Source organism: Rhizobium album (assembly GCF_003122325.1).
Lineage (GTDB): Bacteria > Pseudomonadota > Alphaproteobacteria > Rhizobiales > Rhizobiaceae > Metarhizobium > Metarhizobium album.
The window spans coordinates 283,118-339,595 of the sequence record NZ_QFBC01000001.1 but is presented as its reverse complement, the minus strand read 5'-3'; the positions used below and the strand labels follow the sequence as shown (position 1 = coordinate 339,595).

The window sequence follows — 56,478 nt, the reverse complement described above, 5'->3', positions numbered from 1 at the left end:
GCGAGCACCGAGGTAATGCCCGGCACGACCGTGGCGTTATCGCCGATGAAGGTGGTCTTTTCCGCCAGCGGCACGACATTGGCGAGCACCGCCTTGTGCCCGCCCTCGGCCGGCGACCCTTCGCGTGCCTTGTCGGACCAGAAATCATATTCGACCTGGCCGGCGACATAACGGGCATTCTTGAAGGCCGGCGCGCCGTTCTCCATCAGGCCGCCGATATGGTCGCCGTGCATGTGGGTGAGCACGACGATGCTGACCTGCTCGGGGGAATAACCGGCCGCCGCCAGGCCATCCAGAAGGCGCCCGCCGCCCTGCTCGCGCGCAGCGGCGCCGAGGCCGGTATCGAACAGCACGACATCCGAACCCGTGTCGATCAGCGTCGGCGAGAAGCTGTTGACGAAACGGTCGGCCGGCAGGAAATTCTGGGTCAGCAACTCACCCACCGCCTCCGGCGTCTGGTTGGTGCCGAAGATCTCGTTCGGCTTTTCCATCGGCCGGGCGCCGTCCTTGACGACCACGACATTGAAGGTTCCGACCTTGAACTGGTGGATGTCGGGCAGTTGCGTCTTTTTCATTCCAGCTCCAGGATCGGTATCGGCAACGGCGGCGCGGCTCATCAGGAAGGGTGCCGACAGCAACCCTCCCCCGACTGCGCCGAAAAGCGTTCGACGGTTCAAAGAAAACGACATCGGCATGGTCCACCTCTGGCTCTGGCGGCATCCGGTGCCGCGCTTTGCTTATAGACTTGACGAAGGACAAGATAGCGCCAGCCGAAAGTCGAAGAACAGGGTTTCACGCAGACGTGATCTTGTGCGATCATCAGCCATTGGCAGAACGCCGGCCAGGGCGTAGAGACGGGCCGAACGAGAGAATCGAAAGGCTATCTCGCCGATGAATCGTGTCGTACCGCTTATTCTCGCCGTCGCCCTGTTCATGGAACAGATGGACTCCACGGTGATCGCCACCGCCCTGCCCGCCATTGCCACCGACCTCGGCGTCGGGCCGATCACGCTGAAGCTCGCCCTGACCTCCTACATGGTGGCCCTGGCGATCTTCATTCCGGTCAGCGGCTGGATGGCGGATCGTTTCGGCGCCAAACGGATCTTCCGCATGGCGATCGTCGTCTTCATGATCGGCTCGGTGCTTTGCGCGGTATCGTCCAGCCTGTTCGCCTTCGTTCTCTCCCGCTTCCTGCAGGGCATGGGCGGGGCGATGATGACGCCCGTGGGGCGCCTGGTTCTGCTGCGCACGACGAAACGCAGCGAGTTGGTCGGCGCCATGGCGCTTTTGACCATTCCCGCCCTCGTCGGGCCGCTGGCCGGCCCGCCGCTCGGCGGCTTCATTACTACCTTCTTCAGCTGGCACTGGATTTTCCTGATCAACGTGCCGGTCGGCATCGCCGGGCTGTGGCTGACCCAGATCTACCTGCCGGACGTGGAAGCCACCGCGCCGCCGGCCATGGATGTGCGCGGCTTCCTGCTCAGCGCCATCGCCGCCGCCGGAACGGTGTTCGGCATGTCGGTGATCAGCCTGCCGGCGCTGCCACCGGCAATCGGCATCACCGCAACGGCGATCGGCCTTCTGTGCGGCGTCACCTATGTGTTCCACGCCCGCCGGCATCCGGCGCCGATCATCAACCTCAACCTGTTTCGCAACCCGACCTTCCGCGCCGCAACCATCGGCGGCTCGACCTTCCGCATCGCCATCGGCGCCATTCCCTTCCTGATGCCGCTGATGCTGCAGATCGGCTTCGGGCTTTCGCCGTTCCAGTCCGGCCTGATCACCTTTGCCGGCGCCATCGGCGCGATCACCACGAAATTCATGGCAAAACGGGTCTTCGCGGCGATCGGCTTCCGCACGACGCTGCTCTGTACGGCGGTGATCAGCGCCGTCGCCACGGCCGCCAACGGCTTCTTCACGCCGGAGACGCCCTATCTCGTGCTGATCGGTTTCCTGCTGCTCGCCGGCTTTACCCGCTCGTTCTTCTTCACCGGCGTCAATGCGCTGTCCTACGCCGATATTCCCGACGAGCAGGCGAGCCAGGCGACCTCGCTGGGCTCCGTTCTGCAGCAGATCAGCCTGGCGCTGGGCGTGGCCTTCGCCGCGGCCATTCTGGAAGGGGCGACGCTGATCCGCGGCACGCATCTGCAGATCGGCGATTTCCATCTCGCCTTCTTCGTCGTCGCCGCCGTCTCGCTGTTCGGCGCCATTCCCTTCATCGCCATGGATCGCAATGCCGGCGCAGCCGTTTCCGGCCATCGGCAGGACGTGGGACTGGAACCCGAAAAGGCGGAGTGATTATTCCGGACGTTCGCAGACGGCGGAAATCTTGTTGCCGTCTGGATCGCGCAGATAGGCGGCATAAAAATCGGCGTGGAAAGGGCGAAGGCCCGGCAGGCCCTCATCCGTGCCGCCATGGCCGAGACCGGCGCGATGGAAGGCATTGACAGCCGCCCGGCTCGGCGCCTCGAGCGCCACCATCGAACCATTGCCGATGGTCGCCGCCTTGCGGTTGAACGGCGTCACCACCCACAGCCGGCAGCGGATATCGCCATCGGCGGCATATCCCACTTCCTCGATGTTTTCGCGCTGGCGCTTGTAGCCGAGTTCCGCCAGGACGGCATCGTAGAACAGCCGGGAACGGAAGAGGTCGTTGCTTCCGATGGTGACGTAGAGCAGCATCGCGACGGCCCGTCTATTCCTCGACCGGGTCGGCGGCGGGTGCTTCCGCATCATCGCCAGACATGTCCGGCCGGGCGCGTCCCTTGAAATCCTTGGCCAGCAGGAACATCTCGACCGACTCCGCCCGGGAGGACGGCGGCTTGATGTGGATGACCTGGCGGAAATTCTGCTTCAGCAGGTTCAGCAGCTCGCGCTCCGTGCCGCCCTGAAACGTCTTGGCGAGGAAATGGCCGCCCTTGGCCAACACCTCGATAGCGAAATGCGCCGCGACCTCGCAGAGATGCATGGTGCGGATATGGTCGGTCTTCTGGTGGCCGGTGGTCGGCGCCGCCATGTCGGACAGCACGACGTCGGGCGCGCCGCCCAGCGCATCCATCAGCGCCTGGGGTGCGGCATCATCGAGAAAATCCATCTGCAGCAGGGCAACGCCCGGCAGAGGCGCCACTTCCAGGAAATCGATGGCCGCGACGCGGATATCCTCGTCGGTGGAGTCGGTCACCTTGGCGGCGATCTGCGACCAGCTGCCCGGAGCCGCCCCCAGGTCGATGATCCGGCGCGCGCCCTTGAGGATCTGGTGCTTTTCGTCGATCTCCAATAGCTTGAAAGCCGCGCGGGCGCGAAACCCTTCGAGTTGGGCGCGCTGCACGTAGGGATCGTTGATATGCCGCTCGATCCAGCGCCGCGACGACGCCTTGAGCTTGCCCTTCTTGACTTTTTGGCCGAGCTTGCGGCCGGTGCGATTTCCGCCGATCGGTGGCTTGGTCATCGGTTCCTCAACGTTCCCTGCCGCTGCGATGGCTGCGGCGCTGGCGGCCGCGGCGCCAGACGCCGTCATCCGCCATCATGTCAGTCAGCAGGCCTTCCCGCAAGCCGCGATCGGCGACGCGCATGCGCCGGGCCGGCCAGCGGCGACGGATGGCTTCGAGAATGGCGCAGCCGGCCAGCACCAGATCGGCGCGATCCGGCCCGATGCAGGGATTGGCGGCGCGGCCGGCGAAATCCCAGGACAACAGGCGCGCCTGCATTTCCGTCACTTCCGAATCCGACAGCCAGAGCCCGTCGACGCGGCGGCGGTCGTAACGCGGCAGGTCGAGATGCACGCCGGCCAGCGTCGTCACCGTACCGGAGGTGCCGATCAGGTAAAAATCGTCGAGCGGCATGGAGGCATCGAGCGCCGGGCAATCGAAACGGGCGAGCATGCCGTCGACCTCGTCGACCATGGCGGCAAACACCGTCGGCGAAACGTCGCGGCCGCCATGGCGCTCCGAGAGCGTGACGACGCCCACCGGCAGCGACGTCCAGTGGGTGATATGGTTGGCAAGACGGTTGGAGCGGTTTTCGCCGATGCGCAGCACCGCGATTTCCGACGAACCGCCGCCGATATCGAACAGCACGACGGAGCGGGCGTCGCGCCCCACCAGCGACGCGCAGCCGGAAACGGCAAGCCGCGCTTCCGTCTCGCGGTTGATGATTTCCAGCTGGAGGCCGGTTTCCGCCGTCACGCGTGCCAAAAACTCCTCGCCATTGGCGGCGGCGCGGCAGGCTTCCGTCGCGATCAGCCGCATGCGGCGGATCTCGCGGCTTCTCAGCTTGCCGGCGCAGATGCGCAACGCCTCGACGGCCCGCTCCATCGCCTCGTCGGACAGGCGCCCGCTGGCGCCGAGGCCTTCACCGAGCCGGACGATCCGCGAAAAGGCATCGACGACGCGGAATTGCCCCGGCCTCGTGGGCTGGGCGATCAGAAGACGGCAATTGTTGGTGCCGAGGTCGAGCGCCGCATACAGATCCTGCGGATAGCCGTCCGCCCCGCGATGGCCGGCGCGTTCGCCGCCATGCTCCCTGTCGGGACGCTGGCGGCCGGTCTCGCCGGTTTCGCCGTGGTCCGAACGCGGCATTCTGGCTTGAACCGACGGCGGAGCGGACACGGAGGGCAATTGCACCGGGGCGAGCGGTCGCGCCTGCGAGCCACGCCGGTTCTTGTTCTTGCGCTTGTTCTTCTTGGCCCGCGCCGGTGCTGGCGCCGCTGACGGCGTTGCCTCGTGAGCGGGCGAACTACCGGCGATCTGGGCGGGCGATGCAACGGATGCGGCCGCCTTGGTCAAACCATTGCCGCCGCGACGACGGCGTTTGCGCTTGCGGGATGGCTCTGAGGCATCGTTGTAAACAGGACGTCCAGCCACACCGGGAACACCGGCCTGGCTTGTATGGGCAGAATTCGCCGCGTCACGGGTTTCCCCGGTGCGCTTTGACTTGCCGCGACGGGAGGATTTCCCCCGCTTGCGGACTGCCGTCGACGCCCCGGCATCTTGCGACTCTGGGCCGCGATCGGGGTCTTTCACGTGTCTTATCCACCGCGCCGCGCAACGCCTGGGGCATGCAGCTGGCACTCGCTCGATTTTCGTTGGGGCTATGATACCAGCGGCAAGGGCTTTCGCCAAATTCTTTTTGCGCCGCCGCCATTGTCGCAGAGGACAACGGGAAAACAGGGCCTGACAAACACTGGCAAGCCTGGACGGAAAGGATGATTGTTATCGATCGGCAGTCAGCACATGGGCAAGGGAGACCAGTTGTTCCTTGTCCCGGACGCCTTTCTGCAGGGAATGCACGAGAATCACCGCCAAAGCTTCGGCATCCTGGCTATCCTTCTGGATGCCATGCTCGGCGCAAGCTTCGTCGAAAACATCTCGCAGCAAAGTCAGCTGATCGCTGTTGATCGGGGCTCGAGCATTGGGTGCGCGCATATAGTTTCCTCCAAAGCGCAATTTTTTCCCGACTCGGTAAATCATTTCCGGGATACGAATCTCTCGATGGCCCGTGATTGTACGTTAATTGAGGCACTATGCAAACTTTGTAGACATCCTGCACGAAAAGAAGCGCTCAATCCCCGGAAAACCTTCGTGAAAGTCGGAAATTCAGGAAGGAGGGACGTCCGGCAAGCGGCCCCGCCCTAAACGGCACGACGGTGGCAAGCTTCGTCGAAAAGGCTGCCGATCCGCCGGGCGACCCTGTCGATTTCATCCGGCCGCACGCGGGCGATGCCGAACAGCAGGCCCGGACGCGGCGGCCCGAGAAACAGGTCCGACATCGGCTTCAGGCCGTACCCCTCGGCATTGAGCAACCGCGCCACCGCCCGGTCGTCGATGCCGGGATCGCGGAACCAGGCCGCCAGTTGCAGCCCGCCGGAGCCGGAAGCGACCTGCAGCCAGGCGCCGCAATGGCGTTCGAGCGCCGCGACCGTCGCCGCCATCCGCTCGGCATAACGGACCGTCATCCGCCGTAGATAGGCCCGCAACCGCCCCTCGCGCATGAAATCGGCCAATGCCGCCTGGATATGGACCGGGACCGCCAGGCCACGCAGGCGCTGTTCGACGGCGACCTGCGGCAAGAGCCGCGGCGGCACGATGAGATAGGCGACGCGCAGGCCCGGAGCCAGGACCTTGGAAAACGTGCCGAGATAGGCCACCACCTCGCCACGATCGATGCCCTGCAGGGCGGCGATCGGCCGGGAACCGTACTGGAATTCGCTGTCGTAATCGTCCTCCAGCACCAGGACACCCTGCGACCGGGCGAAATCGAGCAGCGCCAGCCGCCGCTGCAGGCTCATGGTCACGCCCGTCGGATATTGATGCGAGGGCGTGACGTAGATCAACCGCGGCGCCGGCCCGCCGGCCTTGGCGAGATCGATGCCGGCCTCGTCGCAGGCGACGGGCACGAGCTGCGCGCCCGCCCGGCGCAACAGCCCCTGCGCGGCAGAATATCCCGGCTCCTCGATCCAGGCGACGGCCTCGCGGCCCCCTTGCGGCGGCAGGAGCAGGCGGCCGAGCAGATCGATGGCGGCGCGGGTGGAGGGCACGATCAGCACCTGCCCGGCCTTCGCCACCACGCCGCGCGTCACGGCGACATGATCGAGCACTGCCTGTCGCAGCATCGGCAGGCCGCAGACGTCGTCGTAACCGAGATCGTGCACCCGCAGGGCCCGTCCCCTGGCAGCCAGGCAACGCGCCCAGGCGGCATGAGGAAAATCCTCGACATCCGGCACGCCCGGCACCAGCATGCCGGAAGAAACCGGCTCCGGCGCAAACGACGATGCCGGCGGGCGGGCCGGTCCCCACCCCTCCAGCAAGGGCGGCGCAAGCCCGGCGACACGGGTCGCCGAGCCCGCCCGCCCCTCGACATACCCCTCCGCCTTCAGGCGATCGTAGGCGCCGACAACGGTGGAGCGACCGACGCCAAGCGCCGCGGCCAGGGCACGCGTTGCCGGCAGCGGCTGCCCCGCGGCAATGCCACCGGCAAGGATATGGTCGCGAAGGGCGCGATAAAGCTGCCCCTCCAGATCTCCCGCGGCGCGATCGAGGCTCAGCCATGTCGGATTGTCCAGGGCAGCCTCCTCAATTGGTTTGCCACAAATTGCAGAAGTGGATTTTTACACAAGACCATTTGCAAGGCAATTTCCCCGCATCGATCAAGAGGACTTTCCCATGGACCATGTTTCGGCCGAGGCCGGCGACTACCCCACCACCGAACGCAGCCGCGTGCGCCGGCGCCACGACCGCGGCAGCCATGGCCGCAGCGACGTCTATGCCGTGCTCGACGCCACGCCGCTCTGTCACGTCGGCTACACGATCAACGGCGCGCCCTACGTGACACCGACGCTGCACTGGCGGGAAGGCGACCGCGTCTACTGGCACGGGTCGGCCGCAAGCCGCTTCCTGCGGGCCTCCGATGCCATGCCGGTCTGCCTGACCTGCAGCATCATGGACGGCTATGTGCTGGCCCGATCGGCCTTCAACCATTCGATCAACTACCGTTCGGCCATGGTTTTCGGCACGGCGCGCACCGTCGAGGAGCCGGAGGAAAAGGCAGCGGCGCTGAAATATTTCACCGACAGCTTCTTTCCCGGCCGCTGGGACGATCTGAGGCCGATGACAACGCAGGAACTCAAGGCTACATCCGTGTTATGGATGGATATCGAGGAGGCGACGGCAAAGGTGCGCGACGCGCCGCCCGGCGACCCGGAGGAAGCGCATGTGCCGGTCTGGGCCGGCGTGCTGCCGGTCCGGCACGGACTGGCGGCGGCGGAACCGGCACCGGACCTGCCGGAAAGCATCGCTTTGCCCGCCGCCCTCGACGCCCTGATCCGCTCCGGCCGCCTGCGCTGAAACCAAGACTGGAACCTACGATGACCGACCAAAAGGACCTGACGACCTGGAAGGGCACGCCGCGCCCGGAACGCAAGGCGCTGGAGGGACATTATGCCCGCCTCGAACCGCTCGACCCCGGCCGGCACGGCGCCGACCTGCTGGCGTCTGCCCAGGCGCCTGGCGGCGACGAACGGTTCCGCTACCTCTTCGAAGAACCGCCGGCGGATCTTGCCGCCTTCACCCCCTGGCTGCAGAAAGCGGCGGCCAGCGAGGATCCGCTGTTCTTCGCCGTCATCGACAAGCGGACGGGCCGCGCCGAAGGCCGTCAGGCGCTGATGCGCATCGACACCGTCCACGGCGTGATCGAGATCGGCAACATTCTCTGGGGGCCGGCCATCGCCCGGACGCAGGTCGCCACAGAGGCACTCTACCTCTTTGCCCGGCATGTCTTCGACGACCTCGGCTATCGCCGTTTCGAATGGAAATGCAACGACCGCAACGAGCCCTCGAAGCGAGCCGCACTCCGCTTCGGCTTCACCTTCGAAGGCGTCTTCCGCCAGCACATGGTGACCAAGGGCGGCAACCGCGACACGGCCTGGTTCTCGATCATCGACAGCGAATGGCCGTCGCTGAAGACCGGTTACGAGGCCTGGCTCGATCCGGCGAATTTCGACGGCGAGGGACGACAGAGGAAGGCCTTGCGGTTTTGAAGGATGTGGCAGCTCCGCCCCTCAAGAGGAGGGAGTTTCGGGCCGAAGCAGTGCCGCTCGTCGGTGAGATGCTGATTGTTACTTTCCAAGACGGCTGATCGCTTCTTCCAGCGACCGCCCGCCACTGCCCGAACAAGCATTCCAAGGGGTCCGCCGCATCACACAAAAGGCCACCGCTCGGTTTTAGGAAAATTACAGAATTCTTGCGTCACCGATTTCACCCAGAGGGCCTCAATGAGGGCGCATGCAGCCCAAAACGTTCAGGGCTGCAAGCGACATTCGCTCGGCACGATGCACAAGTGCAAGATGCCTCAAGGAATCAAACAAATGGCGACGTGAACGAGTCTGCCAGCGGCACATGCGGTCTGATATTGCCCGTACTTGCCGCTGACGGGTTCGAAAGCCCCGGTATCAACCGGGGCTCAGGACGTCAGCAGGAGGCCCTAGAACAGCGCGGCCGTGTTTCTCAGCGTCACCCAGATCCCCCACAACAGCGGAATACCGACAACGGCCCAGGCGAGCACGGCCTTGGCGTCGAGGCCACCCTTTCCTATGCCGAAGGAGCCGGTCGGGCCGGCGCTTGCCGCTGCGGACTTGGCCTGCAGCGACGCGACTTCCTGATCGGACATGAACCATTTGTCGGAGAGCGGGCGCACCAGGAAGTTGGCGACGAGGCCTAGCGCCAGCATGCCGGCGAGAATGTACATCGTCCCGGTGTAGAGCGCCGGGCCCGGCTCCACGCCTGCGGCGATCTGCGCCTCGCGGATGTAGTTGACCACGACGGGACCGACGATACCGGCCGTTGCCCAGGCCGTCAGCAGACGCCCATGGATCGCCCCCACGAACTGTGTCCCGAATATGTCGGCGAGATAGGCGGGAATAGTGGCGAAGCCGCCGCCGTACATCGACAGGATGACGCCGAAGGCGAGCACGAAGAGCGCCTTGTTGCCCATGTCCGCCAGCGTCGGTGCCAAGGCGTAGAGCGCGATACCGAGGATGAAGAATGTATAGTAGGTATTCTTGCGGCCGATCTTGTCGGAGAGCGAGGCCCAGAAGAACCGCCCGCCGATATTGAACAGGGAGAGCAGTCCGGTAAAGCCGGCGGCGATGGCGGCGATGGCGGCCTTCTGGTCCGTATCCAGCTGGCTGAAGCCCAATTCCGGCTGGCCGAGCAGACGCCCGCCGAAGATCTCCTGCAGCATGGGCGAGGCCATGCCGATGACGCCGATGCCCGCCGATACGTTGAGGCAGAGAACCAGCCAGATCAGCCAGAACTGCGTCGTCTTGTGCGCGTCGCGCAGATGCACGTGTTTCGTGGTGATCATGGTCGACTTGGATGCCGGCGGCGTCCAGCCCTCGGGCCGCCAGCCGGCCGGTGGAATGCGGTAGCTGAATGCGCCGCCCATCATGAAGCAGAAATAGATCGCGGCCATGACGAGGAAAGTCTGCCAGACACCGGCTGTCGTGTCGGTCTTGAAAACATTCATGAGAATGTTGGCGAGCGGCGCACCGATCATCGCACCACCACCAAATCCCATGATCGCCATGCCGGTCGCCATGCCGCGCCGATCCGGAAACCATTTGATCAGCGTGGACACGGGCGAAATATAACCGAGCCCGAGACCGATCCCGCCGATGACACCGGCACCGATCCACATCAGCCAGAGCTGATGGGTGATGACACCGATGGCCGCCACCACGATGCCGCCGCACCAGCAGCAGGCGGAGACGAAGCCGGCTTTGCGCGGCCCGACACGCTCCAGCCAGCCGCCCCAGATGGCGGCCGAACAGCCGAGCAGCACAAAGAACAGCGTGTAGATCCAGCCGAGGTCGGCGACACGCCAGTTGCAGCTCGTGGTGAACAGTGCCGATACGAGATTGAGATCGGCGCAGGCTGCGTCGGCAGCGCCCGGGATGGCCTTGGACAGCGGCAGCCAGAACACACTGAAACCATAGGCCATGCCGATGCACAGATGGATGGCAAGCGCAGCCGGCGGGACAAGCCAGCGGTTGAAACCGGGCTTGGCGATGATGCGCTCCCGGTCGAGGATGCTGCCGGAATAGCCGCCGGCATAGGTGTCGGTCGATATGGTCATGTTTCTCCTCCGCAGCGCATCCGGGGATGCGCAGATGTCGCTATAGGGAGAGGAACGATTGTCCCATAGCCGGCGAAACGCCCGCACCCTCCATGCAGACGGCAGTTCGCCGGACCTCCCGGCAACACCACTGCAAGAGGCGTGCCAGATATAAATCATTTTGATTCAATGATTTAAAGATAGGGTGCCGCCGTTATACCGGACAATTTGTCCTTGCGACGGACAGTTTGTCCGCTCACTCGGCCTCGGGGAGCCAGACGACGAAGGTCGCGCCCTTGCCCGGGTGGCTGGTGACGGAGATGGCGCCACCCTGACGGGTGACCAGCGTCTGGCTGATGGAAAGGCCAAGGCCGGTCCCCTCCTGGCGCTTGGTGGTGAAGAACGGATCGAACACCTTCGCCGCCACGTCGGGATCCATGCCGACACCGCTGTCGCTGACGACGATTTCGACGCCGCGCCGTTCACCACGGTCACTGTCGCGTGTTTCGATGGCGAGCCTGCCGCCATCGGGCATGGCGTGGATGGCATTCACGACAAGGTTGACAATGACTTGCTGCAGTTCCGTGCGGTTCATCAGCACCAGGCGCTCGGCGGTGTTTTCCAGCTGTACCTCGATCGCGGCCCTGGCAAGAAGATGCTGGACGAGCGGCAGACAGTCGGCCACCGCCAATCCCGGTGCATGGCGGTCGATAAAGCCGGCGAATTCCTCCGGCTTTGCGAATTGGAGGAGCTTCGTGACGATCTGGCTGATGCGCTGGATCTGCTCGTCGAGAAGCTGAAACTCGACCCTTGCCTGCTCGGCGCGGTCGCCGACCACCGAACGGATGACTTCGAGATTGCCCTGCATCACGGCGATGGGATTGTTGATCTCATGCGCCACGCCAGCCGTGATCTCGCCGATGGCCGCAAGCTTCTCCGACATGATAAGCTGTTTCGTGGTGGCCTCCAGTTGCCGGTTGGCGAGCTTCAGTTCACGGGTACGTTCGTCGACGCGGGCATTCAGCTCCTCGTTCCAGCGCCGAAGCTGCCGGTCGCTTCGCTCCAGCTGGTCGAGCAGGATGTCGAGATGTGTCGCGACACGGCCGATCTCGTCCTGACTATCGACCGGGCCGGTGCGTGCGCCGAGGTTGCCGCTCTCGACCTTCGCGATCGTGGCGTCCATGCGCTCCAACGGCTTGAAGATACCGCGTGCCCAGCGCAGGAAAATGGGCACGCTCGCCGCCGTGATCGCCAGGAAGGCGAGCAGGATGGTCAGCACCGTCTGGCGCTTTGCTGCGGTGAACGGCGCTTCGAGAAAACCGACATAAAGCATGCCGACGCGTTTGCCGTGGCTGTCGGTGATCGGCTCGTAGGCGGAGATGTACCAATCGTTGACAACGAATGCGCTGTCGAGCCACGTCCGCCCATCGCCGAGCACGGCCGAACGCACCGCCGCGGAAACACGCGTGCCGAGCGCACGGCGTCCCTCGAAGAGGCGCACATTCGTGCTGATGCGCACGTCGTCGAGGAAAAGCGTCGCCGTGCCCTGGCTGCCCTCCGGCAAGCTTGCCTCACGATAGACGAGATCATTGATCGTATCGATGAAAACAAGGTTCTGGTTGAGCAGGATACCGCCCACTAGGACGGCCCCGCGCCCTTCCGCCAAGGTGACGGGCGTGGCGCTCTGCACCACCATGCCACGCGTTTCCTCCAGCCGTTCGGTCGGCACGGCGTTCGGGGTGGAGACGAGCGGCAGGCGCGCGCGGACGGCAAGATCGGCGGAGAGGTTCTCAAGGTCGGTGTTGTCGAATATGTCGATACCCGTCGACGGCCTGCCCGACAGCGCATCGCGGATGACGGGCCAGTCGGTCCGAAGGGAGCCTGCCGTCCGGTCGGTGACGGATGTGACGAGCACGCCGTTCAGATCGATCACATAGAGGAAATCGAGTTCCAGCCGCGCCCGCGCCTCCTTGAGCAGCGATTGAAGCCCGGCCACGTCATCGGCGGCCTCCTGGAAACGCACCGAGCCGCCAAGCGCGGTGACATGCTCGCCGGTGTTGTCGAGGATATGTGCAAGATACTGGTGGGCGATGGTCAGGTCGCCGTTCACCTTGGAAATCAGCGCCGCATCGAACTTTTCGTTCCAGCGATAGACCGTGACGCCGAGCAGCAGCGGCAGGATGACCAGCATGGGCAGCAGCGCGATGGCCAACAACCTGTAGCGTACGGAGCGCGCCGGCCGGATAGCGGATATGCGGTCAGCCATCCCAGGCGGCCAGTTTTCGGTCGATGGTCTTTCGCGAAAGGCCAAGCTGGCGCGCCGCGTCGTCGCGCTGGTTGTTGCAGGCGGCGAGCACGGCAAGGATGTGCCGGCGCTCGACATCGGCAAGCGATCCGCCGTCACCCATGCCTTCGCCTAGGGCCGGCGCCGTCGCGCCGGACCCGAAAGCCTCCGGGAAGCGGCCGAGGATCAACGTCCGTTCGATAAGATTGCGCAGTTCGCGTACATTGCCGGGCCAATCATAGGTCGCGAGCGCCCGGCGCGCCGCCGCATCGATCGGCACTTCCGGCATTGCGAGCTGCGCGGAGAGCTTCTTCATGAAAAGCATGGCAAGCTCCACGGAATCGCCGCCCCGCTCCTTCAGAGGCGGAAGGTGAATTTGCATGACGTTGATGCGGAAAAACAGATCGGCGCGGAAACGGCCGGCCTGGACTTCCTTCTCCAGTTCCGCGTTGGTGGCGAAGATGAAGCGCAGGTCGACCGGCACCTCGCGTTCGGAGCCGACAGGCCGCACCTTGCGGTCCTCGAGCACGCGCAACAGCTTGCTCTGCGTGGCCGGCGGCATCTCGCTGATCTCGTCGAGAAACAGCGTGCCGCCCTGCGCATGCAGGAACAAGCCTTCACGCGCCCGTTCGGCCCCGGTGAAGGCGCCTTTCAAATGACCGAACAGCTCGCTTTCGATCATGTCGGCCGGGATGGCCCCGCAATTGACCGGTACGAAAGGTTTTGCCGACCGATCGGAAAGGGTGTGCAGCGAGCGCGCCGCCACCTCCTTGCCCGTGCCGGATTGCCCGGTCAGCAACACCGACGTCGGCAGCGGCGCGACGCGGGCAATCGTCTCGCGCACTCCGGCGATGGCAGAGGATTCGCCAATCAGCCTGTCGCGCAACAGGATATGATCCGACGTCGCCTTCAGCTCATAGCGCAGCACGTAATTCTCACGCTGCAGGCGGCTGCGATCGAGACAGCGCGCCACGGCGTTGAGCAGCTGGTTGGAGCGGAAGGGCTTCAGGATGAAATCGACCGCGCCGGCGCGCAGCGCCTGGATCGCCGTTTCGAGATCGGCATAAGCGGTCATCAGGATGGCATCGGCGAAGAAACCGATCGCCCGCTGCTCGGCCAGCCATTCCACGCCGTTCTTCTTCGGCATGATATTGTCGAGAATGACCACGTCGAAATGATGCTGGTCGAGCTTCAGCGAGGCCTCGTTCGTATCGGCGGCAAGTTCCAGCCGCTTGCAACGCGGTCCAAGCGTCCGCATGAGAAAATTGCGCATCCCCGGTTCGTCATCGACGACCAGGATGGACGCTTGCGCCAGCCAGGGGCCGAACTCGGGATCGGCGGACGTGTCGCGCAAGACGCCCACGGTTTTTGTCGGCACCTGCGATCCTCCGATGGTTCAGTACCCAATGCCGGCACAATAAGAAGCCGCCGTGAAGAGCACAAGTCATCTCAACCCGGGGCAACGATTGCTTTTGTCCGGCGGCACAGAAGGCGGAAGGCAGGCTCATCCTCGAAAGTGCCACGTCGATGCCGGGAATGAGGCCGTCCCAGTCCTCGCTCGCCAGATTTGCCTTGAACGCCTCAACTAACCGCTCCATGCCTTCCACAAGGCCACTACGGTCGCCGCTACGTCCCTGATCGAATAGGTTCCGACCTTCCAGCAGCCAAGCGTCGATCTCGTGCTTGAGCATCACGATTGGACGTGGAGGTCCATCGCCTCCTTCCGTGGCCTTCTCAGGCTCGCCCATGCGGGTTGCCTCTGCCGGAAAGTCTGACCTCATCCAGGCTGCGATTGTTTTGTGATCGCGTCCCATCTCCTTGGCGATCTCCCGGTACGATTTGAACCCGTCCAAAGTTCTGTGACGGCCAGCTCTGACATAGGTTGCAAAGACCCTACGGCTTTCCTTGGATTTCAGTTGTAAACCGTGGGCGTTGTTGGCGATGGCCGCTTGGTAGCGAGCTTCGTCAGGTGAGAGCTTGACGATCATCGCTTGCACGGCATCGACTGGTTTGCCTCCTCGGTGCCTTGCTTCCGCTGCAAGCAGTTCGAGGGTGGTGAAGCGGTGATGCCCATCGATTACGAAAAGGTGCTGATCATCGGTTCCGACGAACGCCAGCAGCAATGGAGGAACCTCGCTGCCTGCACGATATGCCGAGCGGAGGCGATGCAGGTTGCCCTTGTCCATACGGTCACGAACTTGCATCGTTGGGTCGATTTGAATGTCTGAAAGCTCGACCTCGAACGGGCCAGTAGCTCGCCCGATTTCGACTTTGTCCATCCGTTTTCTGATGGTCTCGATCTTCATTCCATTTCCTTGCGGTTGTCGCATGCAGATGCGCTCCCCCGTGGTGGTCGGGAGAGTTGCTGCGGGGGTGGAGTGGTGGTTAGACGACGAGTAGTCGCGCTCTTCAGGGGCGGGGTAATCACTCCAGAGGACGCGGGTACTCCCTATGGTGGGCGGTAATCGACCGGCCGCGTAGCCGACCAGTGCGGGGGTAACGCGCCAGACGGCTCCTATAGTGGGCCGAAATCACCAATCGCAAATCAGTCGGGTGCCGGTAGGTTATGCTCAGTCGAGAGGAAAGTTGGCCCAGAGGTACGCATTGAGGTACGTCCACAGGTACGCAGTGGGTCGAATAGCCCATCCAACGTATTCAAATCATTTGATAATTTTTACTGAGGGGAAATTGGCTGGGGAACCTGGATTCGAACCAAGATTAACGGAGTCAGAGTGTTTTCAGTTACTTTGAAAATATTGACCTTTTTACGCCCATGTTGCACCCATGTTGCGGATCAACATTCCGGAAATGCATAGGGCTGCCTCATGTCGCTGACGGGACCGCGAACAAAGCTTGCTCGGCGGCAGCCATTTCCGCCCCCTCATCAGCGGCCGGAAACAGGTGGCCGTAGGTGTCGAAGGTCACTTGAATGGAGCTATGCCCCATGCGGGTTTGCACGGCCTTTGGCGTCAGTTCCAGCCCGCCGTCCGCTTTCCGATTGATACACCACGAGGCGTACCAATGGCGTAGCGCGTGGAACCCTGAATATTTGGCTGCCAAGATCGGGTTTCCTCCCTCATCGACCTTCGCCGTTTCCACAGTGACGCCGGCAGTTATCTCCGTTTGCCAAAGGCCTCGGTGCAACATGTTGTTATGGAATTCGATGTTGCCAGCTTGATTGGGGAACACCAGATCAGCCTCGCTCGCCGGACAAGCCAATCTCCATTCCTTTAGCGTGTTGGTCACCATTGGTGGTAAAGGTACTGTTCTCTGCCCTGATCCGCTCTTGGGCATCCCAATCTCGCCGTAACGGTCGGCGCGCTGGCGCACATGCAGCGCACCCTTTTTCAGGTCAACGTCGTCCCAGCGCAGCCCGCGCGCCTCGCTGGCGCGCAGCCCGGTGAAGATCATCGTGACGAGAAGCGGGCGATAGCGCCCTGTGGCGGCCTCCAGAATTGCGCGGATCTCCGCGTTGGTCGGAATGTCCACGCCGACCCGGAGACGTGCTTTGGCGCGCTTCTCTGAAGCCTTCGCGCCCGACCTTGCTTTGGACAGCTCATGGACGGCGTTGCGCACGACCAAGCCCCTGCCCTGCGCATCAGCCAGGATGCTGCCAAGGGAAATCGTGACACGCTTCACCATCGCAGCCGATCGGCCTTCACTGCGCAACTGATCCTGAAAAGCTCTCACCCATGGCGCGGTTACCTTTGACAGCTTCACAGCACCGACGAATGGTATGATGTGCAAATTGAGATGTTGGCGGCGTTGATCGACCGTTGTCCGCTCCAATCCGGCTGCATCGCCGGATTTTAGCCAAAGCTTGCCAGCCTGTTGTATCGTGACAGTGGCGCTGTCTGCGACGTGGACGCCTTCCCGGACCTCGACGGAGGCCGTGGCGGCGAATTGGTCAGCCTCCTTTTTCAGTCGGAAGGTTTTGAGGCGACGTTTTCCAGCGGTATCGATGTAATCGACTACCCATGCCTGTTTTTTATCGCCCTTCGGATTGGTCCATTCGCGCTTTCGAACAGACATAAAGTTACTTCGTCGCCCTTGTGAATACGAGATCCTGAACCTTGATTACAGGCCGGTTCGGCTCGTCTTCTAGATAGGTCTCCGCAGCAAGTTCGCCTCCAACTTCAACCGTTCTAACGCGCCAGGGGCTGTTTAATGAAGCAGATGCCTTGTTGGCGGCGGCAACAAGCGCCTCTCTTTCCTCTGGCGTCTTCGTTTGCGCAATCGGAGTTACGTACTTCTCTATGAATTCGCCAATACCCAAGCCCTCTGGGTAAACCTCCTCAAGTGCGGCCACAATCTCCGCAGTCATGCTGCGTCGCTTTCGCTCGGCGGCAGCCTCTATTCTCTTTTTAAGAGCTTCCGGGAGCCGGAGCCTAAAATGCAGATCTTCTCTCGCCATAACACACCAATGACACACACAGCTATTGACAACAATGCCACACGTATGACACACGATACATGCCACACCAATGACACACAACGACTAACAAGGAATTACAAATGGCACAAACTGATCAGAAAATGGAGCTGATTTGGGGAGCTGAGGAGATTGCAAAGATTATCGGCCGAACGCCCCGCGTAACCTTCCATCTGCTCACGACGGGGGCTTTACCTGCAAAAAAAGTTGGAAATCGATGGGTTGCGGAACGCAGCAAGCTCCTCGCCTTTTTCATGGAGCAGGTTTGACCATGACCCATAACGTAAACGGCCCGGCCAGTGCGCCAACACTGCCGAGCCTTGGTTCGAATATTCCCCAGAAGGAAACGAATATGAACGGGAAGGTGCATAGCACAGACGAATGGACCGCGCCAGTCGTGACACGCCGAAAGGCCATTATTGCCATCGCCGCCGCTGGAGCCATCGCAGCACTGCCAACGGCGAGCACAGCCGAAGAATCGGAGGACGCCTGGGACAAAGCATGCCGACTGGCCGACGAGTTGTCAGGCGTCTTGAATGAGACGCGCGGGGGTGGGTGGTTCGTCACGGTCTACCCCGGTAACCACTCCGACAGACCTATTTGTTTCAGGCGAATATCCTCTCATTTGAGGCGGCAGAATGAAATCGATCCACGCCTTAAAGCGCTTATCGACGCTCACGAAATGGCGTTTCGCACCTTTTCCGATGAGTGCATTTTTACCGATCAAATCTCTTTAGGTCGCAAGGCTACAAAAACCGAATTGCGTCGGTACTGCCGCGCCGCTAAGCGCGAAGCAGCAGCCTTCGATGCAGTTTTAGCCTTTGTGCCAAGAAACGATGCTACTCGCATTAGGAAGGCGCAGTTCTTACTCGATTTCAACAGCCATTCGCAGCTCAATGACAATCAGGTCGAGTTGTTGCTGATTTCCATGTGTGGAGGCTTTGCGTGATGAGCAGAGGTTCACCTGACAAAGATCAGCGACGTGCCTCCATGGGTTACGCCCTTGATGCTATCGACGAAATTAACACCGCCGCAGGCTTTCTCCTTGGCGTCTGCATGGCTTTGGAGGCGATTGGCGGTGAAAAGGGGGATGCTCTCAATTTGATCGCCCTGACCGCGCGTGGTCACCTCGATGAAGCGCGAAACCTAATCGAGGGCGGCATACCACCTCGGCACGCTGGGGTGTAAGCGGATGACTGAGATATCTGCTGACAAAATTCAGATAGCGGGCGGATGGCTTGCCCGCAACCGTGATGCAGTTTCGGGGCCCCTGCTGCCCTTCCTTCGGCGTAAGTTCGACCTGAATATTTTGGAGGCCATAGAGGCCTGCAAGCTCGCTCACCGGCTGGAATATGATGAGCGAGCGCCCTGAGCTTCCAGATAAAAACGATATCCCGATTGCTTACCGCGCGGTCTGCCTCTCTCCAATTTCTGGTGGAGCCAAGCAGATCGCCGCGATCATCATCGGTCATTTCAACGTCAAAACGGGCCAGTGCGACCCTGGAACGGACACCCTTATGCGCCGCGCAAACTTGAGTAAAAGAGCCGTGATAAAAGCAACGGAAGAACTCAACCGTACCGGTCTGGTTGTAAAGATCAGGCACGGCGGGAACGGTTTCCGCTCTCAGTATCAACCCAAATGGAAGCTGTTTAGAGAGGTCGTTGACGCGTTTGTGAGCGACGATAATGCCGCCGAGATAGTGCACAAAAGTGCACTTAGTAGGTGCACAAAAGTGCACTTAGATAGTGCACTTTTGTGCACCCTAACTAAAGCAAGAAACTCAAGCAAGAAACTAAAAGGCTCTGACGGAGCGAGTGGAGGGGTCGAGCCCACATGGCCTGAATCATCCTCGTCGGCAGAGATTGCCGAGAGGGTGCGAGGGCTTGTGAAGATGAGCGTGCAGCACCCGCATCAATTTCAACGCGGACCACTCACGGTTGTAGACGCCGAGGCGGTGGCTAGGCACCGTCTCAATCAAGCAATCGATGCGCAGGGCGAAACGGTGAGGTCCTTCGTCCTTGAGCGGATCACTCCAGAAATCGAACAGGCCGGCGTGATTGCCGAGATGAAGAGCAAGGGTTCCGGCCTTCGCCTTGTCGTTGACCGCGTGTCCAGCATAGCAGCCGAAAGGAAAATCTGATGGCAAAGAAGCCGAACTCATTCAGGCCGCGTGGTATGCCAACCGCTGCGGAACGTGAGCGGGAATACGACAGACAGCGCAACGCGCAAAGGCCATGGCGGAAATGGTATTTTAGCCGCCGCTGGAAAAACGAGCGTTTGAACTTCCTGTCCGAACCGGAGAATCAATTCTGCCGGCGCTGCCAGGCGGCCGGATTGCTCAATCCCGGTACGATGAGGCCGGACGGCTCGTTGCAGCGTGACCCGCGACGTATGCACCTTGTCGTGCACCACACGGTGCGCCATCACGGCGACCCCTCGCTCTTCTGGGATAGAAGCCTATGGGAGCCGATTTGCCCTGACCACCACGATAGCGAGGCCCAAGCCGAGGAACGGGCATTCGTGGCCGAAATGGCGCGGCGGGGGGGTGGGTAAAAGTTCAAAAGGCACAGGGTGTCCACCGGTGGGTAACACCCCGCACGCCGCCGCGAAATTCCCGAAAAAGTTTTTTCTTGAGGACTGATGATGACCGAAATTGACCCGAAACTCGCTGATGCCGCTTGGCGGAATGGCCGCGACTGCGCCGACGTTGCGTTTCTTCACCAGCCGCCGCCCTGGTCCGATGAACACGCGGAAAAAATCTTCGAACAGATGGCTTCCGCGCTGATCTCGTCATTTCCCGGCGGCCACAGCGCCTTCGCGCCAAACGCCGAGCTGATCGCAAAAAACGCCCGTGAAGGTTTCGACGAGCGCTTGCGTGAACTTATGGCCGGCCCGTCTGTGGAAGGCTCTCAACGCTCCAGTTGACTTTGCGAAAACGGTGGCCTAGCGTTTCGACGGTTCGATTGATTTGCTCACTGGCTGGTCCGGGGGCAATAGATCGGTTCCACCTTCGATCGTACCGGCCACCAAACCGGGCACGAAGCAAACAGGCCTTTTGGCCGCGATGCTTTGTTAACGACGAAGGTGAAACCATGTCGAAACTCCTCAGTGATCCCATCTATCAGGTTCATCATGCTCGCGCTTGCCCTTTCGAGGCCAAACGCGACGGCGCAAGCATCGTACTTTCCGGCTACGCGCTGGAATGGGCGGTTGTCGGTAACCATGGTCAGTGCTTTTCAGCGGCAGCAGTTAAGCCGGTTGCCGCGCCGCTGATTGTCTCTCACGTCACCAATAAACAGATTGGCACTTGCGCGCTGGAAGCGGATGGCGAAGGCATGTTCTGCCTAGCTACTCTCAGCCACGACTGCCCCGCCGATATCGTCGCCCAAATCGAGCGCCGCGATTTGTCGTGGTTCACGGCGGATATCACCGTACCAATCTCTCAGGCCTCGCAGAAAATCTGCGTGGATGAATGGTCGTTGGCCGCCGTTAGCTTGGTTCGTCCCGATTTCGGCATTCGCAGAGCTACAGCATCGAGGGGGCCGCTCCTGCTGGAAAGTAAGGCTGCCGTAATCGATCTGCTGCGAGACAACGGCGTGCCTCGCGCTGCCGCCGAACGCATTGCATCCGGTGGATGGCCGGCCCTTTCCGGTATCACGCCGGTAACGCCAAGTTCCCTCAAAGTCGACATCGACAACATCACTCAAGCGCTCAAAGGAGCAGTGAAATGAACGACATTGCAGCACTCTCGGCAAGCTTTCAGGAGTTCGCCAGCACCGTCAATAAACGTCTCGCGATGCAGGAAGAAGCGATCGGCAATACGGTAATCCCTGCCGTATCACGGCACATCGCGATGGATAAGTCCTTCAACAGCGGCAATCAGGATTTCGCCCGCATCGAGCGTGAAGCTCTCGGCGGGTTCCTCCGTTCCAATGGTGATCAAGCAGCCTTGCGCGGTCTCGGATTGGAGGCCGGTGGTTTCGATGCCAGCGTTGCTTCGTCCATGAACATCAGCAGCGATCCGGCTGGCGGCTATCTCGTGACGCCGCATCTCAGTGAAGCGATCCAGCGGCGCCAGGCTGACATTTCCCCCATTGGCCGCCTGGCTCGCACGGTGACGCTGACATCCGGTGATGCCTTCGAGGAGCCGGTGGACGCTTCGGAAATCGGTGCAGAATGGGTCGATGAGACGGAGGATCGGCCGGAACTGGACACGACGAAACTCAAGGGCATCCACGTTTCCTTGAATGAGATTTATACTCTCCTGCCGGTGACGCAGCGCTTGCTGGATGACACAACCTACAACATCGGCTCCTATCTCGAAGACCGGATCTCCGAAAAGTTCGCGGAGAAGTCTGGGCAAGCCTATGTGAAAGGTACGGGCAACAAGCAACCGGAAGGCTTTCTCAATCGCGCGTCCAGTACCGATGCGGATGGCGTTCGTGATTACTTCACCCTGCAGCACAAGGAAATCACGCTCGCCGGCTTCAACGGCGGCGGTGATACGGCCATCGATGCGCTCGTTGACTTGGTTTACACCCTGCGCGCGCCGTACCGCACGAACGCACGGTGGCTGATGAATTCCAAGACGGCTGGCGCGCTTCGGAAGTTCCGCGATGGTGAAGGCAACCTTGCGTGGGCGAACAGCCTTGCCGCAGGCCAGCCCAATTTGCTCCTCGGTTATCCGGTCGAATTTGATGAAACCATGCCGGATGTAGGTGTCGGCAATGTCCCGATTGCTTTCGGCGATTGGTACAAGGGTTACATCATCGTCAACCGCCCCGGTATCCGCGTTCTCGTCGACCCCTACACTAAGAAGCCCTACGTGCTGTTCTACGCCTACACCCGGACGGGTGGCGGCGTTCAGAATGGCGAGGCCATCAAGCTTCTCAAAATCACTGCCAACCCCTGATCAGGGATGGTCCTTGAGGCTGAATAGCTAGGCCAATAACGGAAAGCCGCCCTCCCATCGCTTAGTCTTTCAGGGTCAAGGGCGGCGAGGCTCAAGCAGCAGGTGGTCAATTTGACCACCTGCTAGATCTATATGTACCTTTTAGAAAGCACCGATGCTGACAGAAATTCATTCCGCGACGAATCTGGGCACATCATGCCGAAGGTTGCCCATATTTTATCTTCTATGCTCCTAAAATTTTGCTCCGCATACTCGTCCAATGTGACTATCATGGACCTAATGGCAGCGCCATTCATCAGATTGATGGAGGCAGGCCTATGTCGATTGATCGGATTATTCACGTAGGTTTTAGGGTGATCGCTTTTAAACTCGCCATCTAGAATCCAGGAACCCGCAGAACTGTCCGTATAATGGTTCAGGTAGTCGAGGATATGAATGAGGTGAGCAGCCGTCGCACTTACATCGAAAGGATCTATTTCGACCCCACTATCTGGAGCGGCAGACTCATGGACCCCAATCACGTCGACGACGCCTGTTTCGTCGATCCGCCAGATATCAAACTTCCGAAATCCTTCGACGCCACGAAATCGCTCCCTTTGCGCGCCGAACGACCTCATTTTCCACTCCTCTATCACCCACAACGGATAATCGGCGATCCCAATACTTGGGGCACTTGAGCGGGGAGGGAATAGCTTCAATGAAACGACATCCTTCGCAAGGGTTGGCATTTGCAGTGCTCGTTCTGAAACGGCGGTTAAGCGATATCGGAAACCGTCGAATGGAAGCTGCATGTTAGTAAACAGCTTGCGGGATGAGTTCTGCTCTTCTGAGACCCTTTCGCGGCTTGTGCGGGCTTCCCAAAAAATATTCTGCAAATCGGTCATTTCCATTGGTTGGCATGCTGCGTCACGTCGCCAATAACACGCCGGCGGGCGACCTACGCCGTGCGGGGCGGCGGACGATTTCGGAATGTGTATTACCACGTATCCCTCATCCGCTTCCGCATGAGCAAGTATCGGAGTAACTTTCAAGCCCATGATTCTAGGTGAAATTGAACCGCTAAAACTGTCTCGAAGTCGCTCTACAAGAGTGACCACCGCTGACAAAGGAGAGGCAATCGATCTTGCCCGTTTGGGGTGATCTTTGCTTTCTTCGATCCCAACAACGACCACGCCTCCCGATGAATTCGCGAATGCCACGATTTCCTCCGCGAGGCCGCGTGCTTCGTCTTTGTGCAGTTTTCCAATGTCTGCCCACCCCTTACTGCCGTTCGGCTTTTGCAGGTTTTCCTTTAATTCGAGATAGGAACTTTCGGCGGCTTCAAGCTCGACCAACGCGTGAAGGTCTTCCAAGGCCCACTCATCACTAGGCTTGCTTAAGATATCTTGCACAGATGACATTGATCGTCCTTTTACGAACACGAGAACTACTAATCTTCGGTTGTATTGTATATTGACTTAAAGTCTTCCGAATTGATACGACCGTCCAGAGACGGAAGGGGATTGGCATGACAACCGAAGAATTGGAGGAAATTCTCGAAGGTGCTGAAGAGATTGATTCCTTAGAATTCAAGCAAGCAATGACCTGGAGCAAAAATTCTCTCGTAAAAGATATACTGGCAATGGCCAATATCGAAAATGGAGGGCGTATAATTTTTGGCGTCACCGACGATTTTCAGCGACAAGGGCTCACCGAAGAACAAATTGCATCATTCGACCTTGATACGATGCGGGACCACGTTGGTGAGTTTGCTGATCCGTACGTCCGGTTCTCTAAAGCAATTGTGGAAGATGTCGGTGGGCGGAAATACGTAGTTGTCGACGTCGCGCCCTTCGACGACGTGCCAGTGATTTGCAGGAGAGATGGTGCAGAGGTTGTGAAGGGCGCGATATACTATCGGAGCAGAACGCGACGGCCGCAAAGCGCAATGATCTCAAATTCCGGAGAAATGCGCGACCTTATAGATATCGCTGTAGTCCGAAGAGCTAGGCGAAACCAACGGATCGGCCTGGCCGTCCGCCTTGAGCCTGGGTACAATTTTGATGCCGAGTTGGGGGGACTCTAATGCAAGAAGCGCTCATTGAGCGGATTAGGGGTTTAGGTCACACGCGGCTGCTAATTCGTCCCCTAGCTGCGCCCGAGCACTTCCTGACACTGCAGGAGTGCCATTCGATTGTTGAGAAAAGCGCGGTGCTCCTTAGAGGATGGGATCTACCCCATATTCACAAGCGGGGAAATGACGCCAACGGTGCCCGCGAAAATGTCGGGGAATTTGCACAGCACTGGACAACTTGGGACTATCATGTCGAATTCTGGCGCATGTATCGGAGTACTCAGTTCCTCCACTACAAGGTGTATAGGGAGGATTTACGCGAAAATCTTCCAGGAAAACCTGACGCACCATTTCTTGAAGTTGGCTGGACAATCTTTTTCTTTACGGAGGTTTTAGAGTTCTTATCGAGACTTGTTCGAGAAGGCTTATACGGCCAAGGCTGCGAGCTAACAGTGACATTCTCTTCTACGGAGGCAAGACGCCTTTGGATCGGCGATGGAAGAAGAATGGGATTTTCCCACCCTCGCGAGACTCATGCACCTTGCTTGGTCGTACACCGAAAACTCACGTCAAATGAGGTGCTCGCTGGTGCGAAAGACATTTCCCTAGACATGCTAATCGAGTTTTTCCAACATTTCGGTTGGGAACCTGGGCCAGAACAGATTCGGATCGACCAAGAGCGGCTGCTAAACCGGCAACTTGGCTAGTCAGAACGCAGTGGTCACGGTTTCCGTATCTGGACCCGTTCAGTCTGGCAGGTATGCCTGCTGAAGGTCAGTCGCTAGCTTTCCAAAATAGTTGGCAAGCTTCATCGCTGCGATTGGAGCTCGTTCGACATTCTCAAGTGAGATACGCACCACATCAACCGTATGGTCTAAATCCGTAGGATTGACTTTACTCAGTGTCAAAATCCCCAATTTAACGTCAAACTCATTAAGTGTGCCATGCGCGAACGCGTCACGCGCTTCTTTTGTTCGATAAAGCAAGTCAATCATCGATCCAAGCTCGCAATTAAATCCTTTCAGTTCAGGGACACGTTCAAATATCTTCTTACAGTACTTTATTTTATCCTTCAGTCCGAAGGGCCGCTTTACCTTCAATCCGGCCTTTCCTACAAGTGGAGCACTAATTTCAGAGATTGCAGCCAAATACTGCTCAATGAAAGTGAAGCAGATTATCAGCACTCCTACTTGAGGAGCGATTTTTGCAACAATTTCCTCAGTAACATTATGATTGGAAATTTCTAAATTCATTGCGCCGTCCGGCTCCGACCGAATTCAATCACACTTGAGAACACTAGCGTGATGCAACTTGGATTGCATGTAGTTTATTCACAACACGCAATGGCTTTCCTGAAGGTACAAGCCCTGTTTCTGTTTGGCATAAGCATCTAAGCTCATGCGATTGAAGACACTTTGCTAGCATGACTGGGTCAGCAAATTTACCGACCCCCGAATCAGCGGCCATCCGCCAGCGCTTACGCCACTGGGCAAGGGTTGGGCGCCGTGCATAAAGGAATCAACAGCGGCCCTCAACCGAGCTAAGGGAATGATAATGTTCCAACCGAGAACATTTTTTTACTCTTCCTGTGTCGCGTCCTTGTCGCATGGATCAGCGGGAACTGCTTGCGAATGCCCGTAAATCAGGCGAAATCAAGCGCAACATGAATTTTGCATCCCGGCTTCCGGGTAGGCCTCTTTTGTAGGCAAGAGTTTGACTTTGTTGAGCTTTTTTTGGCTGGGGAACCTGGATTCGAACCAAGATTAACGGAGTCAGAGTCCGTCGTTCTACCGTTGAACTATTCCCCAACGCTGGAGCGCGTTTGCGTCGCCTTCGGTGAAGCGGCTTATAAACAAAAAAAATCGCGCTTGCAAATACCCGAAATCAAAAAACTTCGATTTTTCTGGGGGGCAAGCTGCCAGTCAAATGAAAAGCTTGGGATTTTCGGAGTGAAGGGGTGGTGGGAGGTCGATTTTTCGTTTGCGCTGCCGGCAGGCGCGCGGCATCTTCGGCGGTCTTTGGCAGTGTGCGGGTTTGGGTTATGGAAAGCGACGTCATCGTCCTGGGTGCGGGCATCATCGGCGTGTCGGCCGCCATCCATCTGGCAAGGCGCGGGCGGCAGGTGGTACTGATCGACCGGCGTCCGCCCGGCGAGGAAACCTCCTTCGGCAATGCCGGGCTGATCCAGCGCGAAGGCGTGGTGCCTTATGGTTTTCCGCAGCAGTTCGGCCTCCTCATGCGGTATGCGCTGAACAAACGGGTGGACGCCTCGTTCCATTGGCGCGCCCTGCCCTCGCAGGCAGCCTTCCTCGCCCGCTACTGGTGGCATTCGAATGCCGGCCGGCACCAGAAGATTTCGGCGGCCTATGCGCCGCTGATCGCCCATTCGATCAGCGAGCACGCCGATCTCATCGCGGCCGCCGGCGCCGGCAACCTGATCGCCAGGAACGGCTGGCAGGAGGTGTTTCGCAGCCAGGCAGTCATGGATGCCGAGTTTGCCGAAGCCGAGCGGCTGCAGAAACGTCATGGCGTCAGCCACCGGCAGCTTTCGGCGCAGGATCTTGCCCGCGGCGAACCGTTCATGTCAGGGCCTTTCGTCGGCGGGCTGCACTGGAGCGATCCCTGGTCGGTGCGCGATCCGCATGCCCTGACCATGGCCTATATCGGCTATTTCGAAAAACTCGGCGGGCGTTTCGTCACCGGGGATGCCGCCTCGCTTTCCGCGGACGGGTCGGGCTGGCGGGTGCAGACAGCGGATGGGCCGGTCTCGGCGCGGGATGCCGTGATCGCGCTCGGCCCCTGGTCGGACATGGTGACGCGGCGGCTCGGCTACCGGTTTCCGCTCGGCGTCAAGCGCGGTTACCACATGCATTACAGGCCGGAGAACGGCGCGACGCTGAACAACTGGACGCTCGACAAGGAAACCGGCTACCTGCTGGCGCCGATGAACCGCGGCATCAGGCTGACCACCGGTGCCGAATTCACCGGGCGCGACGCGCCGAAGACGCCGGTGCAACTCGACCGCGCCGAAGCCGTGGCGCGCCGCATCTTCCCGCTCGGCGAGCGGCTGGACCCCGAACCCTGGATGGGCGCCCGCCCCTGCACGCCCGACATGATGCCGATCATCGGCAAGGCGCCGCGCCATGCCGGGCTGTGGTTCGGTTTCGGGCATGCCCATCACGGGCTGACGCTCGGGCCGGTGACCGGCCGGCTGCTGGCCGAGGCGATGACCGGCGAAGCAGTGCTGATGGATATCTCGGCCTATGCCCCCGAACGTTTCAGGCCGTGATCGCGGCGCCGCGGCGCGATGCGCACCGTGATCGCCACTATTATATTGACGAAAACATTCATGTTTTATAAGCCGCCCTCAAGAGATCGCCGCGATCCCGAGAGGTCATGATGCACACTACGCTCCTGAAGACGGATACCGAGCCGGCGCAAACCGCATTTTCGACGCATGGCGTCAGTTTTTCCGTCGAGGGGCGTATGCTGGTCCATCCGCTCGATGTGGCGTTCCGGGCCGGCGAGATGTCGGCGCTGGTCGGGCATAATGGATCGGGCAAATCGACGCTTCTGAAGATGCTGGCGCGGCAGATCAAGCCGACGGCCGGCACGGTGCGTTTCGACGGCAGCGATATCGCCGCGATGCCGGCGCGCGCCTTTGCCCGGTCGATTGCCTACTTGCCGCAGGATACCTCGGCGGCTTCGGGCATGACGGTGCGCGAACTGGTGGCCTGCGGCCGGTATCCCTGGCATGGCGCGCTTGGCCGGTTTTCGGAAACGGACCGGGAAAAGACCGAGGAAGCGCTGAAACTCACCCATGTCGACAGTTTTGCCGACCGTATGGTCGATACGCTGTCCGGCGGCGAAAGGCAGCGCGTGTGGATCGCCATGCTGGTGGCGCAGGACAGCCGCTGCCTGCTGCTCGACGAACCCACATCGGCGCTCGACATCGCCCACCAGATCGACGTGCTGTCGCTGATCCGGCAATTGTCGCACAGCAAGGGGCTGAGCGTGGTGATCGTGCTGCACGACATCAACATGGCGGCTCGGTTCTGCGACCACATCCATGCGCTGAAGGCCGGGCGGCTGATCGCCGCCGGCGATCCGCAGTCGCTGCTCAATGCCGATACGCTGAAGGATATCTACGGTATCGACATGGATGTAACCGAACATCCGGTGCTGAAGACGCCGCTTGCCTATGTCGTCTAAGACCAGGTTTCGGTCGACGGGGATCACCCGCCGTGGCCTGCTCGGCGGGCTGGCGGGCGGATTGCTGCTACCGCGCATGGCATCGGCTGGCGTGGCGCCGACCGGCCCCGTCGTCGCACTGGAATACGGTATCGCCTCGACGATGCTGACGCTCGGCGCCGTGCCGGCGGCGGTCGCCTCCCTCGACGGCTGGCAGAAATGGGTGGTCGAGCCGGCCATGCCGCCAGAGGTCGTCGATCTCGGCAGCGCCTGGGAGGTCAATCTTGAAATTCTCGCCGGCATGCGGCCGGAGCTGATCCTGACGACACCCTTTCTCGCCTTCCTGAGGCCGAAACTGGAACCGATCGCCCCCATCGTCAGCATCGACGTCTATGGCGCCGGCGGCGGCGACGCGCTGGAGCGGGCGATCGACGAAACGGTGAAGCTCGGCGATATTCTCGGGCATCAACAGCAGGCGGCGGCATTCCTCGGCGAAGCACAAGCGCTGTTTGAGGATTGTGCCACGCGCATCCGGCGGCTGCGGCCCGGACCGATCGCGGTGGTGAGTTTTACCGACCAGCGGCATGCGCGCATTCACGGCCGGCCGGGCCTCTATCACAGCGTCATGCAGCGCATCGGCGTCGAAAACGCCTGGACGGTCGAGACGAACATGTGGGGCTTCCAGACCATCGGCATCGAGGAACTGGGGCGCCTGCAGGCAGACAGGACGCGCCTCGTTGTCATGGAGCCGCTGCCACCCGACGTGCCGGCGGCGCTGGAGCGCAGCACCCTGTGGCAGAGCCTGCCCTTCGTGCGGCAGAAACAGGTCTCGACCATGCCGGCCGTGCTGCTGTTCGGCATGGTGGAGGAGGCGCGGCGCTTCGCCCGGCTGCTGACAGAACATCTGGAGAGGCTCGCATGACGGCGCGGTCGCTTTCCCTGCCTGCGGGCGGTTTTGGCGCACCGGCTATCGTATTGCTGCTGACTGCTGCGGCGGCGTTTCTCGCCTGGCAGAATGCCGCGCCTTCGCTTGCCGCCTGGGGCAATGCGCCGGCGGAGTACGATCCGGCGCGCATGCTGCTGCTTTACTCGACACTGCCGCGCATGGCCACGGCGCTGATCTGCGGCGCGGCGCTGGCGCTGTCGGGCACGCTGTTCCAGCAGGTGCTGCGCAATCCGCTTGCCTCGCCGACGACGCTCGGCGTTTCCGCCGGCGCCAGCCTTGCCCTGTCGCTCGGCGTGCTGTTTGCGCCGGCGCTGATCGGCATCGGCCGCGATCTGGTAGCGCTTGCCGGCAGCGCGGCGGCAACGGCGCTGATCTTTGCGCTCGGCGCGCGCCGCGGCTTCTCGCCGTTCTCGCTGGTGCTGTCGGGGCTGGTGGTCAGCCTGTGGTGCGGGGCGTTTTCCTCGATCCTCATCCTGCTCAACGACCGCTACATGGTCAGCCTGTTCATCTGGGGTGCCGGCTCGCTGGCGCAGCAAAGCTGGGACATCCCGCTCGGCCTGCTGCCGCGCATCGGCCTGCTGGCCGTGCTGGCCGTCGCCATGGCGCGGCCGATGGCGCTCCTGGAGATCGGTGAAAACAGCGCCGGGGCGCTGGGCCTCTCGGTGTCGCAGCTGCGGCTGGCGGCGGTGGCCGTCGCCGTCGGCCTGGCCGGCTTCGTGGTCAGCGCCGTCGGCGTCATCGGCTTCATCGGCCTGGTCGCGCCGGCGATCACACGGCTGGCGGGCGCGCGGCGGGTGTCGAGCCAGCTTCTGTGGTCGCCGCTGATCGGCGCCGCCCTGCTGTGGTTCACCGACGAATCGGTGAAGGCGATGGCGGGTGTGGTCTCGGATTTCCTGCCGACCGGCGCGGTCACCGCCGTCTTCGGCTCGCCGCTTCTCCTGCTCCTGTTGCCGCGGCTGAAGGCCATGCACCGCAGCGTGCCGGAGGCGCGCAAACCGCTGCCGCCGCTGATCACGCCTTCGTCGCGCAACCTGATCCTGGTTTTCGCCGTCTTTGCCGTGCTGCTTGCCGGCGCTCTGTTCTTCGGCCGCACGCCGGACGGGCGCTGGACCTGGCTCGGCGCCGCGGAATGGGATGCGGTGCTGCCGATGCGGGCGCCGCGGGTGTTTGCGGCGCTTGGCGCCGGCGCCATGCTGGCGGTGGCCGGCACGATCCTGCAGCGGCTGACCAACAACGACATGGCAAGCCCGGAAGTGCTCGGCGTCAGCGCCGGCGCGACCATCGGCGTTGCTATCTCGCTGTTCGTTTTCGTCTCGCCGGCGCTCGGTGTGCAGATCGGCTTCGCGGCGGTCGGCGCCGTCGTCATCATCGCCGTCATCTTCGTTCTCGGCATGCGGTCCGGCTTTGCGCCCGAGCGGGTGCTGCTCGCCGGCATCGCGCTCGGCGCCATGCTGGATGCCTTCATCGGCGTTCTGGCGGCAAGCGGCGATCCGCGGGCGCTGACGCTGATCCGCTGGATGGGCGGCTCCACCTACAGCGTCGATGCCGAAAGCGCGACGACGGTGTGTGTGCTGGCCGTGGTTTTCATTCTGCTTGCGCTGGCCACGCGGCGCTGGCTCGACCTGCTGCCGCTGGGTGCCGTCGCCGCCCGAGAACTCGGCATCCCGGTCTCGTCGGCGCGGGGCCTGCTGTTTTTGCTGGCCGCCGTACTCAGCGCCGGGGCAACGCTGGTGGTCGGGCCGTTGAGCTTCGTCGGGCTGATGGCGCCGCACCTCTCGCGGGAGGCCGGGCTGACGCGGGCATTGCCGCAGCTTCTCGGCGCAGCCCTTGCCGGCGGCGGCCTGATGGTACTGGCGGATTGGGGCGGGCGCATGATGGCCTTTCCCTACCAGATGCCGGCAGGCCTGGTTTCGGCGCTCGTCGGCGCACCCTTCCTGATCTTCCTGCTGCTGCGGCGGCGCGCCTGATACGCCGGGTCGCCGTTATTCCCGCACCACCGCGGCCTGCGCCTCGACTTCGAGGAAACGCGTGCGGCCGAGATGGCCGGCGCCATCCTGGATGTCGGCGGTAATCGCCAGCTTCAGCGCCTCGGCATTCCCGTTGCGGATGGCCTCCAGCGCCTCGGCGTGCCGGTCGACGCGGTAGCTTTCATGCAGGTTCTCGGTGGCCTCGCGCATGAAGGGGCCGAGCCGCAGCCAGATCGATTCGATCAGCGGCACCAGGACAGTGGACGAATGCACCTCGTAGAGGCAGCGATGGAAGGCGAAGTTGCGCTCGATGCCGAGCTCGATATTGCCGGCGGAATAGGCCTCGTCGATTTCCGTGTCGAGCTGCTGCAGGCGGGCGAGCCGGATATAGTCGATATGCGGCAGGGCGCGTTCGGCGGCAATGGTTTCGAGCGCGATGCGGGCGGCGATGATTTCGTCGAACTTGCTGGGGTTCATGTCCGGCACCCTCACCCGCCTGTTGTCGAGGTGTTCCAGAGCGCCATCGGCCACGAGACGGTGTAACGCCTCGCGCACCGGCATGGCGCTGACGGCAAGCATGTCGGCAATGCCATGGATCGTCACCGGCTGCCCCGGCGGGAAGCCACCCGTCATAATGGCATGCCTGAGGCTGCGATACACCCACTGCTTGACGGATTCGGAAGACAACCGGTCCTCGGACGCCCACATTCTCTTTTCCCCCGACGGCAGTCTCTCTCCCCTGCGAAATAACCAGTGCCGATGCAGGAATTTCCACCGCATTCGGCTCTTGCCATGCTAGACTGAGCCTGTCATCTTTTTGATCAACATTACGCCATGCACAAAAAATAACCCTTTTCAATTTGATCAAACCATGATTTGATATGATCAAATTCAAGATGAGTGTAGAGCCGGATAACATTCTGTCAACAGAGGATCGGCCGGGCCGGACGACCGCCCAAACAGTCCATCCGGCGCAAAACAGGGGGAATGGATGGGAAATCAGCCTGCTGGGAAAACCCGCGGCGGTGAGATTGCCATGCAGAACATCGTCAAGGACTTCGGACATTTCCGGGCCGTGAACGATGTGACGCTCAAGATCGCTTCCAATGAATTCTTCACGCTTCTCGGGCCGTCCGGCTGCGGAAAGACGACGCTTCTGCGTATGATCGCCGGCTTCGAGATGCCGACGAAGGGCAGTATCCTGCTCGATGGCGCCGGGATCGCCTCGCTTCCGCCGAACCAGCGGCCGATCAACACCGTCTTCCAGAACTACGCGCTCTTCCCGCACATGACCGTCGCCGACAATATCGGCTTCGGGCTGAAGATGCTGGGACGACCGAAGGCGGAAATCGAGAAGACCGTCGCGGACATGATCCGCCTCGTCCGCCTGGACGGGCGTGAAAAGAACCTCGTCACCCAGCTGTCGGGCGGCCAGCAGCAGCGTGTGGCGCTTGCCCGCGCACTGGCGCCGCAGCCCAAGGTGCTGCTGCTCGACGAACCGCTCTCGGCGCTCGACCTCAAGCTGCGCAAGTCGATGCAGATCGAACTGAAGCGGCTGCAGATGGAAACCGGCATCACCTTCGTCTTCGTCACCCACGACCAGGAAGAAGCACTGACCATGTCCGACCGCATCGCGGTGATGTCGGAAGGCCAGGTGCGCCAGATCGGCTCGCCCTGGGAGATCTACGACCGCCCGGCCGAACGTTTCGTCGCCGACTTCATCGGCGAGACCAACTTCCTCACCGCCGAGGTGGTGTCCGTCTCGGGAGACCGGGCCCGTGTGCGGCTCGCCTCCGGCGCCGAAATCCCGGCAAGCTTCCCGGCCAATACGACGCCGAGCGGCAAGGTGACGGTGGTGGTCCGTCCGGAACATGCCAGGGCCGCGCCGGTTTCCGGGGCGTCGGTGCTGCGCGGCACGATCCACGACATCGTCTATCTCGGCACGGACACCCACCTGCATGTCGTGCTGGAAGACGGTACACCCTTCATGGTGCGCCAGCAGAACGCCCGCAGTGGCCCGTGCGGCTACGACAAGGGCGAGACGCTCGGCATCGAATTGAGCGACGACGTCGCGCAGATTCTGAGGGACTGAGATGGCCATCAGCCCAGCAGAAGCAAGCGAAATTGTCCGTAAGAAAGACATCCGCAGCCGCTGGCTGCTCAGCGCGCCGGCGCTGATCCTCATTGCCGTCGCCGGTGTCGGGCCGCTTTTGATCGTCGTGGTGTATTCCTTCCTGGCACCGGGCAATTATGGCGACGTCAAGTGGGAGTTCTCCACCGAGGCCTGGTTCAACGTTCTCCTGAGCCGCGACATCTTCGACGACACCGTCACCCTCGCCGACGCCCACCTTTCGATCTTCCTGCGCAGCATCCAGCTGGCAATCGTCACCACGGTGCTGTGCGTCGTCTTCGGCTTTCCGACCGCCTATTTCATCGCGACGCGGCCGATCCACACACGCCAGATCTGGCTGTTCCTGATCACCATCCCCTTCTGGACGAACATGCTGATCCGGGCCTTCGCCATCCAGGAGGTGATCCGCAACGAAGGCATCGTCAACTCGCTGCTGATGGGGCTTGGCCTCATCGCCGCGCCGATACCGATGATGTTCAGCGATTTCGCCATCCTGGTCGGCATGACCTACGTCTTTCTGCCGCTGATGGTGTTGCCGCTCTATGCCAGCATCGACAAGCTGGATTTCCGGCTGATCGAGGCGGCCTACGATCTCTATGCCAGCCGCTTCAACGTGCTGATGCGGGTGATCGTGCCCCTGGTGAAGCCGGGCCTGATCGCCGGCTCGATCCTCGTCTTCATTCCCGCGCTCTCCTCCTACGTCATTCCGCGTGTTCTCGGCGGCGGCAAGAACCTGATGATCGGCAACCTGATCGAACTGCAGTTCGGCCAGGGCCGCAACTGGCCGCTCGGCGCCTCGCTGTCGGTGACGCTCGTCATCATCGTGTTGTTCGCCATGCTCTATTATGTGCGCAACGCCAGCCGGTCAGGAGGCACCCATGGCTAGGCAGTTCTCCGTCAAACGCCTTCCCGGCTTCTCCACGATCGCCATGATCTGCTTCATCGGCCTCTACATGCCGATCGTCACCCTGGTGGTCTACGCCTTCAATGCCGGCACCTCCATTGCGGTCTGGGAAGGGTTTTCGCTGCGCTGGTTCTACAGCGCCTGGAACAACACCCAGGTGGTCGATGCGTCGATCCGCTCGCTGCAGATCGCCTTCTGCGCCGCGATCGTCGCCACCGTCGTCGCCACCATGGCGGCGATCGCAACGACGCGGACGGCGCAATATCGCGGCCTGACCTTCAAATACGCCTTCATCAACCTGCCGCTGCTGGTGCCGGAAATCGTCACGGCCGTGGCGCTCCTGATCTTCTTCTCGCAGATCAAGGTCTATACCGGTTATTCCGGCCTCGGCTACCTGATCGCCGCCCACGCCGCCTTCTGCATCCCCTTCGCCTACCTGCCGATCCGGGCGCGCCTGGAAAGCATGGACCTGACGCTGGAGCGCGCCGCCGCCGATCTCTACGCCACGCCGTTCCAGGCGTTCCGCTATGTGACGCTGCCGCTGCTGTGGCCCGGCATCCTCGCCGGCATGATACTCGGCTTCGTCATTTCGCTGGATGACGTGGTCATCACCGAATTCGTCAAATCTGGCGGGCAGGATACCCTGCCGACCTATATGCTCGGGCAGTTGCGCCGTGTCGTGACACCTGAAATGAATGCGATCTCGACAGTGTTTCTGCTGCTGTCGTTTGCCATCGTGACAATCTTCTTCTTCCTCAGCAGAAACGAAAAAACATCATAACAGGAGAACATGCATGCAACGGAAACTGGGATTTGCAGCACTTGCGCTGGCGCTGCTCGGCTCGACGGCCATCGCGCATGCGGAAGGCGAGCTGAACATCTATAACTGGGGCAACTACACCAGCCCCGAAATGATCAAGAAGTTCGAAGACACCTTCAAGGTGAAGGTGACCGTCACCGACTACGATTCGAACGATACCGCGCTTGCCAAGATCCGCCAGGGCGGTCACGGCTTCGACATCGTCGTGCCGTCGGCAAGCGTCATGCCGATCTGGATTTCCGAAGGGCTGCTGCTCGAGTCGCGCCCCGACCAGATGGAAAACTTCAAGAACGTCGATCCGCAGTGGGTGGACGTTCCCTTCGATCCGGGCCGCCACTATTCGGTTCCGTGGCAGTGGGGCACGACCGGCGTGACCGTCAACAAGTCGGCCTATGCCGGTGACATCAACACCTCCGCGATCTTCCTCGACCCGCCGGCGGAACTGGTCGGCAAGGTCAACGTCGTTCCGGAAATGTCCGACGTCATGCACATGGCCGTCACCTATGCCGGTGGCGAACCCTGCACGGGCGACAAGGCAATCCTCAAGAAGACACGCGACATCCTGATCGCCGCCAAGCCGAAGTGGGCCTCGATGGCCTATGGCAACGTCGAGCAATACATCAAGAACGACCTGATGGCCGGCGTCAACTGGAACGGCGCCTCCTTCCGTGCCCGTCTCGGCAACAAGGATGTCGCCTACGGCTATCCGAAGGAAGGCTACCCGATCTGGATGGACAACGCCTCCATCGTCAAGGACGCCAAGAACGTCGACAACGCCAAGCTGTTCCTCAACTTCATCATGGACCCGGAAAATGCCGGCATGATCTCGACCTTCGCCCGCTACGCCAACGGCATCAAGGGCTCCGACGCCTTCATGCCCGCCGACATGAAGGGTGCGCCGGAAATCGACATTCCGGAAGAACTGAAGGCTGCCGGCAAGTTCAACCTCGCCTGCGCTCCGGAAATCCAGGAAATCTACACCAAGATCTGGACCGAACTGCAGAAGTAACGGCACCTGCATAATTTCTCAAAGCGGAATCGATTTGAGAATAAAATTATGCAGCACTTTCAAAGTACTACAGCGTCCTTAGCGCGTCTTTAAAGACGCGCGGCGCTGTAGGCCACAAACAGGGACTGCCGAGCGGAGGAGCGCCCTGCTCCTCCGCGCATCGGCGGATGATTTTGATGACCCGTACCTTTTCCGATACGCATGGCTTTGCCCGCGCAGACGTGACGCTCGCTACCTGGCGAACCGCCCCCTACAATGTCTGGGCCTTCCAGAATCTTCGCGACCTCGTTCCGACCGCCGAAATCACCTGCGCCAAGGTCGAGCCCGAAGAGGCAATCGCTCCCGACAGCATTGTCGATGCGCCGATCGACCCCGGCATCGACGGCATTTCCAAGGTCGGCGACTTCCTGCGCCATGCCCATACCGACGGTCTCGTCGTCATGCGCAGCGGCAAGATCGTCGGCGAATATTATGCGCCGCATGCCGACGTGAACCGGCCGCACGTGATCTTTTCGGTCAGCAAATCGCTGACGGCGCTGATATCAGGCATTCTGGAAGGACAGGGCGTCATCGACCCGGACAAGCCGGTGAGCGCCTATATTCCCGAAGCTGCCGGCAGCGCCTATGGCGACGCTACCTACCGCGACGTGCTCGACATGCGCGTCAGCCTCGATTTCGAGGAGGCCTATCTCGATCCGAACGGCGCCTTCGCCCGCTATCGCCGCGCCACCCTGTGGAATCCGCGCGACCCCGGCCTGCCGAACGAGACGCTGCCGGATTTCCTCTTGTCGCTGAAGAAGGCCGACAGGCCGCATGGCGGCAAGTTTACCTATCTTTCCCCCAACTCCGACATGCTCGGCATGCTCTTGGAGCGGATCACCGGCGTGCGTTTCGCCGAGCTGATGTCGGAACTGCTGTGGAAGCCGCTCGGCGCCAGGAACAACGGGTATGTCACCGTCGATGCCGTGGGCAGCCCGCGCACGGCCGGCGGCATCAACGTCACCACCCGCGACCTGGCCCGCGTCGGCGAATTGCTGCGCCAGGGCGGCGCGATCGGCGGCAGGCAGATCGTCAAGCCGGCCTGGATCGCCGACATGACGCAGAACGGCGACCGGCAGGCATGGATCGACGGCGGCAGCCAGTTGCTGGCCAACGGCCGCTACCGCAGCAAGTGGTACCAGACCGGCGAGGCTGACGGCTCCTATTGCGGCATCGGCATCCATGGACAGTGGCTGTGGGTCGATCCGTCCACCGAGACGGTGATCGCCACCGTTTCGTCGCAGCTCATTCCGATCAACGACGCGATGGAGAAGGACACGATCTCCTTCTTCCGCGCCATCGGGCGCCTGGCGCTCTGAAAGACAAGAACGATACGAGGGAACATCATGCAGACCGAAGCGAATTTCATCATCCGCAATGCGCGGATCCTCACTATGGACGAGGCCAAGCCGCGCGCCGAAGCGCTGGCGATCGCCGGCAACAAGATCATCGCCGTCGGCACCGAGGCGGATGTCGCCGCCTTCTCCGGCCCGGACACGATGGTGATCGACGCCGAAGGCAAGAGCGTGCTGCCGGGCTTCAACGATGCGCATGTGCACATCTTCGGCGGCTCGGTGGAGCTTTCGGAACTGTCGCTGTTCCGCGTCAAGGGGTTTGACGCGCTGAAGAAGGCAGTTCTCGACTATGCCGCCGCCAACCCCGACCTGGCGCTGATCGTGGCGCAGTCGGCCGACTACACGATCATTTCCGACGAGGAACGCGTCACCCGCCATCATCTCGACCGCATCCTGCCCGACCGGCCGTTGCTGATGTTTGCCCCCGACCACCACATCGCCTGGGCCAACACCATCGCGCTTGAGAAGGCCGGCATCCTGCATGGCCGCGACGTCGGCGTCGGCAACGAGATCGTCATGGGCGAGGACGGGCTGGCCAATGGCGAGCTGCGCGAATCGAACGCCATCCGCCCGGTTTCCACCATGGGCAAGACCGGCGCGCGCGAAATGCTCGGCGTCGGCACCGGCGGCGAGCCGGAAAACGTGACGGCGGAAGACCGGGCCAACGATATCGCCGTTCTGAAAGAGGGCCTCGCCTATTGCGCCTCGCTCGGCATCACCTCGATCCAGAACATGGACGGCAATCTCTACCAGCTGGAACTGATCGACGAGATCGAGAAGGAAGGCGCCCTGCCGGTGCGCGTGCGCATTCCTTTCCACATGAAGAACTTCATGCCGCTCTCCGACCTGGAAGACAAGGCAGCCACCTGGCGCGCCCGCTTCAACACCGACCGGCTGCGCAGCGATTTCGTCAAGATGTTCGTGGACGGCGTGACCGAAGGCGAGACGGCCGTGTTCGTCGACGATTACAGCCACAAGCCGGGCTGGAAGGGCGAGGCGCTGTTCACCCAGGAGCATTTCGACAGCATCACCACCGCCGCCGACAAGCTCGGCCTGCAGATCGCCGTGCATGCCATCGGCGACGGCGCGGTGCGCATGGTTCTCGACGGTTACGAAGCCGCCGCCAAGGCGAACGGCAAGCGCGACAGCCGCAACCGCATCGAGCATATCGAGGTGGTGCATCCCGACGACATCAAGCGGTTCGCCGAACTCGGCACCGTCGCCTCGATGCAGCCGACGCATCCGCCGGGCTGCGCCGGCCTGCCGACGGAGCCCTACCTCACCTATATCGGCGAAGAGCGCTGGCCCTATGCCTTCGCCTGGCGGACGCTGGTCGATGCCGGTGCCAAGATCGTTTTTGCCACCGACTGGCCGGTTTCGCCGCTGGCGCCGATGAACTGCATCGAATCGGCCATGACCCGCGGCGTCTGGAAGGAAGGCATGAAGGACGAGCGCCTGAGCTTGCATGAAACGCTGGCAGCCTATACCAAGGGCGGCGCCTATGTGGAGTTCATGGAAGACCGCAAGGGCACGCTGAAGGTCGGTTATCTCGCCGACATGGTGATCCTCGACGCCGATGTCGAGGCGACGGCCTTCGACAAACTGGCAGCGGTTCGTCCGGTCAAGACGATCTGCGACGGCAAGATCACTTACGAAGCATGAGGAAGAACCGCCCGGCAAGGCGGTGAAGGCATAAGCATGATACGGTTTCTGATCTACAACGAAGAGACGGGCTATCGTTAGCGACGACCTTTTTCGCGCGGACGCGTCTGCGTCCGCGACTGCAGGCCAGAACATTTCATCAATTTGGTGCCTTATGGACAATATGACCTATGCGCAGGATTTCCTGCGTGAGAACCCGGATATCGAAGTTCTCGAAGCCTTCGTGATCGACGTCAACGGCGTGCCGCGCGGCAAATGGATCCCGCGCGAACGCGCCCTCGACGTGCTGACCAAGGGCATGGCGATCCCCCGTTCCGTCTATGCCCTCGACGTCTGGGGCCGCGACGTCAATACCGCCGGCCTTGCGGAAGGAACCGGCGACCCGGACGGTATCTGCTTCCCCGTTCCCGAAACCCTGTCGCGCGTCACCTGGCTCAACCGGCCGACGGCGCAGGTCATGCTCGCCATGCACAATGCCGATGGCAGCCGCTTCTTCGCCGATCCGCGCCAGACGCTGGCCGACGTGCTGGATCGCTACAAGAAAGTGGGGCTGACGCCCGTCGTCGCCACGGAGCTGGAATTCTACCTGATCGACCCGGTGCGCTCGGCGCTCGATCCGGTTCGTCCGCCGAATTCGCGCGAGGGCCGCTGGCATACCGGCCAGACGCAGGTCCTGTCGATCTCCGAGCTGCAGGATTTCGAGGAGGTGTTCCACGACATCTCGATCGCCTGCAAGGCGCAGAAGGTCGCCGCCGATACGACGCTGCGCGAAAACGGCCCCGGCCAGTATGAAATCAACCTCAACCACGTGCCGGATGCGCTGCAGGCGGCGGACTATGCCGTGCTGCTGAAACGCATCGTCAAGGGTGTGGCCCGCAAGCACGATCTCGACGCCACTTTCATGGCCAAGCCCTACGGCCGGCAGGCCGGCAGCGGCATGCACGTGCATTTCTCCGTTCTCGACGAAAACGGCCGCAACATCTATGTCGGCGAGGACGGGCCGGCCGATACGCTGATGCATTCCGTCGGCGGGCTTCTGGCCAACATGGGCGAGAGCATGGCGGTATTTGCGCCGCACGCCAATTCCTATCGCCGGCTGCGGCCGAGCGAACATGCGCCCACCTATGCCTCCTGGGGTTTCGACAACCGTTCCGCCGCCGTGCGCGTCATTACGGCCTCCAAGCCGGCGACCCGCATCGAGCACCGCGTCGCCGGCTCCGATACCAACCCCTATCTGGTGCTTGCCATGATCCTCAATGCGGCGCTGACCGGCATGAAGGAAAAGCTGCAGCCGGGCGGCGCCATCACCGGCGACGAGCACGCCATCAACCACGAACCGCTGCCGACCAACTGGGACTACGCCCTGCAGCGTTTCGCCAAATCCAGCTTCGCCTATGCAACGCTCGGCCAGAAATACCGCGCGCTCTACACCGCCTGCAAGCAGCAGGAGCTTTCGGAATTCTCGCTGCGCGTCACCGACGTCGAATATGACGCATATATCAGGATCGTCTGACATGACCGCCAAGCTTTCCTCCGCCAGCACCAACCCCGGCCACGCCGCTTCCTGGTATGCCGCAAGCGCCAGGGATCAGAAGATCCGGCCGATGCTCGAAGGCGAGATCGAGGCGGATGTCTGCATCATCGGCGCCGGCTTCACCGGCATATCCGCCGCCCTGGAACTGGTTGAGCGCGGCTATTCCGTCGCCGTGGTCGAGGCGGTGCGCATCGGCTTCGGCGCGTCGGGACGCAACGGCGGCCAGATCGTCAACGGCTACAGCCGCGACCTGGAGACCATCGCCGGGCGCTACGGCCGCGACAAGGCGGTGAAGCTCGGCGCCATGTCGCTGGAAGGCGGCGAGATCATCCGCGGCCGCATTGCCAAATACGCCATCGACTGCGACCTCGTGCATGGCGGCTTCTTCGCCGCCTTCACGCCGAAGCAAGTGCGCGAGATGGAGGCCCACAAGGCCCATTGGGAAAAGCACGGCCATGGCGGGCTGGAGATGGTCTCCAGGGCCGATGTCGGCACATACGTGAAGGCCGACCGCTATGTCGGCGGCATGATCGACAGGCTCGGCGGCCATATCCATCCGCTCGATCTCGTGCTCGGCGAAGCCGCCGCCGTGGAAAACCAAGGCGGCCGGATCTTCGAAAACTCCCGCGTCGAATCCGTCGGCATGGGCGCCCATCCAATCGTCCGCACCGAGCGCGGCGCGGTGAAGGCGAAATATGTGCTGGTGTGCGGCAATGCCTATCTCGGCAAGCTCTTGCCGCAGATCGGCGACCGGATGATGCCGGTTTCCAGCCAGGTGATGGCGACGGAACCGCTGCCGAAGGAGCTGATCGAAGGCCTGCTGCCGGCCAACTACTGCGTCGAGGACGCCAATTACGTGCTCGACTACTATCGCCGCACCGCCGACAACCGGCTGCTCTACGGCGGCGGCATCGGTTATGGCGGCCAGGACCCGGCAAACCTCACCGGCGTCATTCGCCCCAACATGCTGAAGACCTTCCCGCAGCTCGAAAACGTCAAGATCGACTATGCCTGGAGCGGCAATTTCGCGCTGACCCTGACGCGCATCCCGCATATGGGCCGGCTCGCCGACAATGTCTATTTCTCGCATGGCGACAGCGGCCACGGGGTCACCACCACGCATCTGCTCGGCAAGATCCTCGGCGAGGCGGTGGCCGGCCACGCGGAACGCTTCGACATATGGAGCTCGCTGCCAAACTACCCCTTCCCCGGCGGCAAGACATTCCGCGTGCCGCTGACCATGCTCGGCGCCTGGTGGTACGGCATGCGCGACAAGCTCGGCATCTGAACTCCCTTTCTCCCCAGCGGGGAGAAGGCGGCAGACGGCGCCCTTTCATTCCATAGGCAATCGGCCGTCGCTCGCCCTTGCTACTCCCCGGAATTACCCCTAGTTCAAGCAACAGGGATACGGGGTGGAGACTTCATGACCGCAGCGTTGAAATTGGCGCGCACGATAGCAACTGCGGCAATGGTTTCCGCTGCCTCTGTCGTGCTGTCCGCAACGGCCGCGCCGCGCGACATCACCATCGCCGAACTCTACGATTTCTGCCGCACGCCGGTCTTTGCCGAAGCGTTGCGCAAGGCGGAACGTTTCGGCTGGCCGCGCATGAGCGAGGCCAAGCTCGAAAACTGGCGCGCTTCGTTTCTCGATTATCTCGGCGGTCCGGTGGAGGTTTCCGGCTGGCAGCGGGGCGAGGACGGCAAATCCGACGCGCTGTCCTTCTGGATCGCCCACGGCGCCAACGGCCACCGTGCCTGCGTCTACGCCACCCATGACGGCCGGGCGCTGGAAAAGGCGCTGACGGAAACGTTCGGCGCGCCGGATATGGCAGAGGATTCGGAAATCTCCCGCTCCGCCATCTGGACGCGCGACGACGCCGAGATTTCCTTTATGAATGTCGGCACCGCGGCGCAGGTGAATATCTCGTCGCGGCCCTGAGGGCGCGTTCAGGCGTGCAGGGCAAGCCGGGGCCACCCTCTTCTCCCCGCCGGGGAGAAGAGGGAAAGCAGTGCCCGGCAGCTGATCAGTGCTGAATCATCTCATCGACGATCTGCTTGCCGTCGAGCGAGGCCGGATAATAGGTCGGCCAATTCGTCACCTCCTCCAGCAGGGCCGCGCGATCGTTGCCCGAATAGAGATGATAGTGATCGGCCTTCTCCGGCGCGATCTTGTGATCGCTGAACTGGATGAAGCCGGGCGCGTCGGCATCACCGTCGGTTTTCTTGAAAATGAAGCGCACGCCGCGATTTCCCTTCTTGTAGGTCAGGGTTTCGTTGCCGTCCGTAACATATTGTCCCGAAACCGATTTGCCCTGGCGCGTGAAGGTAATTTTGTCGCCGGCAATGACGATGCGATCGACATCGGTCTTATAGCCGGCCGTGTAATAGTCGCGGTATTCCGCCGCACTCTTGTCGCCGCTTTCCGCCTTGTGGGCCCAGACCGGCTCCAGCGTGCCGTCGGTCAGATAGGGATAGACCGACTGCCATTCCCCTTGCCAATCCGAAAGCGGCCGCGCCTTGATCTGATCGTCCTCGAAATAGCCGTGATAGACATCCTTGGCGTTTTCGGAATGCGTATGGTTGTGGGTCTTTTCCGACGCGGCGCTCGCTCCGTTCGTCGTCAAAGACACCGTTGCCAGTGCCAGAACGGCTCCCAGGACAAGACCGGCCCGCCGGCCACCAGACATCTTTTGCATCTTCACCTCGATGGTTGTCGGAAGGCGCATCTTCCAAGATTAGTAATGTAATACCATTACATTGATCGAGATAACGTCGATCACGCCCGCATGCAAGCCCTTTTTCGCATCGCTCGACGATTGGTTAGCTGCGCAGGCCCGGCGCCTCGTGGCCGGTGCGTTCGACATATTCCGTGTAGCCGCCGCCATATTGATGGATGCCATCCGGCGTCAGTTCCAGCACCCGGTTCGACAGGGCTGCGAGGAAATGCCGGTCGTGCGAGACGAACAGCATCGTGCCTTCATATTCCGACAGCGCCTTGATCAGCATTTCCTTGGTGTCGAGGTCGAGGTGGTTTGTGGGCTCGTCGAGCACCAGGAAATTCGGCGGATCGAACAGCATGCGCGCCATCACCAGCCGCGCCTTCTCGCCGCCGGAAAGCACCCGGCATTTCTTCTCGATGTCGTCGCCGGAAAAGCCGAAGCAGCCGGCGAGCGCCCGCAGCGGCGCCTGGCCCGCCTTCGGGAATGCTTCCTCCAGCCATTGCAGGATGGTGGCGTCGCCATCGAGCAGGTCCATCGAGTGCTGGGCGAAATAACCGAGCTTGACGCTGGCGCCGACCGTCACGGTGCCCTGGTCCGGCGCCGCCGTACCGGTGACGAGCTTCAGAAGCGTCGACTTGCCGGCGCCGTTGATGCCCATGATGCACCAGCGCTCCTTGCGGCGGACCATGAAGTCCAGCCCGGAATAGATGCTGCGGCTGCCATAGGCCTTGTGGACGTTCTTGATGTTGACCACGTCTTCGCCCGAGCGCGGCGCCGGCTGGAATTCGAAGGCGACCGTCTGACGCCGGCGCGGCGGCTCGACGCGGTCGATCTTCTCCAGCTTCTTGACGCGGCTCTGCACCTGCGCGGCATGCGAGGCGCGCGCCTTGAAACGCTCGATGAACTTGATTTCCTTGGCAAGCATCGCCTGCTGGCGCTCGAACTGCGCCTGCTGCTGCTTTTCGTTCTGCGCCCGCTGCTGTTCGTAGAAACCGTAGTCGCCGGAATAGACCGTCAGCGATCCGCCGTCGATTTCGATGATGCGGTTGACGATGCGGTTCATGAATTCGCGGTCGTGCGAAGTCATCAGAAGCGCGCCGTCATAACCCTTCAAAAACTGTTCCAGCCAGATCAGGCTTTCGAGATCGAGGTGGTTGCTCGGTTCGTCGAGCAGCATCACGTCCGGACGCATGAGAAGGATGCGGGCGAGCGCCACGCGCATCTTCCAGCCGCCGGACAGTTTTCCGACGTCGCCGTCCATCATTTCCTGGGTAAAGCTCAGGCCGTCCAGCACCTCGCGCGCCCGGCCTTCGAGGCCGTAGCCATCAAGCTCCTCGTAGCGCGCCTGCACTTCGCCATAGCGTTCGATGATCGCATCCATCTCGTCGAGGCGATCGGGATCGACCATGGCGGCTTCGAGCTCGCGCAGCTCGGCGGCGACGGTGCTGACCGGCCCGGCGCCGTCCATGACCGCGGCGACCGCGCTGCGGCCGGACATCTCGCCGACATCCTGGTCGAAATAGCCGATGGTGACGCCCTTGTCGACCGACACCTGGCCTTCGTCCGGCTGCTCCTCGCCGGTGATCATGCGGAACAGCGTCGTCTTGCCGGCGCCGTTCGGGCCGACGAGACCGATCTTCTCGCCCCTGTTGAGCGCCGCCGACGCCTCGATGAAGAGGATGCGGTGGCTGTTCTGCTTGCTGATGTTTTCGATGCGGATCATGTGTCTTCGGCGCCCGGGATTGTTGCGGCGCCCTTATGCCACGAGTCCCAGTCGATGTCGCAGCTTTTCCCGCCACTTTTGTTGCAGTGCGGCAACATGCGGCCGGTCACCTGACGGTGAGACGCCCCGGTTTTGCCGCAATCGAAATCTTCTCCCGCAAAATCCGGGTTTGGGAGTGAATCTTTCTATCATCCTCCGGATGCGCAGTCCCGGATGTCTCGCGCTGCTTTCCACCCGCAGCTATTTTCCGGAGCATCAGAGATTTAGCGAATTTTCCGCGGAGACATCCATGAAACGCCTTCTGCTTATCGGCGCCGCCCTGGCGACCCTCGCCGGCCCGGCTCTTGCCCAGTCGCCGACCACGATCCTCAACGCGTCCTACGACGTCGCCCGCGAGGTCTTCGCCGCCGAGAACGAGGCTTTCGTCAAGCAGCATCCGGGCGTCAAGGTCGACCAGTCGCATGCCGGCACCTCGAAGCAGGCCCGCGCCATCGTCGAGGGCCTCGAAGCCGACGTCGTGACCTTCAACCAGGTAACCGACATCGATTTCCTGGCGAAGAACGGTTTCGTCTCGCCCGACTGGCAGAAAAGCTTCCCCAACAACGCTTCGCCCTTCTATTCCTTCCCGTCCTTCCTGGTGCGCGCCGGCAATCCGAAGAACATCAAGGACTGGGGCGATCTGGCCCGTGACGACGTGAAGATCGTCTTCCCGAACCCGAAGACATCAGGCAACGCCCGCTACACCTATCTGGCAGCCACCGCCTACGCCAAGGAAGCCTTCGACAACGACGAAGCGAAGGTCGAGGAATTCGTCAAGAAGATCTTCGACAACGTGCCGGTGTTCGATACCGGCGGCCGTGCGGCGACGACGACTTTCGTCGAGCGCGAAATCGGCGACGTCATCATCACTTTCGAAGCGGAAACCCGGTCGATCGCCAAGGAATACGGCACCGACAAGTTCGAAAGCGTCGTGCCTTCGGTGAGCCTGCTGGCGGAATTCCCGGTCGCCATCGTCGACAAGGTGGCCGACAAGCGCGGTTCGCGCGACCTGGCCAAGAGCTACCTCGATTTCCTCTACACCGAGGAAGGCCAGCGCATCGCCGCCGAATTCGGCCACCGCGTCCATGATGAAAAGGTCGTTGCCGAATTCAAGGACAAATTCCCGGATATCCGGCTGGTGAAGGTGGACGACGTGTTCGGCGGCTGGAAGAAGATCCAGGAAGAACACTTCGCCTCCGGTGGCATCCTCGACAAGCTCTACGGCGAACGCTGAACCGTAAAGCCGATCGACAGAAACGGACCCCGGCGAGCAAAAACAGCGGGCGTGAAGAATTGGAAACCAGCCGTTATAGTCCACGTCATCCTCCGCCTGCGCCGATGATTTGCCAATATATCGTGAAATCAACGGGTTGCAGATGTTCGGGACAAGCCCGAGCATGACGGAAGAGAGGTTTACGGGCTTTGTCGGTAGCCTGACCCAGCGGCCAAAAGCGCGCTGGGTCTTTGACGTTTGAAAGACATGTGAGAAGGGAAACCCGTTGAAACGCAATGTCCTGCCGGGATTGCCGCTGTCGCTCGGCGTCACGCTGTTTTATGTCGGCCTGATCGTCGTGCTGCCGCTGGCGGCGCTCGTCTTCAAGGCCGCGAGCCTCGGGCCGCAGGATTACTGGGCGATCATTTCTTCGCCGCGCGCCGTGGCGAGCTACCGCGTCACCGCGCTCTCAGCGCTCGCCGCCACCGTCTTCAACCTGTTTTTCGGCCTGGCGCTCGCCTGGGTGCTGACACGCTACCGCTTCCCCGGCTGGCGTTTCGTCGACGCGCTCGTCGACCTGCCTTTCGCCTTGCCGACGGCTGTCGCCGGCATCGCGCTGACGGCGCTGTTTGCCAATAACGGCTGGTTCGGCTCGCTGCTTGCGCCGCTCGGCATCAAGGTCGCCTATACGCCGATCGGCATCATGATCGCCATGTGCTTCACCAGCCTGCCCTTCATCGTCCGCACCGTGCAGCCGGTGCTGGAGGATCTCGATCCGGCGCTCGAAGAGGCGGCGCAATCGCTCGGCGGCAGCGACTGGGCGATCTTCCGCAAGGTTATCCTGCCGCTGCTCACCCCTGCCCTGCTTGCCGGCCTCTCCCTGTCGTTCGCCCGCTCGCTCGGCGAATTCGGCGCCATCATCTTCATCGCCGGCAACAAGCCGATGGAGACGGAAATCACCGCGCTGCTCGTCTTCATCCGGCTGGAGGAATACGACTACCAGGCAGCCGCGGCGATCGCTTCCGTGCTGTTGATCACCGCCTTCGCGATGCTGGCGCTCACCAACCTGCTGCAGGCCCGCGCCCTGCGCTACACCATCCGGAACTGACCATGCAGCAGGCCAAATCGAAAAAACCGCCGCGCGTCGGCGATAGCCCGGCCGTTCGCCGCACGCTGATAACAGTCGTGCTGCTTTTCGGCGCGCTTCTGGTGCTGGCGCCGCTGATCGTCATCGGCGCGCAGGCGTTTTCGGAAGGGGTGAAGGTCTTCGCTGCCGCCATTGCCCATCCGGACACGCTGCATGCGATCCTTCTGACCGTGGTCACCGCCCTGATCGCCGTGCCGCTCAACACCGCTTTCGGCGTGGCCGCCGCCTGGTCGATCACCAAGTTCGATTTTCCCGGCCGGCGTTTCCTGCTCGTCGTCATCGAGATCCCCTTCTCGATCTCGCCGATCGTCGCCGGCGTCGCCTATCTGTTCGTCTACGGCCTGCAGGGCCTGTTCGGGCCGCTGCTCGGTGCCTACGACATCAAGATCCTGTTTGCGCTGCCGGGCATCATCCTCGCCTCGATGTTCGTCACCGCCCCCTTCGTCGCCCGCGAGCTCATTCCGTTGATGCAGGCGCAGGGGCGCGATCTGGAAGAGGCCGCCACCTCGCTCGGCGCTTCCGGCTGGCGCACCTTCTTTTCCGTGACGCTGCCGAACATCCGCTGGGCGATGCTCTACGGTATCATCCTGTGCAATGCGCGGGTGATGGGCGAGTTCGGCGCCGTCTCGGTCGTCTCCGGAAACATCCGCGGCCAGACCAACACGCTGCCGCTGCATATCGAACTGCTCTACCACGATTACCAGACGACCGGCGCCTTTGCCGCCGCCTCGATCCTGACGCTGATCGCCCTCGTCACCATCGTCGCCAAGGTGGCGCTGGAGCGCCGCGGCGCCGGCCGCCGCTCGCGCCGCCCGGCGCTTGTCGCCCCCGTTTCCAAAATTGCAGAGAAGACATCATGAAGATCCGCCTCGACAACGTCGTCAAGACCTTCGACACGTTTCGCGCCGTGCACGGCGTCTCGCTGGATATCGAAAGCGGCGAGCTGGTGGCGCTGCTCGGCCCGTCCGGCTCCGGCAAGACGACGATTCTGCGCATGGTCGCCGGGCTCGAATATTCCGATGGCGGCACCATCTATTTCGGCGAGAAGAACGCCACCAACATCCCGGTGCGCGACCGCGGCGTCGGTTTCGTCTTCCAGCATTACGCCCTCTTCCCGCATATGACGATCGGCGAAAATATCGCCTTCGGCATGAAGGTTTCGAAGGTCAGGCGGTCCCCCGATGCGATCGCGAAGCGGGTTCGCGACCTCTTGCGGCTGGTCAAGCTCGAAGGGCTGGAGGACCGCTTTCCGGCGCAGATTTCCGGCGGCCAGCGGCAGCGCGTGGCGCTGGCCCGTGCCTTGGCTGTCGACCCCAAGGTGCTGCTGCTCGACGAACCCTTCGGCGCGCTCGACGCCAATGTCCGCCGCGACCTGCGCCGCTGGCTGCGCGAGATCCATGCCGAACTCGGCATCACAACGCTGTTCGTCACCCACGACCAGGAAGAGGCGCTCGACCTCGCCGACCGCGTCGTCATCCTCAACGAAGGCAGGATCGTGCAGCAGGGCACGCCGAACGAGGTGTGCCGCGCGCCGAACTCGGCTTTCGTCATGCGTTTCCTCGGCGACACCAACACGCTTTCGACGACGGTCAGGGCCGGCAAGGCGCTGCTGCCCGCCGGTGAAATCGACGCCCCCGGTTGCGCGGACGGGCCGGCCGACGTCTATGTGCGGCCGAACGACCTCGACTGGGCGCTTGATGGCGCCGGCATTCCCGCCAGCGTCCGCCAGGTGCTCGACCGCCCCGGCAACCGCCGCGTCATCGCCGCCACCGACCAGGGCGACGCGCTGGAATTCGACGTGGCGCCGGAAACCGAGGTCAGGGCCGGCGACCGCGGCATGGTCCGCATCCGCCGGGCGCGCGTCTTTCCAGCCGGCTGACACATGATCCGCACCGGTTGCGATCGTGAGGCAATCGGGGCAGAATGCTGCCGGAGAGGCAGCAGGGTCAACGGATGCCGATACTGACGGGCACATGTCATTGCGGCAAGGCGAGCTGGACGCTGGAGGGCGATCCGGGCTCGATCACTGCATGCAACTGCACGCTCTGCCGGCGCTACGGCACCCTGTGGGCCTATGATTACGAAGGCGAACGCATCGCCCTCAACGGCGAGACAGCCTCATACACCCGTTCCGGCCCGGAGCGGTCGTCGCTCGAAATCCTGTTCTGCCCGTCCTGCGCCTGTGTGCTGAGTTGGCGCGGCCTGCGCCTCGACCAGGAAGGTCGGCGACGGATGGCGGTCAATGTGCGGCTTGCGCCGCCGGAACGCGTCGAAGACCTGCCCATCGATCATTTCGACGGGCTCGACACGTTTGAAGACCTGCCGTCCCAAGGGCGCTGTGTGCGTGATCTCTGGTTTTGACCGCCGCATAGGCCGGTCGCGAGAATGCCGCCTGTCGATTTCAGCCGAGCTTTAGGCGGTGGCGCATTACCTTTGACTACTTGATGGTTTCCATCTCGCTTCGCGTGACGGGAGCCATCGAGTTACCCTGGCAAAAACTCGACCGCCGGGCTCGCCCAAGCGGCTTCTCCACATCGCTCAGCGTCACGAACAACGGCGGATAGAGATGGTCGACCCCCTGGCGATAAGAGAGGCCGCTGACCTCATATTTGAACAGCGACCGCTTAACCGTCTTGCCGATGGTACAGTACCAGGCTCCGGAAGCGATTTCACAGTTTCCGGGCGCACAATCAGGCAAGGGTCGCCCGTGTCAGACCGCGGGAGCAACCTTCTCCGCTTCGGCGCGAACCTCGTCTCCGAAAAGCAGCATCGTCGGGATATCGCGGCTTGCCGCCGCCTTCAGCGCCGCCGGCAGGTCGGCATAATGCGCCAGCACCTCGGCATGCCAGCCATAGGCCTCGCCGATCGCCAGGAGGTCCGGGGTGTAGATATCGACGCCCAGCGGCGGGATGTTCTGCGAGACCATGTAGGACTTGATCTCGCCGTAGCCGTTGTTGTTGTGCAGCATCAGGATCACCGGCGTCTTCGCCTCGGTTGCCGAGGCCAGCTCGGCGACGGAGAACTGCAGGCCGCCGTCGCCGACCAGCGAGACCACCGGCCGGCCGGGCTGGCCGACCTTGGCGCCGATGGCCGCCGGCAGGCCGTAACCCAGCGTGCCGTAGCCGGTCGCCGAGTTGAAATAGCTGCCCGGCTGCGCCGAACGGAAGCCGAGATTGCCGGCATAGACCAGCTGGGTGGAATCGCCGACGATCAGCACATCCGCAAGCGTGTCGCGGATGGTGGCCAGCATGGCGAGATCGCCGCGCATCGCCGGCGTCAGGTCGGCGGGTGCCTTGGCGATGGCGGCGGCGGTACGCGCGGCACCGTCATGGTTGCCGTCCGGCAAGGCTGCCAGCAGCGCCTCGGCGCAGGCGCCGGCATCGCCGACGATGCCGATTTCGGCGGCGCGGGTGCGCATGATCTGCTTCGGATCGATATCGACGCGGATCAGCGTGCCGGGAATGTGGAAGAAGCCGTCCTCGTACATGTCGTAATCGGTCGAGCCGAACTCGGTGCCGATGGCGAGTACCACGTCGGCCGCCTCGATGACCGTACGCGACGAGGCGCAGCTCGGCGACAACGGCACGGTGAGCGGATGTCCGGGAGGCAGGATGCCGCGGCCGTTGGTGCTGGAGATGACGGGGGCATCCAGCTTTTCCGCCAGCGCCCGCACCTTGCCCGCCGCCTTGATCGCGCCGCCGCCGACGAGGATGACCGGCGCCCTGGCACCTTCCAGCGCCTTTGCCGCCGCAGCGATTGCCACGGCATCGCCGGCGGGCCGCGACAGGCGCGTCACCTTTTCCGGCACCGGCAGGTGGCCGGCATCGGCGAGCATGACGTTGATCGGCAGCTCGATGTGGACGGGGCGCGGCCGCTCGCTGTCGAAGACGGCGAAGGCGCGGGCGAGAACCAGCGCCAGCTCTTCCGGCCGGTTGACGGTGTAGCTGAAGGCGGAAACCTGGCTCATCAGCGCCTGCTGGTTCGGCAGTTCGTGCAGCCAGCCGTCGCCGGACCCCATGCGGCCGTGCTGGTTGACGGTGGAGATCACCAGCATCGGCACCGAATCGCCGTAGGCCTGGCCCATGGCCGTGGCGATATTGGTCATGCCCGGACCGGTGATGATGAAGCAGACGCCCGGCTTGCCGGTGGCGCGGGCATACCCGTCGGCCATGAAGCCGGCGCCCTGTTCGTGACGCGGCGTCACATGGCGGACCGCGCTGCCGGCAAGGCCGCGGTAAAGCTCCACCGTGTGCACGCCGGGAATGCCGAAGACCGTGTCCACACCATAGGTTTCCAGCAATTTCGTCAGATACATGCCCGTGCTGATCACGCCTGTCTCCCCGCGCGTCGTTATTTGTTATACAGTTGTATATTAAGTCCGCCATGGGCGGCGCAAGCGAAATCTCAGCCTTTGCGCGAAAGCATGGCGGTGACGACCGTCTTTGCCAGGATGACGGCGATGACGATGGCGATCAGCACCACGGAAATCGCCGCGATCGCCGGATCGATATTGTCACGCAGGCCCATCCACATCATGCGCGGCAGGGTGATGGCGTTGACCGAGGTAACGAACAGCGTCACGCCGATTTCTTCCCAGGACAACACGAAGGACAAGAACAGCGCCGTCAGGATGCCGAAGCGGATGTTCGGCAGGATGACCTTGAAGATGCGGGTGCGAATACCGGCGCCGAAACCGCGGGCGGCGAGATCGATGCGGCGGTCCACCTGCGACAGGGCAACCGTAATCAGCACCACGGCGAATGGCGCAATCATCACCGCATGGGCGACGGCGACGCCGATCCAGGTGTCGTAACCGACGAGATCGTTGACCTTCGACAGGCCGATCAGGAAGAAGTAGAGGGTGATCGCCGACACAACCGGCGGCGCCACCATCGGCAGCAGCACGAAACCGAGCAGGATATTGGCGAACCACGGCCGGAACATCCAGATGCCGAGGCTGAACATCAGCGCCAGCGTGGTGGAGATGACCGAACTCAGGATGCCGATACGGATCGAGAGCCAGATGCTCTGCAGCCAGGCCGGATTGTCGAGAAGCGCCTGGTAATGGCGCAACGACCATTCGCCTGATGGCATGGCGAGGAAGCGGGTCGGCGTAAAGGACACCGGTATGACCGCGATCAGCGGCAGCAGCAGAAACAGTGCGACCAGCGAGGCGAGTATGACGGCGACGGGCGTGGGTTTCGACATGGCCGGTCACCGCAGCATGGATTTGGGGCGCGCATAACGCATCATCAGCGCCAGCAGGCCGGCGACGATCAGCATCAAAATGACGCTCATGGCGGCGCCCAGGCCCCAGTCGGGGCTCTGGAACAGCCGGAGATAGATGAGTTCGGCGATCATGACGCTGCGGCCGCCGCCGAGGATGGCGGGGGTGATGAAGAAGCCGAGCGCGAAGACGAAGACGATGATGCCGGCGCCGAGCACGCCCGGCAACGTCATCGGCACGAAGATCGCCCAGAAGGTGCGCAGCCGCGTCGCCCCCATGCCGCGGGCGGCCATCAGCACCCGCTCGTCGAGGCTGCGCATGGCCGAGGCGATCGGGAAGACGGCGAAAGGAATGAGGAAATGCGTCATGCCGAGCACGACGCCGAATTCGTTGCGCACCAGCGTCAGCGGCTCGGAGATGATGCCGATCTGCTGCAGCCAGGTGTTGATCAGGCCGCGATTGGTCAGCAGCGCCACCCAGCCGAAGGCGCGCGTCAGGATGGAGATCCAGAAGGGAATGAGGATGCAGATCTCCATGGCCAGCCGCTGCATCGGCGTGCCGCGCACCCAGATGTAAGCGATGCAATAGGCGGCGGCGATGGAGAGGATGGTGACGATCAGGCAGATGCGGAAGGTACGGATGAACACCGAGATAATCAGCGGATCGGAGACCGCCTTGACATATTGCCCGACGCCGGGCTCCGGCAGGGTGACGCTCCACTGCATGACGCCGAGGAAGGGCACGAAATAGGCAAGGCACAGGAACAGCACCAGCGGGCCGAACAGCAGGGCCGGTTTCATCCTCTCACTCATCGTCGGTTCTCCTCGGTTATAGCTGGTGGCGCAAGGGATTCCCCCTCACCCTGGCCCTCTCCCCGAGGGGCGAGGGAACTGGCGGCGCTTTCAATGTTCGCCAGCGCGGCACCCTCTCTTTTCCACCGACCGCAGGCGATGAAACGAGCGGGGCCGGCACACCCCTTCTCCCCAGCGGAGAGAAGGGGAAACTGCGGCGTCAGGCCGAGATGATCTTGGTATACTCGTCCAGCGCCGGGCCGTAATTGGTTTCGTACCAGGCCATGTCGAGGGCGACCTGCTTCGACATGTTGGCCGGGTCGACCGGGTTGAGGCGGGCCTGCTCGGGAGACAGCAGCGCGTCGGCGGCCGGATTGGCCGGACCCTGACCGAGCATTTCGAACATGATGACCTGCTTCTTCGGGTCCTGGGCGCTGGCAATGAACTTCATCGCCGTATCCTTGCCGCCGGGATTGCCCTTCAACACGGCCATGGCGCCGGGCGAGATCAGGCCCTGGTCCCAGACGAACTTGATCGAACCGCCGGAATCCTTCTCGATCAGGCTGGCGCGGGTCGACCAGATCAGCGCCATCGAGGCTTCGCCGTTCAGCAGAACCGACTGGCTTTCGGAACCGCCGCCCCAATAGGAGACGACATTGTCCTTGAAGGCGGCGATCTTCTTGTGGGCGCGCTCCAGGTCGAGCGGGTAGAGCTTCGAGGGCTCGACGCCGTCGGCGAGAAGTGCGGCTTCCCACATGCCGGCGCCCCACTTGTAGAGCGAACGCTTGCCCGGGAATTTCTCGACATCGAAGAAATCCGCCATGCCGGTCGGCACCTTGTCGCCGAACTTCGAGGCGTCGTAGGCGATGATGTAGGAGAAGAAATAGGTGGAGGCGGCATATTCCCAGCCAAAGCCCTCGCGCATCTTTGCCTTGTCGACGATGGCGTAGTCGATCGGCTCGATCAGGCCTTTCTTGCCGAGCGCCTGGGCGGAGAACGGGTCGGCATCGACGATGTCCCAGCTCGGCTTGCCGCTCTCGACCTGTGCGGCGATGGCGCCTTCCGTCGGGCCGGAGCCGTCCTGCTTGACGGTGATGCCCGCCTCTTCCTTGAACGGTGCGCCATAGGCCTTGTCATAGGCCGTGCCGGCATCGCCGCCCCAGTTGACGAACACCAGTTCGCCTTCGGCAGCCGAGGCGCGCGAGGCGTTGAGCGCGATCGGGCTGGTGGTCAGCATCAGCGCCGCCATCTGGGTAAAGCGGCGGCGGGTCAGGTTGAAGTGTGTCATGCAAGTTCTCCTCTGGTTATCGGGCGGTCGTTTGACACGCCGTCCCGCTGTTTATTCTGTCATGGCCGCAGCACACCCGATGGTCAGCTTCCGACAAAGAAACCCTGGGTGGCCGGCCAGCCGGCCCAGACCATGCGGCCCGGCTCGAAGCCGGCGCTCACTTCCCGCGTCGGCATCTGCAGCACAATCGGCGTGCCGCCCAGCGTCTTCAGGGCAAAGCGCGTTTCCGAACCGAGATAGGTGACGCCCTCGATCTCCGCCTGCAGCATATTGCCGTCATCGGGCGCCTTTTCCGACAACACCATGTGCTCCGGCCGGATGGCGAATTGTTTGGTCACGGCCTCTCCCGGCGCGATCAGCCGGATCGGCCGGCCTTCGAACACCGCCTCACCGCCATGGCCGGTCGCCTGCGCCTCGCTGAGCGGCAGGATGTTCACGTCGCCGAGGAATTCCGCCACGAAGCGGTTGGCCGGACGCTCGTAGACCTGCTTCGGCGTATCAAGCTGCTGCAGGTGGCCATGGTTGAAGATGCCGATGCGGGTGGACAGCGCCAGCGCCTCCGACTGGTCGTGGGTGACGAACACGAAGGTGGTGCCGAGTTCCTGGTGCAGGCGGCGCACCTCTTCCTGCATCGAGACACGCAGGTTCTTGTCGAGTGCCGAAAAGGGCTCGTCGAGCAGGAGCACCGCCGGTTCGAACACCAGGGCGCGGGCGAGCGCCACACGCTGCTGCTGGCCGCCGGACAGGCCGGCGGGGCGCTTCTTCTCGTGGCCGCGCAGGCCGACGCGGTCGATCATGTCGTCGACGAGGATCTTGATTTCGCCGGGCGCCCGCCCCTGCACCTGCAGCGGAAAGGCGATGTTCTGTTCGACCGTCATGTGCGGAAACAGGGCATAACCCTGGAAGACCATGCCGAAGGCGCGTTTTTCCGCCGGCACGCGGGTGATGTCGACGCCGTCCTTCTTCAAGGTGCCGCTGGTGGCCTCTTCGAAGCCGGCGAGGATCATCAGGAACGTGCTCTTGCCCGAGCCGGAAGGCCCGAGCAGCGTCAGGAATTCGCCGGAACCGATGGTCAGCGAAATGTCGCGCAAGGCGTGGAAGTCACCGAAGGTCTTGCCGATTCCCACCGCAGTGAGCTCGGCGGCTCCCTGTCTTTTCCCCATTTCTTATTCCTTCTTTTATTGGAAATGGTATGAGCCTTTTTTCGATCCGACAAACGAATTCTTTTTCCCCGCAAGACAAATTCTATTTGCCGTTCTCCTGCCGAAAGCTTGGCCGGATTGCCGCCGGCACTCAGGCATCTGCATCAATTTCGAGCATTTCCGAGCGCAGCCAGTAGCAAAAAGCCACCACCGCCTGGCTGTCCGCCTTGGCCTCGGAGGCCACGAGATAGTAGGAGCGCTGCGACGATATGCCGATGTCGAACGGGCGGACGAGCTGGCCGCTCTCCATCGCGTGCCGGCAGGTGAAACGATCGCCCAT

The 56,478-nt window shown here is 62.1% G+C and carries 54 protein-coding genes and 1 tRNA gene (2 of these 55 only partly in view); 31 read left to right on the top strand and 24 right to left on the bottom strand.

Going from position 1 to position 56,478, the window contains the following annotated elements:
* Positions 1 to 695: the 5' portion of an MBL fold metallo-hydrolase gene (locus DEM27_RS01650; protein WP_109456440.1), read on the bottom strand. 298 nt of this gene lie to the left of the window's left edge; only the first 695 of its 993 coding nucleotides appear in the window; its start codon is at positions 693 to 695; the stop codon falls past the left edge of the window.
* 196 nt (positions 696 to 891) lie between these two features.
* On the opposite strand from DEM27_RS01650, the gene DEM27_RS01645 reads away from it, so the two are divergent.
* Entirely contained in the window at positions 892 to 2,298 is a 1,407-nt protein-coding gene (locus DEM27_RS01645) for a DHA2 family efflux MFS transporter permease subunit (protein WP_109456439.1), read from the top strand.
* Here DEM27_RS01645 and DEM27_RS01640 read toward each other — a convergent pair whose 3' ends face one another.
* The 5 genes from DEM27_RS01640 to pdxR all read right to left on the bottom strand — a co-directional run bounded on the left by DEM27_RS01640 (position 2,299) and on the right by pdxR (position 7,015).
* Positions 2,299 to 2,682: a VOC family protein gene (locus DEM27_RS01640; RefSeq protein WP_109456438.1), complete on the bottom strand. Its 384-nt coding sequence runs from the start codon at positions 2,680 to 2,682 to the stop codon at positions 2,299 to 2,301.
* Between the two features lie 13 nt (positions 2,683 to 2,695).
* A complete protein-coding gene (locus DEM27_RS01635; RefSeq protein WP_109456904.1) occupies positions 2,696 to 3,448 on the bottom strand; it encodes an RlmE family RNA methyltransferase in 753 nt (250 codons plus the stop codon).
* Between the two features lie 7 nt (positions 3,449 to 3,455).
* Positions 3,456 to 5,021 (bottom strand): Ppx/GppA phosphatase family protein, encoded by a 1,566-nt coding sequence (locus DEM27_RS01630; RefSeq protein ID WP_109456437.1) that lies wholly within the window; start codon positions 5,019 to 5,021, stop codon positions 3,456 to 3,458.
* 189 nt (positions 5,022 to 5,210) lie between these two features.
* A complete protein-coding gene (locus DEM27_RS01625) occupies positions 5,211 to 5,423 on the bottom strand; it encodes a hypothetical protein (protein WP_109456436.1) in 213 nt (70 codons plus the stop codon).
* A 206-nt stretch (positions 5,424 to 5,629) separates the two neighbouring features.
* A complete protein-coding gene (gene pdxR, locus DEM27_RS01620; RefSeq protein ID WP_245445648.1) occupies positions 5,630 to 7,015 on the bottom strand; it encodes a MocR-like pyridoxine biosynthesis transcription factor PdxR in 1,386 nt (461 codons plus the stop codon).
* A 145-nt stretch (positions 7,016 to 7,160) separates the two neighbouring features.
* Between pdxR and DEM27_RS01615 the strand changes: the two genes are divergently transcribed.
* Both DEM27_RS01615 and DEM27_RS01610 read left to right on the top strand, forming a co-directional pair.
* A complete protein-coding gene (locus DEM27_RS01615; protein ID WP_109456434.1) occupies positions 7,161 to 7,841 on the top strand; it encodes a pyridoxamine 5'-phosphate oxidase family protein in 681 nt (226 codons plus the stop codon).
* Positions 7,842 to 7,861: 20 nt separating this feature from the next.
* A complete protein-coding gene (locus tag DEM27_RS01610) occupies positions 7,862 to 8,533 on the top strand; it encodes a GNAT family N-acetyltransferase (RefSeq protein WP_109456433.1) in 672 nt (223 codons plus the stop codon).
* Positions 8,534 to 8,976: 443 nt separating this feature from the next.
* Here DEM27_RS01610 and DEM27_RS01605 read toward each other — a convergent pair whose 3' ends face one another.
* The 6 genes from DEM27_RS01605 to DEM27_RS01580 form a co-directional block, all read right to left on the bottom strand.
* Positions 8,977 to 10,629 carry an OFA family MFS transporter gene (locus DEM27_RS01605; protein WP_109456432.1) on the bottom strand — a complete coding sequence of 551 codons (1,653 nt, stop codon included), beginning with the start codon at positions 10,627 to 10,629 and terminating at the stop codon, positions 8,977 to 8,979.
* Positions 10,630 to 10,864: 235 nt separating this feature from the next.
* Entirely contained in the window at positions 10,865 to 12,874 is a 2,010-nt protein-coding gene (locus tag DEM27_RS01600; RefSeq protein ID WP_109456431.1) for a sensor histidine kinase, read from the bottom strand.
* On the bottom strand, positions 12,867 to 14,270 hold the full coding sequence (locus DEM27_RS01595; RefSeq protein WP_109456430.1) for a sigma-54-dependent transcriptional regulator: 1,404 nt from the start codon (positions 14,268 to 14,270) through the stop codon (positions 12,867 to 12,869). Before DEM27_RS01595 ends, DEM27_RS01600 begins: the two co-directional genes overlap by 8 nt.
* Positions 14,176 to 15,198 carry a ParB N-terminal domain-containing protein gene (locus DEM27_RS01590; RefSeq protein WP_165823323.1) on the bottom strand — a complete coding sequence of 341 codons (1,023 nt, stop codon included), beginning with the start codon at positions 15,196 to 15,198 and terminating at the stop codon, positions 14,176 to 14,178. Before DEM27_RS01590 ends, DEM27_RS01595 begins: the two co-directional genes overlap by 95 nt.
* A gap of 517 nt (positions 15,199 to 15,715) precedes the next feature.
* Positions 15,716 to 16,924: a tyrosine-type recombinase/integrase gene (locus tag DEM27_RS01585; RefSeq protein ID WP_109456428.1), complete on the bottom strand. Its 1,209-nt coding sequence runs from the start codon at positions 16,922 to 16,924 to the stop codon at positions 15,716 to 15,718.
* A gap of 4 nt (positions 16,925 to 16,928) precedes the next feature.
* Entirely contained in the window at positions 16,929 to 17,306 is a 378-nt protein-coding gene (locus DEM27_RS01580; protein ID WP_109456427.1) for an Arc family DNA-binding protein, read from the bottom strand.
* A gap of 101 nt (positions 17,307 to 17,407) precedes the next feature.
* Between DEM27_RS01580 and DEM27_RS01575 the strand changes: the two genes are divergently transcribed.
* The 8 genes from DEM27_RS01575 to DEM27_RS01535 all read left to right on the top strand — a co-directional run bounded on the left by DEM27_RS01575 (position 17,408) and on the right by DEM27_RS01535 (position 22,237).
* Positions 17,408 to 17,593 (top strand): hypothetical protein, encoded by a 186-nt coding sequence (locus DEM27_RS01575; RefSeq protein WP_109456426.1) that lies wholly within the window; start codon positions 17,408 to 17,410, stop codon positions 17,591 to 17,593.
* A 2-nt stretch (positions 17,594 to 17,595) separates the two neighbouring features.
* Positions 17,596 to 18,273 (top strand): hypothetical protein, encoded by a 678-nt coding sequence (locus tag DEM27_RS01570; protein ID WP_128755419.1) that lies wholly within the window; start codon positions 17,596 to 17,598, stop codon positions 18,271 to 18,273.
* Positions 18,273 to 18,512 (top strand): hypothetical protein, encoded by a 240-nt coding sequence (locus DEM27_RS01565; protein WP_109456424.1) that lies wholly within the window; start codon positions 18,273 to 18,275, stop codon positions 18,510 to 18,512. Before DEM27_RS01570 ends, DEM27_RS01565 begins: the two co-directional genes overlap by 1 nt.
* Before the next feature lie 164 nt (positions 18,513 to 18,676).
* Complete coding sequence (locus DEM27_RS01555) at positions 18,677 to 19,465, top strand: helix-turn-helix domain-containing protein (RefSeq protein ID WP_128755418.1); 789 nt, start codon at positions 18,677 to 18,679, stop codon at positions 19,463 to 19,465.
* Positions 19,465 to 19,878 (top strand): hypothetical protein, encoded by a 414-nt coding sequence (locus tag DEM27_RS01550; RefSeq protein ID WP_109456421.1) that lies wholly within the window; start codon positions 19,465 to 19,467, stop codon positions 19,876 to 19,878. The genes DEM27_RS01555 and DEM27_RS01550 overlap by 1 nt, the downstream gene beginning before the upstream one ends.
* 87 nt (positions 19,879 to 19,965) lie before the next feature.
* Positions 19,966 to 20,250: a hypothetical protein gene (locus tag DEM27_RS01545; protein WP_109456420.1), complete on the top strand. Its 285-nt coding sequence runs from the start codon at positions 19,966 to 19,968 to the stop codon at positions 20,248 to 20,250.
* A 167-nt stretch (positions 20,251 to 20,417) separates the two neighbouring features.
* Positions 20,418 to 21,056, top strand: coding sequence for a hypothetical protein (locus tag DEM27_RS33455; protein WP_128755417.1), 639 nt, complete (start codon positions 20,418 to 20,420; stop codon positions 21,054 to 21,056).
* A complete protein-coding gene (locus DEM27_RS01535; RefSeq protein ID WP_165823322.1) occupies positions 21,053 to 22,237 on the top strand; it encodes a phage major capsid protein in 1,185 nt (394 codons plus the stop codon). Before DEM27_RS33455 ends, DEM27_RS01535 begins: the two co-directional genes overlap by 4 nt.
* 128 nt (positions 22,238 to 22,365) lie before the next feature.
* Here DEM27_RS01535 and DEM27_RS01530 read toward each other — a convergent pair whose 3' ends face one another.
* Positions 22,366 to 23,637, bottom strand: a complete 1,272-nt coding sequence (locus DEM27_RS01530; RefSeq protein ID WP_109456417.1) for an AlbA family DNA-binding domain-containing protein — start codon at positions 23,635 to 23,637, stop codon at positions 22,366 to 22,368.
* A gap of 107 nt (positions 23,638 to 23,744) precedes the next feature.
* Between DEM27_RS01530 and DEM27_RS01525 the strand changes: the two genes are divergently transcribed.
* Together DEM27_RS01525 and DEM27_RS01520 are read left to right on the top strand one after the other, a co-directional pair.
* Positions 23,745 to 24,302, top strand: a complete 558-nt coding sequence (locus DEM27_RS01525) for an ATP-binding protein (protein WP_109456416.1) — start codon at positions 23,745 to 23,747, stop codon at positions 24,300 to 24,302.
* A complete protein-coding gene (locus tag DEM27_RS01520) occupies positions 24,302 to 24,997 on the top strand; it encodes a hypothetical protein (RefSeq protein ID WP_109456415.1) in 696 nt (231 codons plus the stop codon). Before DEM27_RS01525 ends, DEM27_RS01520 begins: the two co-directional genes overlap by 1 nt.
* A gap of 39 nt (positions 24,998 to 25,036) precedes the next feature.
* Here DEM27_RS01520 and DEM27_RS01515 read toward each other — a convergent pair whose 3' ends face one another.
* Together DEM27_RS01515 and DEM27_RS01510 are read right to left on the bottom strand one after the other, a co-directional pair.
* Positions 25,037 to 25,543 carry a hypothetical protein gene (locus DEM27_RS01515; RefSeq protein WP_128755416.1) on the bottom strand — a complete coding sequence of 169 codons (507 nt, stop codon included), beginning with the start codon at positions 25,541 to 25,543 and terminating at the stop codon, positions 25,037 to 25,039.
* Between the two features lie 481 nt (positions 25,544 to 26,024).
* A tRNA-Gln gene (locus tag DEM27_RS01510) sits at positions 26,025 to 26,098 on the bottom strand.
* Positions 26,099 to 26,331: 233 nt separating this feature from the next.
* On the opposite strand from DEM27_RS01510, the gene DEM27_RS01505 reads away from it, so the two are divergent.
* From DEM27_RS01505 to fhuB, 4 genes are all read left to right on the top strand, one after another.
* Positions 26,332 to 27,579 (top strand): NAD(P)/FAD-dependent oxidoreductase, encoded by a 1,248-nt coding sequence (locus DEM27_RS01505; protein ID WP_109456413.1) that lies wholly within the window; start codon positions 26,332 to 26,334, stop codon positions 27,577 to 27,579.
* Between the two features lie 107 nt (positions 27,580 to 27,686).
* Positions 27,687 to 28,502: an ATP-binding cassette domain-containing protein gene (locus DEM27_RS01500; RefSeq protein WP_109456412.1), complete on the top strand. Its 816-nt coding sequence runs from the start codon at positions 27,687 to 27,689 to the stop codon at positions 28,500 to 28,502.
* On the top strand, positions 28,492 to 29,403 hold the full coding sequence (locus tag DEM27_RS01495; protein WP_245445602.1) for an iron-siderophore ABC transporter substrate-binding protein: 912 nt from the start codon (positions 28,492 to 28,494) through the stop codon (positions 29,401 to 29,403). The genes DEM27_RS01500 and DEM27_RS01495 overlap by 11 nt, the downstream gene beginning before the upstream one ends.
* Positions 29,400 to 31,394, top strand: coding sequence for a Fe(3+)-hydroxamate ABC transporter permease FhuB (gene fhuB / locus DEM27_RS01490; protein WP_109456410.1), 1,995 nt, complete (start codon positions 29,400 to 29,402; stop codon positions 31,392 to 31,394). The genes DEM27_RS01495 and fhuB overlap by 4 nt, the downstream gene beginning before the upstream one ends.
* Positions 31,395 to 31,409: 15 nt before the next feature.
* On the opposite strand, the gene DEM27_RS01485 is transcribed toward fhuB, so the two are convergent.
* A complete protein-coding gene (locus tag DEM27_RS01485; RefSeq protein WP_109456409.1) occupies positions 31,410 to 32,102 on the bottom strand; it encodes a GntR family transcriptional regulator in 693 nt (230 codons plus the stop codon).
* 328 nt (positions 32,103 to 32,430) lie between these two features.
* On the opposite strand from DEM27_RS01485, the gene DEM27_RS01480 reads away from it, so the two are divergent.
* From DEM27_RS01480 to DEM27_RS01440, 9 genes are all read left to right on the top strand, one after another.
* Complete coding sequence (locus DEM27_RS01480) at positions 32,431 to 33,486, top strand: ABC transporter ATP-binding protein (RefSeq protein WP_245445600.1); 1,056 nt, start codon at positions 32,431 to 32,433, stop codon at positions 33,484 to 33,486.
* Position 33,487: 1 nt separating this feature from the next.
* Positions 33,488 to 34,411, top strand: coding sequence for an ABC transporter permease (locus tag DEM27_RS01475; RefSeq protein WP_109456407.1), 924 nt, complete (start codon positions 33,488 to 33,490; stop codon positions 34,409 to 34,411).
* Entirely contained in the window at positions 34,404 to 35,210 is an 807-nt protein-coding gene (locus tag DEM27_RS01470; protein WP_109456406.1) for an ABC transporter permease, read from the top strand. The genes DEM27_RS01475 and DEM27_RS01470 overlap by 8 nt, the downstream gene beginning before the upstream one ends.
* 13 nt (positions 35,211 to 35,223) lie before the next feature.
* Complete coding sequence (locus DEM27_RS01465; RefSeq protein WP_109456405.1) at positions 35,224 to 36,258, top strand: extracellular solute-binding protein; 1,035 nt, start codon at positions 35,224 to 35,226, stop codon at positions 36,256 to 36,258.
* Between the two features lie 176 nt (positions 36,259 to 36,434).
* Entirely contained in the window at positions 36,435 to 37,616 is a 1,182-nt protein-coding gene (locus tag DEM27_RS01460; protein ID WP_109456903.1) for a serine hydrolase domain-containing protein, read from the top strand.
* 27 nt (positions 37,617 to 37,643) lie between these two features.
* A complete protein-coding gene (locus tag DEM27_RS01455; RefSeq protein ID WP_109456404.1) occupies positions 37,644 to 39,314 on the top strand; it encodes an amidohydrolase in 1,671 nt (556 codons plus the stop codon).
* A 154-nt stretch (positions 39,315 to 39,468) separates the two neighbouring features.
* Entirely contained in the window at positions 39,469 to 40,827 is a 1,359-nt protein-coding gene (locus DEM27_RS01450) for a glutamine synthetase family protein (RefSeq protein WP_109456403.1), read from the top strand.
* A 1-nt stretch (position 40,828) separates the two neighbouring features.
* The gene (locus DEM27_RS01445; RefSeq protein ID WP_165823321.1) at positions 40,829 to 42,136 is read left to right on the top strand and encodes an NAD(P)/FAD-dependent oxidoreductase; all 1,308 of its coding nucleotides are present in this window, start codon (positions 40,829 to 40,831) and stop codon (positions 42,134 to 42,136) included.
* Between the two features lie 135 nt (positions 42,137 to 42,271).
* Positions 42,272 to 42,787 (top strand): hypothetical protein, encoded by a 516-nt coding sequence (locus DEM27_RS01440; RefSeq protein WP_128755415.1) that lies wholly within the window; start codon positions 42,272 to 42,274, stop codon positions 42,785 to 42,787.
* An 85-nt stretch (positions 42,788 to 42,872) separates the two neighbouring features.
* Here the strand turns inward: DEM27_RS01440 and DEM27_RS01435 are convergent, their stop codons facing one another.
* Positions 42,873 to 43,544, bottom strand: a complete 672-nt coding sequence (locus DEM27_RS01435; RefSeq protein ID WP_109456902.1) for a ZinT family metal-binding protein — start codon at positions 43,542 to 43,544, stop codon at positions 42,873 to 42,875.
* A 124-nt stretch (positions 43,545 to 43,668) separates the two neighbouring features.
* A complete protein-coding gene (locus DEM27_RS01430; RefSeq protein WP_109456400.1) occupies positions 43,669 to 45,291 on the bottom strand; it encodes an ABC-F family ATP-binding cassette domain-containing protein in 1,623 nt (540 codons plus the stop codon).
* A gap of 289 nt (positions 45,292 to 45,580) precedes the next feature.
* On the opposite strand from DEM27_RS01430, the gene cysP reads away from it, so the two are divergent.
* The 5 genes from cysP (at position 45,581) to DEM27_RS01405 (ending at position 50,051) form a co-directional block, all read left to right on the top strand.
* Positions 45,581 to 46,564, top strand: a complete 984-nt coding sequence (gene cysP / locus DEM27_RS01425; RefSeq protein WP_109456399.1) for a thiosulfate ABC transporter substrate-binding protein CysP — start codon at positions 45,581 to 45,583, stop codon at positions 46,562 to 46,564.
* Positions 46,565 to 46,829: 265 nt separating this feature from the next.
* Positions 46,830 to 47,651 carry a sulfate ABC transporter permease subunit CysT gene (gene cysT, locus DEM27_RS01420; RefSeq protein WP_109456398.1) on the top strand — a complete coding sequence of 274 codons (822 nt, stop codon included), beginning with the start codon at positions 46,830 to 46,832 and terminating at the stop codon, positions 47,649 to 47,651.
* A 2-nt stretch (positions 47,652 to 47,653) separates the two neighbouring features.
* Positions 47,654 to 48,550, top strand: a complete 897-nt coding sequence (gene cysW / locus DEM27_RS01415) for a sulfate ABC transporter permease subunit CysW (protein WP_109456397.1) — start codon at positions 47,654 to 47,656, stop codon at positions 48,548 to 48,550.
* On the top strand, positions 48,547 to 49,569 hold the full coding sequence (locus tag DEM27_RS01410) for a sulfate/molybdate ABC transporter ATP-binding protein (protein WP_109456396.1): 1,023 nt from the start codon (positions 48,547 to 48,549) through the stop codon (positions 49,567 to 49,569). Before cysW ends, DEM27_RS01410 begins: the two co-directional genes overlap by 4 nt.
* Before the next feature lie 80 nt (positions 49,570 to 49,649).
* Complete coding sequence (locus DEM27_RS01405) at positions 49,650 to 50,051, top strand: GFA family protein (RefSeq protein WP_109456901.1); 402 nt, start codon at positions 49,650 to 49,652, stop codon at positions 50,049 to 50,051.
* 349 nt (positions 50,052 to 50,400) lie between these two features.
* Here the strand turns inward: DEM27_RS01405 and DEM27_RS01395 are convergent, their stop codons facing one another.
* The 6 genes from DEM27_RS01395 to DEM27_RS01370 all read right to left on the bottom strand — a co-directional run.
* Positions 50,401 to 52,005, bottom strand: a complete 1,605-nt coding sequence (locus DEM27_RS01395; protein ID WP_205908859.1) for a 5-guanidino-2-oxopentanoate decarboxylase — start codon at positions 52,003 to 52,005, stop codon at positions 50,401 to 50,403.
* Between the two features lie 89 nt (positions 52,006 to 52,094).
* A complete protein-coding gene (locus tag DEM27_RS01390) occupies positions 52,095 to 52,898 on the bottom strand; it encodes an ABC transporter permease (RefSeq protein WP_109456393.1) in 804 nt (267 codons plus the stop codon).
* A gap of 6 nt (positions 52,899 to 52,904) precedes the next feature.
* A complete protein-coding gene (locus DEM27_RS01385; protein ID WP_165823320.1) occupies positions 52,905 to 53,729 on the bottom strand; it encodes an ABC transporter permease in 825 nt (274 codons plus the stop codon).
* Between the two features lie 199 nt (positions 53,730 to 53,928).
* On the bottom strand, positions 53,929 to 54,996 hold the full coding sequence (locus tag DEM27_RS01380; RefSeq protein ID WP_109456391.1) for an ABC transporter substrate-binding protein: 1,068 nt from the start codon (positions 54,994 to 54,996) through the stop codon (positions 53,929 to 53,931).
* Between the two features lie 83 nt (positions 54,997 to 55,079).
* Positions 55,080 to 56,159 carry an ABC transporter ATP-binding protein gene (locus DEM27_RS01375; RefSeq protein ID WP_109456390.1) on the bottom strand — a complete coding sequence of 360 codons (1,080 nt, stop codon included), beginning with the start codon at positions 56,157 to 56,159 and terminating at the stop codon, positions 55,080 to 55,082.
* A 130-nt stretch (positions 56,160 to 56,289) separates the two neighbouring features.
* Positions 56,290 to 56,478 carry the 3' portion of a LysR substrate-binding domain-containing protein gene (locus DEM27_RS01370; protein ID WP_109456389.1) on the bottom strand. It continues 708 nt past the right edge of the window, so the window shows 189 of its 897 coding nt (coding positions 709-897); the start codon falls outside the window, past its right edge — the gene reads right to left on this strand; it ends in the stop codon at positions 56,290 to 56,292.

Excerpts from the sequence above, each read along its gene's own strand:
- fhuB (WP_109456410.1), top strand. The coding sequence starts at position 29,400 with ATGACGGCGCGGTCGCTTTCCCTGCCTGCGGGCGGTTTTGGCGCACCG.
- DEM27_RS01635 (WP_109456904.1), bottom strand. The coding sequence starts at position 3,448 with ATGACCAAGCCACCGATCGGCGGAAATCGCACCGGCCGCAAGCTCGGC.
- DEM27_RS01480 (WP_245445600.1), top strand. The coding sequence starts at position 32,431 with ATGCAGAACATCGTCAAGGACTTCGGACATTTCCGGGCCGTGAACGAT.
- DEM27_RS01605 (WP_109456432.1), bottom strand. The coding sequence starts at position 10,629 with ATGACCATATCGACCGACACCTATGCCGGCGGCTATTCCGGCAGCATC.
- DEM27_RS01610 (WP_109456433.1), top strand. The coding sequence starts at position 7,862 with ATGACCGACCAAAAGGACCTGACGACCTGGAAGGGCACGCCGCGCCCG.
- DEM27_RS01645 (WP_109456439.1), top strand. The coding sequence starts at position 892 with ATGAATCGTGTCGTACCGCTTATTCTCGCCGTCGCCCTGTTCATGGAA.
- DEM27_RS01460 (WP_109456903.1), top strand. The coding sequence starts at position 36,435 with ATGACCCGTACCTTTTCCGATACGCATGGCTTTGCCCGCGCAGACGTG.
- DEM27_RS01440 (WP_128755415.1), top strand. The coding sequence starts at position 42,272 with ATGACCGCAGCGTTGAAATTGGCGCGCACGATAGCAACTGCGGCAATG.
- cysP (WP_109456399.1), top strand. The coding sequence starts at position 45,581 with ATGAAACGCCTTCTGCTTATCGGCGCCGCCCTGGCGACCCTCGCCGGC.
- DEM27_RS01495 (WP_245445602.1), top strand. The coding sequence starts at position 28,492 with ATGTCGTCTAAGACCAGGTTTCGGTCGACGGGGATCACCCGCCGTGGC.
- DEM27_RS01515 (WP_128755416.1), bottom strand. The coding sequence starts at position 25,543 with ATGAATTTAGAAATTTCCAATCATAATGTTACTGAGGAAATTGTTGCA.
- DEM27_RS01505 (WP_109456413.1), top strand. The coding sequence starts at position 26,332 with ATGGAAAGCGACGTCATCGTCCTGGGTGCGGGCATCATCGGCGTGTCG.
- DEM27_RS01430 (WP_109456400.1), bottom strand. The coding sequence starts at position 45,291 with ATGATCCGCATCGAAAACATCAGCAAGCAGAACAGCCACCGCATCCTC.
- DEM27_RS01385 (WP_165823320.1), bottom strand. The coding sequence starts at position 53,729 with ATGAGTGAGAGGATGAAACCGGCCCTGCTGTTCGGCCCGCTGGTGCTG.
- DEM27_RS01465 (WP_109456405.1), top strand. The coding sequence starts at position 35,224 with ATGCAACGGAAACTGGGATTTGCAGCACTTGCGCTGGCGCTGCTCGGC.
- DEM27_RS01590 (WP_165823323.1), bottom strand. The coding sequence starts at position 15,198 with ATGAAGATCGAGACCATCAGAAAACGGATGGACAAAGTCGAAATCGGG.
- DEM27_RS01580 (WP_109456427.1), bottom strand. The coding sequence starts at position 17,306 with ATGGCGAGAGAAGATCTGCATTTTAGGCTCCGGCTCCCGGAAGCTCTT.
- DEM27_RS01500 (WP_109456412.1), top strand. The coding sequence starts at position 27,687 with ATGATGCACACTACGCTCCTGAAGACGGATACCGAGCCGGCGCAAACC.
- DEM27_RS01380 (WP_109456391.1), bottom strand. The coding sequence starts at position 54,996 with ATGACACACTTCAACCTGACCCGCCGCCGCTTTACCCAGATGGCGGCG.
- DEM27_RS01445 (WP_165823321.1), top strand. The coding sequence starts at position 40,829 with ATGACCGCCAAGCTTTCCTCCGCCAGCACCAACCCCGGCCACGCCGCT.
- DEM27_RS01375 (WP_109456390.1), bottom strand. The coding sequence starts at position 56,159 with ATGGGGAAAAGACAGGGAGCCGCCGAGCTCACTGCGGTGGGAATCGGC.
- DEM27_RS01485 (WP_109456409.1), bottom strand. The coding sequence starts at position 32,102 with ATGTGGGCGTCCGAGGACCGGTTGTCTTCCGAATCCGTCAAGCAGTGG.
- DEM27_RS01545 (WP_109456420.1), top strand. The coding sequence starts at position 19,966 with ATGATGACCGAAATTGACCCGAAACTCGCTGATGCCGCTTGGCGGAAT.
- DEM27_RS01470 (WP_109456406.1), top strand. The coding sequence starts at position 34,404 with ATGGCTAGGCAGTTCTCCGTCAAACGCCTTCCCGGCTTCTCCACGATC.
- DEM27_RS01475 (WP_109456407.1), top strand. The coding sequence starts at position 33,488 with ATGGCCATCAGCCCAGCAGAAGCAAGCGAAATTGTCCGTAAGAAAGAC.
- DEM27_RS01570 (WP_128755419.1), top strand. The coding sequence starts at position 17,596 with ATGACCCATAACGTAAACGGCCCGGCCAGTGCGCCAACACTGCCGAGC.
- DEM27_RS01565 (WP_109456424.1), top strand. The coding sequence starts at position 18,273 with ATGAGCAGAGGTTCACCTGACAAAGATCAGCGACGTGCCTCCATGGGT.
- DEM27_RS01535 (WP_165823322.1), top strand. The coding sequence starts at position 21,053 with ATGAACGACATTGCAGCACTCTCGGCAAGCTTTCAGGAGTTCGCCAGC.
- DEM27_RS01520 (WP_109456415.1), top strand. The coding sequence starts at position 24,302 with ATGCAAGAAGCGCTCATTGAGCGGATTAGGGGTTTAGGTCACACGCGG.
- DEM27_RS01435 (WP_109456902.1), bottom strand. The coding sequence starts at position 43,544 with ATGCAAAAGATGTCTGGTGGCCGGCGGGCCGGTCTTGTCCTGGGAGCC.
- DEM27_RS01575 (WP_109456426.1), top strand. The coding sequence starts at position 17,408 with ATGGCACAAACTGATCAGAAAATGGAGCTGATTTGGGGAGCTGAGGAG.
- DEM27_RS01555 (WP_128755418.1), top strand. The coding sequence starts at position 18,677 with ATGATGAGCGAGCGCCCTGAGCTTCCAGATAAAAACGATATCCCGATT.
- DEM27_RS01625 (WP_109456436.1), bottom strand. The coding sequence starts at position 5,423 with ATGCGCGCACCCAATGCTCGAGCCCCGATCAACAGCGATCAGCTGACT.
- DEM27_RS01530 (WP_109456417.1), bottom strand. The coding sequence starts at position 23,637 with ATGTCATCTGTGCAAGATATCTTAAGCAAGCCTAGTGATGAGTGGGCC.
- DEM27_RS01585 (WP_109456428.1), bottom strand. The coding sequence starts at position 16,924 with ATGTCTGTTCGAAAGCGCGAATGGACCAATCCGAAGGGCGATAAAAAA.
- DEM27_RS01395 (WP_205908859.1), bottom strand. The coding sequence starts at position 52,005 with ATGTATCTGACGAAATTGCTGGAAACCTATGGTGTGGACACGGTCTTC.
- DEM27_RS01550 (WP_109456421.1), top strand. The coding sequence starts at position 19,465 with ATGGCAAAGAAGCCGAACTCATTCAGGCCGCGTGGTATGCCAACCGCT.
- DEM27_RS01390 (WP_109456393.1), bottom strand. The coding sequence starts at position 52,898 with ATGTCGAAACCCACGCCCGTCGCCGTCATACTCGCCTCGCTGGTCGCA.
- DEM27_RS01450 (WP_109456403.1), top strand. The coding sequence starts at position 39,469 with ATGGACAATATGACCTATGCGCAGGATTTCCTGCGTGAGAACCCGGAT.
- DEM27_RS01410 (WP_109456396.1), top strand. The coding sequence starts at position 48,547 with ATGAAGATCCGCCTCGACAACGTCGTCAAGACCTTCGACACGTTTCGC.
- DEM27_RS01640 (WP_109456438.1), bottom strand. The coding sequence starts at position 2,682 with ATGCTGCTCTACGTCACCATCGGAAGCAACGACCTCTTCCGTTCCCGG.
- DEM27_RS01525 (WP_109456416.1), top strand. The coding sequence starts at position 23,745 with ATGACAACCGAAGAATTGGAGGAAATTCTCGAAGGTGCTGAAGAGATT.
- cysW (WP_109456397.1), top strand. The coding sequence starts at position 47,654 with ATGCAGCAGGCCAAATCGAAAAAACCGCCGCGCGTCGGCGATAGCCCG.
- DEM27_RS01600 (WP_109456431.1), bottom strand. The coding sequence starts at position 12,874 with ATGGCTGACCGCATATCCGCTATCCGGCCGGCGCGCTCCGTACGCTAC.
- DEM27_RS33455 (WP_128755417.1), top strand. The coding sequence starts at position 20,418 with ATGTCGAAACTCCTCAGTGATCCCATCTATCAGGTTCATCATGCTCGC.
- DEM27_RS01615 (WP_109456434.1), top strand. The coding sequence starts at position 7,161 with ATGGACCATGTTTCGGCCGAGGCCGGCGACTACCCCACCACCGAACGC.
- DEM27_RS01455 (WP_109456404.1), top strand. The coding sequence starts at position 37,644 with ATGCAGACCGAAGCGAATTTCATCATCCGCAATGCGCGGATCCTCACT.